Consider the following 45,216-nt stretch of genomic DNA (forward strand, 5'->3'; position numbering starts at 1 on the left):
TTTGCCGCTTGCTTCCTTCAGATTCCACGTCACCATGGACACCCTTGCATTAAGCTAACCATTACTACTGCCTTCATGGTTCGGGACTCGCACCCTATAGATTGCACCCATGCCGGGCGCACGAAAAAGCTGCCTTAAAGACAGCTCCAATCTTAAGCTAACACACCTGTTAGTTTAACCAATACCACCTATTTAACATCTCAATTTTGTTGAGTTTATTATTCAAACTTCTTATCAACAGTTTTTCGTTTATGTTTTTCATTAATTATTTTTTTGTTGAGTATCCTAACTTCCCCAACCATTAGCAACCTCATATCCTCTACGATATAATTCGCTAACTCTTCATCAGTAATGTCATCTCCATCAATATCAAGACGAAAATCCTGTCCCTGTAATCCACCGCCATTAGTGAACTCGATTTCAAAGTCGAATCGAACTCTTTTCTCCATTATAAATCCACCTTATATTAGTTTTGAGTTATATATATTCTAGTTGAATGAAACAATAACCTTCTCGAACAAATCCTGCCCCGTTAGTGCCATAAGAAAAGCGATTCTTATAAAAGAATCGCGCCCTATTACGGAAGATTAATATTGTTACCAACTTCAAGCAAGCAGTCTTGCCGGTCCTTAACCGGAGCAAAATCATTACATATTCGTCATCTTCACCTGCTACTTCAGCCCTACTAAAAATGGGTTCAACTTTTTCACCAGCTGATTTTAAAAATACACCAGATTTTTATACTCAACACTATAACCGTGTTCTTATCATGTTTCCTAGCATTAAGGAGTTTATGTTCCAGTTTGCTTAATACTTTGTATTTCATCCCACTTTCATCTGTTAGAAGTTTCATGTCGCCATTGGATTAGTAAAATTTTGCAACGAGACCTCTCTTTTCAGAATTGGAAAGGTACTCCTCTTTCATGTCAATTAATCTTCTTATGGTTTAAGGGGTTTAAGTTTGAATTTGAATTACTTGCTTCATTAAAAGGATTACTTGCCTCGCTTAAAGAGAGTGACTTTGTCTCCGGTGCCCAGGCAATCGAAATAATAGTACCAATTAACAGAATAGCCGTCATTCCAATCATCGAGGCATCCAACCCTATAGTGTTCATACTAAGGGGCAAGAGGAAAGTCCCTATAGCAGATCCAATTCGGCTGAACGCTGTCACAAAACCAACCCCTGATGCGCGAATTTCGGTTGGGAAAAGTTCGGCCGGATATGTTAGCGTAAGATTTGAATTTGCTGATATTATAAAAGTAAAAGCCAGAAAAATTGGAATTACTAAAATTTTAGGTTCATGAAAAATGCTAAGCATAAGCAAGCAAACGGTCAGGATTGCAAACGTACTAATCGTGAAACCTCTACGAGAAAATTTCTCCATAAGCCAAAGACCCGCAACCGAACCCAAGATTAGGAATATGTTTAACCACAGGTCTACAGTGAAGTTTTCTGCTAAACCCATACTATTTAAGATAGACGGCAGGAATGTGTAGATGGCAAAGTACGGAATGACAATACAGACATAAAATAGACTTCCAAAAGCTGTTCGCTTCCGGAATTTTTTGTTGAAAAGAGCACGAAAGCCATTTTTATATTGAGTCTCAATAACAGTTTCGTCGATTTCCGCATTAGGCCCGATATACTTCTTTACGATATGGCGTGCTTCATCAATACGTCCCATGCTGATGAGCCATTGTGGTGATTCAGGCGTGCCGATTCGCAGTATCAGGACAATGAATGCAGGGATTGCAGCACTAGCAAGCATCCAACGCCATGATTCCGGACCAGATTGTCCTAAATAATATCCGACAATGGTTGCACAGACGTAACCTACCGTCCAGAGCACATTTAGAGAAGCCAGTAAGAACCCCCTATACTTTCTAGGCGCGAACTCGGCAAGTAAAGTCGATCCGACTGCATAATCGCCTCCGAGAGCAAAACCTATCAGTAACCGCAAAATTAACAACTCTGCGGGACTATCCACAAATAGTTGCAGCAACGAAGCTATAGTGACCAATAAGAAGTTAAGCAGGTATATTTTCTGTCTGCCTATGCGGTCAGATAACCCTCCAAGTACTAGACTACCGAAAAAGAGCCCGATCAAAGCAGAACTTCCAATTAGTCCTACCCACATCGAATTGAGTTCCATTTGTGGGCTAAGGAGAGTAAGTGCCACACCAATAATCCCAAGAGCATACCCATCCGAGAAATTTGAGCCAAAAGTAAGCGCTGTAATTTTCATATGGAACTTGTTAAGTGGAGCGTCATCCATCTTAAATTTTTGTTCGATCATAAGCGTCTTCTTTCCCCTTTTTAATTTGATTTTTGGGACACTTCCTACTTCTCTAGTTTAGAGAAAGAAAGCGATTGAAAACAGACGTCTATTTTTTGAATTTTTCTAATTTTTTTCGAAATTAAAGTGTAATATAAAACGCTTACAACTAATAACTATAATTATTTTATATTTCTATACTTTTTTACGATTTCTAAATGAACGAGGGGTTGAACCGTTTTTTTCCTTAAAAATCTTGCTAAAGTAATTTGCATTTTTAAATCCTGTTTTATCTGCTACATGTTGAATCGAGAGTTTTGTATCTATCAATAGACGCTGCGCTTCGTTTATCCGTATCTTTGTTAATAGCTGTCGGAACGAGCTTCCTTGTTTTTTTGTTAAGAGCGAGCTAAAATATGCAGGGCTTCTGTTTACATGGGTAGCAACGTCCTCAAGCCTTAGCTCAGGGTTAGTAAAATGCTCCTCAATGTACCGGATGGCCTGCTCAATCACATTTATACGAGCGTTTTCTTGATTGTTATTTGCCCGATCAAGAACTTCATATAAGAACAGTAATAACTCCTGGACGATCCGATATAGAATCGGATTGTATAGGATGGATTCAAATACTTGATGATAACGTCTCTCAAGCATCCCTTCGTCAAGGTAAAATGACTTCATGAAGCGGCGGACTTGGGCTAATAAGCTTGTTAACCGGGTTCGCAATAAACCTGGCTCGGGATAGGGATCTTCCTTATTCAAAAATTCTTTATACATCCACTGCTTAATTTTGTCCCTGTCACCTTCGTTCAGCATGTCAATCCATTCGCGCTGTTCAGATGGGGTTAAAAACGGATCGATCATAACCCAGTTCACCTTATCCTCAATGACCGAAAGCTGTCGATATCCTTTGAAAAAACGAATTTCTAGCGCTTGCTTCGCATGAAGATATTTTTCATTTAACGAAAGCAACGGGTCATTAGTATCATATAAAACTAGTGACATGGGCTCCGAAAACTGCTCTTCCCATTCGGTTAGAATCCGATTGCCTATGTGCTTTAATTGTTTGAGTGGCTGTGGCTGCTGGTTATCGAATGAAAAAACAGAAACGATCATGTCGCTTAGCGGCAATACAACCGGCCGGTTCTTAAAGGGATATTCTTGTAAAAAAGATAGCAGTATAGGTTGTTTCTTCGAATTTTCCAACTGCATCAGCATTAATCGGAAATTGGCGCCCAACGTTTCTTGATGCACGAATAAAGAACTGTAAGATACGGAAGGCACCTCAATTTGAGCCGATGGCTCTTGTTTCCCCCCAGTTTGGGAAACGGCCTTGCAGCACTGGGTTAATACTCGTTTAATATGGTCAGGCGACTGAGGTTTTACCCATAGATCATAGGCATGAAGGTCGATGCCTTGAAGCGCACGTTCAAATGTGGCTTCAGCCGTCATGACGATGACTTTTTGTATGTACCGTTTTGTCAGCTCCTTAAAGCTGTCCCACGTATCCTTTGGAATCATATCGAGTTCAATGCAAACAACATCTGGTACTTCTGACTCTATTAGATGAAATACCTCAGATACTGAGCCTGCTAACAGAATGTGATCAAATGGAATCGCAAACGAAGAAACTAGCCAGCCAATCCCTGTTCGTTCATTTTGATCGCGATCAGCAATTAACAATTTGACCATACAGGAACTCCCTTATGATAGATTTTTTCTTATTAATTATCTCCAAACCAAGCTTATTTTCATCACATCACTACAGTGTCTATCAGATTAAGGATTCTGGTGCAAAAACTTTTCGTTTTAAAATTCTTGTCCTTAAAACCATTAATTAAGCCTATAACCACAGACAAAATAAGTAAATCAGTGATATTCATACGCCTTTACCCTCTTTTTTATTTTCAGCATAGACGAAAAAAAACCTATTTCATATATAAAAATATTCCCACCTATTTGAACTCCCTCAGTCTAATATGCAAAGTGGGTGAGGCCTGCGGACTTTCGTATGATTTCAATAGCATTGAATATATGCCCAACACCATCCTGTCTCATCGATTAATTATACCTGCACCAGCCGAACAAAAGTCATAGATCACATCATTTATACCGTCCCTTCAGCATTTTAATGTTTGTCGGAGGTAATAGAGAGTGACCGTTCAACTATTACTCTCCTCCAGAAAAATGCTCTCTTGCTGATAAACCAAAGGGATACAATTAACAATAACTTTTATTACTATTTGACACTATCACATCTCAAAATCTTCATTAAACTAGCGATTAATTTCTATCAAAATATTGGTCATACTCTGGTCACACACTATCGAAACCTATCGGAAACTACAGTTCATTTAAGTATTAATGCCCTCCTTAAAAGTGCGATATAAAGGCATTCGAGGACACCCTTGAAAACTATGGGCTATAGGCCATTTCATGCTCCGCATAGAATAATCCTGCAATAATATACTATATGCCATTTAATTTTAAGATGTATAATTCCATGAGATTACCTTGAAAGGAGTTTTCCTCATGAATATTACATCTTTTTTAATATACTGTTTTATTGTTACTTTTACACCAGGACCTACTAATATCGTCATACTATCCACAGTGCATAGTTTTGGTCCAAAAAAGGCATTGGAATATACGTATGGAGCAACGATTGCTTTTGGTGTATTACTGGTTATTTCCGCTATGTTGAATACTTTGCTTGTAACGATAATACCAAAAATCTTAATTGTAATGCAGATAGTCGGAAGCCTTTATATGTTCTATCTCGCTTATCAAATTTACAAAATGGATACATCAAAACCCAATGTAAACAAAACTGCTACCTTTAGGTCAGGCTTTCTTATGCAGTTTTTAAATCCAAAGGTGGTATTATTTACAATGACTGTAATTCCCAGTTTTATTATGCCGCACTATACCGCAATGTCTGCGGTCACTATAAGTGTTTTAGCTATAACTCTTATTGGACTTTTGGCATTTATTACATGGGTTCTTTTCGGTACAATTTTCAAAAAGTTTTTACAGAATCATAGTAAGATTGTTAATGTAATAATGGCATTATTTTTAGCTTATTCTGCAGTGATGATATGGATGTAGGTAAATTAATCATGAGGTGAATGTAATGGACAAATTTATCTATAAAAAATCGGCAGGTATTACTGCATTGTCAGCAAATATTACTGATTTTACGTATAAAAAGCACTCTCACATGGAGTATGCCATAGGTGTAACTTTGCGTGGTATTCAACATTATAACTTGGAAGGCAGTTTACAATTATCATATCCAAAGGGTGTAATGCTTTTTAATCAAGAACAAGCACATGACGGAATGGCACATGATAAGGCAGGGCTTGATTATGTGATGCTATATATTGAGCCACAATTGCTTTTAGAGGTTGCTGAGAAAAAGGATATAGTACGTTTTTCAACTCCTATTGTGTATGACTATAGACTTGAACAAAGAATATTAAGTCTTGCTAATGCAATTTTAAGCGAGAAAGATGAGGCTTTGTGCAGCGAATTACTCTTATCCCTCACAGATAGCCTTATTCAAACTAATCTTTCTCCAAACTATAAGAAAGATAACGTTCTAATTAGAAAAGCAAAGGATATGCTTCATACCAACTTAGAAAATGTACTTAAACTTGACGAGATATGTAAAGAGCTTGATTTATCGAAATTTCAGTTTATCAGATTATTCAAAGCCCATACTGGAATTCCACCATACCAATACTTTCTTAACTGCAAGATAGAACGTGCAAAGCAGTTAATAGAAAAGGATGGAGATATTTATTCAGTAGTAGCGGAATGTGGTTTTGTTGATTTATCCCATTTAAATAAACACTTTAGAAGCGTATATGGAACAACTGCATTTGAATATATGTCACAATTAAATTGAGGAGGAGTTTGTTCGATCATATTGGTCAGTCATTGAATGTAAGAAATGATTATTGTGCCAGTTTGCTCCTCCGGAACGAATCATTTCATCGAGCAGGATTTGAATAAATTTTTCTAGATGAAGCTGGGAGTAGATCGCCGTCACCCCATACCAAGCACCACAAAAGAAATGGATGAATAAGAACATAAAGCCGAAAGTTTGGAAACCTCATTATTTTCTCACATAGCTTAAAACGAACGTTTTTGGTCATTCTAAACAGCGTTTTTATCTTCCGTACCTCAGATGGATATCTTATATCCAAAAGCTTAATTGAAAACAAATTACCAAAACAATACTTCAACGACATTGTTAGTTATTAGGATATTAAATTCGCGTTTTGTCCGGGTATTAACCATACAGGATATAACCTTCAGGGGGAGATTTATATGTCATTAAAGGTAGGGGATATCATTACGTTTGAACGGACTTTTACAGTAAGGGATGTTGAGTTATTTACAGAGATTTCAGGTGATGAAGGGATTCATCATATAACCCCGGATGAACAGGGAAAACTTGTAGTTCAAGGGTTATTAACGGCAACTCTACCAACAAAAGTAGGTGGAGATCATAACGTACTGGCTCGTACTATGAATTTCGAGTTTTTAAGACCTGTGTTTACCGGGGATACAATCATTTGTGAAGTTAAAATTGAAAAATACGAAAGGCAAGAAAATAATAGAACTGCTATTATTGCATCCTTTTTATGTAAAAATCAGAATGAAAAAGAAGTATTACAAGGGGATTTTTCAGGTGTAATCCTTTAAATTCTTTATACTTTCTTTAACTAGGTGCTTTAGTAAAATAGCTGAGGTGCCTTTTTTTTACCTTTTTTACATTTTCCATATTCCTCAATCGGGCACAATTGCCGAACATTGAGCAGTCACTTTTTTTACTAAACAGATCATAACGTTCTATAAATGATTGGATGTAAATAATTTAGAAACCCAGCTAATCTTCTCATGTGAAGGTAGCTGGGTTTTAAAGTTTGATGTGCAACATAACACTTAAAATAAGCGCAAAATATCTCCAAAAATGACAGTAGTTTTTGTTTTTATAATAAGAAGATCCATTTAATTGTGCAATTGTAGTATTGAGTTAGAGGTGATAAAGATGAACATTAGTACCGAGGTTCACTTACATACTGCCAGTAGGGATAAAAGCTAAAAGTCTAAAAACACCTGAAAAATGGGTGCTTATTTTAAACGATAAATTTTACTTGGTCTTCCTCGAGAAGAATAAGATTCTTCACCAATGATTTCTGCTAAATTAACTTCACATAAACTTACTACAATACGCCGTGCATTACTTTCATCCCAATAGAGATGCGTTGTTAAATCTTTTATTGTAAAATCTTTTAATTTCAATCTGTTAACTAAAGCATTTAATTTATTATAATTTTTCACACTTATTTTGGCTTTTTTTAGTTTTTCCATAAAACCCTTGTCATCTATCCGGTAAGAAAAACGTAATTCTTCCTCTTCACCCACAGACTCGATCATTGTTCCGTCCTCTTGTACAATGACGATGCCCTTCTCTGACTTTTCTTTTGAAAGTTGGATGGCACGTTGAGCGTTTATTTCTGCTGAGTGAAGTGTTTGACCATATCCGATTCCTACGGTTACAGTAGCATTGGATTCATTTGACAACATAAAGACCGTATCTTTTAAATCTTTTATTTTAGATTCAATTGTACCCCGTGTACTAAAGATAAAGTAACGGCCGTTTCCCTTCTCAACTAATGACCCCTCCAATTGTTCGCAAAATTTAAGAAGAGTTTCTTTTAATTTTATCTCTAAAAATTGCAGATGGTACGAGCTTTTAGCTTTCTCAAATATCTTATCAAAATGTTCAATTTCAATAATTTGAACACCAATCTGGGTGTCTCTAAAGTAAAAAGTTCTCGATTTTTCTGCAAGTATTCTTAATGATTGGCGAATTTCCATATCAGTTGTAGATATTCGATAGGTTGGTACACCTGCTTCTTTTAAATTTAGATATACAGCCTCGAAACAAGTTAGTGCACCTTCCGTTTTTCCGGCTTTCCATAAATCAAGATGGAATGCGATTAATTCTTCCGTGTTTGAATCAATATTGAAGTTTTTTATATACATTTCTTTTGGAGTAATATCAATTTGTTTTAACGCCTGCTCTAAATGGGTTGTAGTTATTTCGTCGATACTTACTTTACTTAAAAATTCCTTTTGAAAATACCCCATATGCAAAAGACTTTTATAGATGCCTGATTCAGTATGATCAATATATAATAGATTTTCCCCTATTCCTACAGTATTTTTTGCAACCATATATGAAATTTGGCCAGAAAAAAACCAGACATCCACGTTTTTATTGAATTCCAAAACGATTTTTTCAGTTTCTCTGAAATCCTCATATGGGTAGGCTTTAAATTCCATGATTGACTCATATTCTTTACCTAAATTAATAATTCGCTCAACTGATGAAACAGGACCAATTACCCCAATTTTATACATGTTTTTCTCCTTAGTTCAAAAAACTTCATTTCTTTAATCTTATCTTTAAAATGGAGGAAATTAAAGTTTAATCCTTCTTCTATTGGGAAAATATTTTATCACAAGTCATTGTATCTCTTGATTCGTTAAAAGAAAATATTGACCGATTAAAAAGGGAATTTTAAAAGAGCTATTAGCATAGAACGTACTTATCTTCTATGCTATAGCTCTTCAATTAGAAAAAACTAGATTATTTTAACAAATTCACCTTAATGCCTTTATTTAATATATTTTGATAATCAATAAAGTCATATAAGTCCCCTTCAATTAATGGATTTAAGCTCTTCAATTCTTCTAGAGTCAACTCTTCTATTGATTTATTATGATCTTCACAATAAATGACAATAGAACCAACAATACTGTGGGCATCTCTAAAGGCAACCCCTTTGCTAACTAAATAATCAGCTACTTCTGTTGCATTGAGAAAGCCATATTTTACAGCTTTTTTCATATTTTCAGTATTCACCTTCATAGTAGAAATCATATTAGACATAATTTCTAAACAAGACAAAACTGTATCCAATGCATCAAAAAATGGTTCTTTATCTTCCTGCATATCTTTATTATAAGCCAATGGTAGCCCTTTCATCGTTGTTAAAAGTGAAGTAAGCGAACCATATACTCGTCCTGTTTTTCCTCTTATAAGCTCTGCTGCATCAGGATTTTTCTTTTGGGGCATAATACTACTACCTGTAGAATATGCATCATCAATACTAATAAATTTAAACTCTTGACTACTCCATAAAATCAGTTCTTCACTTAATCTGCTTAAATGCATCATGATGATTGAAAAACTAGACATTAATTCTAAAAGGTAATCTCTATCACTAACACCATCAAGGAAATTGTTTACAGGTTTTGAGAATCCTAACTCCTCTGCTGTCATTTCTCGGTCTATATTATGAGTCGTCCCTGCCAATGCTCCACACCCCAGTGGACTTTCGTTCATAATTTCAATTGCATTAAGAACTCTTTTTCTGTCCCTATCCAGCATATTAAAATAGGCCATTAAATGGTGCTTAAGAGTTACTACTTGAGCTCGCTGTAGATGGGTGTATCCTGGCATAATCACATTGTTTGCTTTTGCCTTTTCTTCCAGGTTATTTTGAAGCTCTTCAATATACTCGATCACTTCTAACGCCTTATTTTTAGCGTAAAGCCTGATATCTAAAGCAACTTGATCATTTCGACTTCTTGCTGTATGGAGTTTTTTTGCTGTTTCACCTATTCGTTCCGTTAATTTTGCTTCAACAAAACTATGAATATCTTCAAAATAGCCTTCGATCACTAATGATCCGCTCTCGATATCTTCCAATATAGAAAGAAGAGACGTTATAATACTTTCTCCTTCTTCCTTGGTAAGCAATTCACATTTCACAAGCATATTTACATGTGCAATACTCCCTTTAATATCTTCAGAATAAAGTCTCTTATCAACATGAAGAGAACTATTAAAGTCCTCCATTAATTTATTTTCTTCTTTTCTAAAACGTCCACCCCATAGTTTCATAACCATTTCTCCTTTTGTAAAATGAAATTGTTTTTAAATATCTGTATTATCCATATCTTGCAATTCTTGAACGTTCCCCTTTTTTCGCATATACCAAACACCGTTATAAACAGCAAAATAGTAAAAAACGAATCCTATTATTGCCACGATGTAAGACATAAATGGCTCTGGAATAATACCCTTACCACCAAAATTTCCGATTGATGCTATCCCAACGAGCATCAGAATATAAATAACAAGATAGATCCCACCTATGATTTCTATCGATTTATGTTTATTGATAAAATGAGTAATCAAATATCCAACAATTCCAATTGCTAATCCCCAAATGGCAAGTTGAATCCTACTCCAATTTGTCCAATAAATAAGTAGCGTGGCAAATACAAAGGCTAAAGGAGCAATAAAATTCATGCCTGGGATACCGTTGTCTTTTGTCAAACCAACCTTACGAAACACCATGACTGTGACACATGCTGAAGCGTATTTGAAAATACCAATTGATCCAACAATTGCTACAATCGCAGTCCAACTCTTTAAAGGGAACAAGAAAAGCAATCCGATTAGGAAATTGAGAGTAAGTGCACGTGTTGGAACTCCAAATCTTTTATTAATAGTTCCGAAATAAGAAGGGAGGAATCCACTTTTCGCCATTCCAAAAACATGTCTTGAAGTTCCAGCTGTATAAGCAAGCGCTGATCCAGTTGGGGAAATCATTGCGTCCGCTGTAATGGTCCAAGACAGCCAAACCATATTCGCCATAAGTGCTAAATTCGCAAATGGAGAGTCAAATTTAATTCCACTCCAACCATGAGCTAGCATTTCGGGCGGTACGGCCCCTATAAAAACGATTTGAAGTAAAACATATAAAATGGTTGAGACTGACAGCGATGTGATAAGAGCAAGTGGAATATTCCGTCTTGGGTTTACCACCTCGCCACTCATCATTACCACATTCCCGAATCCTGTATAGGCAAAAAATATCCCACTAGTTAAGATTGCGCTTAATCCTGCGCCATATCCATTAGGTGCAAACCCATGACTTGTATAATTCTCTTCATGAAAACCTGTCATAAAAAAAGCAATGATGGTTAGGACAGGTACTATAAATTTAATCGTGGTAATAATGGTATTCGTGACAGCAAATAATTTCACTCCAAAATAGTTCACCACAACAAAGAATACCATTAAAACAGTCGATGCTAGAATTCCTGTTGTCGTTAGTTGCTCCTTAGATATATCATATAGGCCTGGCCAGAACTCATTAGCGTATTGAATAACTCCCGATGATTCAACGGGTGCAGTGGCACAGTAGCCAAGCCAAATCGAATAACTAGTCACTGTAGCAAGCAACTTTCCATGGGAATAGAGGGGATAACGACCTAACCCCCCAGTTTCTGGTCTTACCCTTGCTAATTCAGCATAAACAAGAGCTATTAGAGTAATGACGAATGCAGCAATAATCCAAGACATAATAGCAGCTGGTCCAGCCATTTTTGCCGTATTCCATGGCCCAAAAAGCCAACTTGATCCAATAATTCCTCCAAGAGATAGTGCAGTAAGTGACCAAAAGCCCATTTTCTTTTTCAAATATCGTTCTTGATTCATGAGATTCCCTCTCTCTTAATGGGGTATATTATTATTTGCAAACATAGATAGCTTAGTACTGTGCCTAAGATTATTAACTCCTTTCAAATTTTTAAGTTAATACTTTGAGAAGCTAACAAGGATTAGCTCAATTGCAGGTTTATTTTAAGGTCAAAAAAACGTAATTACCTTAAATTGATTTTATTTGAATTGTTTACATTTTGCAATATAATTTTTTGAAAATTCACAACACGAAATACTAAAGGAGTTCGTTCACTGAGTAAGGCATGCTCAGTAGAGATTGCACAGTACTTGTCGCTAACATAGGTTGCTAATCGCGTGGATCTAGCGCCTTCCTTAATTTACTTTAGATGGCCCCCTTCACCTATAAAAAACGTTATCATTGTTGGACCTCCCCCTCACCACGAGACATGTATAGTTGCCCCTTGGATCCTCTCTATGTTTTCTCCCTTAGCCTTGTTCTCCTTGGCTTTCTTGTAGTCTATTGTGATGTTTGAGCGAGCATAGGTTGCTACTCGCGGTGGTTTAGCTGCCTTTTGTACTATCGTAGGTTGGCCCTCACCCTTTATTACTGATACTTTTCCTTAGCTTCCTATGCTATTCACAAATTGATACATCATAGTTTTGAATCATTGTATCTGAGAATAAGAGTTCAAGACTTTCTTTCTACTAACACTTCAAGAAAGTCTATGAATTCACCTCTTCCGTTTTCATCACTAAAGCCGTTCATTAAGTCATTAAGTTCCCAAAAATTCCATCGCAGCATACATATCATCACGAAGCTTGTTGTAAATCTCCCATTAATCTTCTTCCCACAATCTTGAATCACTTCGGCAAAATCGCTGCGAATCAGGATAGACACTCTATCTAGGTTAGTTTTATTATTTATAGTCTGTATGCCTTGGACAAATTCTTTCAAGAATTAAATTAAAAAAAGCTGGGTTTGCCCACTATTCATTGTGGGTTACCCAGCTGTCAAATAATAAATGTTATGCAATTGGTTCTTTAGTGAATAATGGCAGGTGTTCTTTATGTGCTTCTAACATTTCATCCAAGATTTGTTTTGCTACAATATCAGACGGTACAAGAGGGTTAATCGTCATTGCAAGTAAAGCCGTTTGGTAATTCCCTGTTGCACCAGCATCTGCAGCCAGTCTTTCAAAAGATTTAATCTGCTGCACAAGTCCTTGAGCCGCTACTGGCAGGTCACCCATTGCTATTGGCATTGGGCCGTCCTTTGTAATGACTGCACTTACTTCTACTGCTGATTCATTTGGGATAGAAGAGATTGCCCCATTATTAATTGTATTAACGGGCTGAATGTCACATTTATTAGTATACAACGATGCAATCAGACGGCACGCAGCGTCACTATAATATGCTCCTCCTCGTTTTTCCAATTGTGGCGGTTTAATATCCAAATTAGGGTCTTTATATAATTCGAATAAATCAGATTCAAGTTTCTTGACGACTTCTGCCCGCGTACCCTCTGCCTCTGCCTCTGCATCTGCATCTTTTAGTTCCTGTTCTAGCATTTCACGCGTTTTATAGTAATAGCGATGATATGGACAAGGAATTAAACGCAGCGCTTTAATAAATTCCGGACTCCATTCGATTGACTTAATATTGTTCATTGTCATACTTTCAGATGAAGTCGCAATTAAATCGATAACATGTTCTGTCACATCTTCACCATCTAACAATACCTTCGAGCCATAAACCATATGGTTTAATCCCATAAAATCGACATGAACACGAGAAACATCCGCATTAAGCATCTGCGCAATATCCATTTGCATATGAATCGGAACATTACAAAGTCCAACAACCTTCCTGAATGATGTATGTCGAAGAATGGCCTCCGTAAGAATCCCGGTTGGATTTGTAAAATTAACAAGCCAGGCATCTGGACATAACTCCTCAATGTCCTTAACCACATTAAGGATGACAGGAACAGTTCGAAGGGCTTTAAATAATCCCCCCGGCCCATTGGTTTCTTGTCCTATAACATGATATTTTAACGGTATCCTTTCATCGATTGCACGTGCATCGAGCAATCCAACACGGAATTGAGTTGTAACAAAATCCGCATCCTTTAAGGCACTCCTACGATCAAGTGTTAGGTGGATATCGATTGGAAGGTTCGCTTTTTCCACCATCCGTTTGGCTAAATCACCCACAATTTGCAGTTTTTCTTTTCCTTCTTCAATATCTACCAGCCAAATCTCACTTACCGGCAGTTCTTCATATCTCTTAATAAATCCTTCAATTAATTCTGGTGTATAACTTGATCCTCCACCAATTGTTACAATTTTCAATCCGTTTTTCATTGCCCGCACCTCCACCTGCAAAAATAAAGACTCTTGGATGTTATTTAGCTATTTTCTATTTTTTTATGTAAATAGATTATTTCTTCAGTTAATTCTTTCACAGTTATCGTGGTCATTAAATGGTCCTGCGCATGAACAAGTAGGATTGAAAACTCTACACTTGTCCCAAGTGCTTCATTTTGGATCAAAGACGTTTGAGAGCGATGAGCTTCATTCAATTCATATTTCGCTTCTGAAACTTTAGTCTCTGCCAGTTCAAATTCGTTATCCCGCGCAAAACGCATGGCTTCCATAAGCAAACTTCTTGCATTTCCGCTGTGCAAAATAAGCTGAAACGCCACTTTTTCCGTAGATAGTTTCTGACTCACTATTTATTCCCCCTATAAGAAAAGCGCAAGGCGCCAAATTATTGATTGTTCACTAATCCAAGCGCTGTTTCTAAAACGGCTTCCCCATTCATTAATCCATAATGAACCTGATTGATTACATCAACTACAACTGGTTTAGATTCGGCCATCTTTTTCACATCGTTTAACAAATAACGTACTTGAGGCCCTAATAGCAGGACATCAGCATTATCGATATTTTCCCCCGCTTGATCTGCTGAAACAGCCCAGATTTTTGCTTCAATTCCTTTTGCCTCTGCTGCCTTCTCCATTTTAGTAACTAAAAGACTAGTAGACATTCCTGCTGAACAAACTAATAAAATATTCATTTATATTCCCCCTATTTTTTATCCATAAGTTTTAGACTATACTTCAAATTTCACAACATATTTATGCACTTTGGTTTGATAGAATGCTTCTGAATATTCTACCAGGCGATCATCCTCATCATAAGCGTATCGCATTCGTTTTAATAAATTTTGATTATTACTAATCGATAGGGACTTACAAATAATTTCATCTGGTAATTCAATATCAAACTCGTCTGTAAATCGTGCAAAAGATATATTTTGTTCATTTAATAAATGATAGAGCGATCCTTTATATGCATCCTTTTCTAAAGGTAGCTTTAACCAACTAGGCAAGTAATGCGAGAAATAGATATAGGGCTCGTCATTTAGGAAATAAATCCGTGACACATGGAAACATGTATCTCCAAATTGCTGATAAAGGAAAGTATCAGGCTGATTATGAATAATACTGATATTCGCATATTTTTTCTTTATCCTGTATCCTTTCTCCACCAACAGTTCCGAGAAGTTCTTGCCCTTTGATAATTTAGAAATGATTTTGTTATTAATTACTTTTGTCCCTTTTCCACTTCGTTTTTCAAGATACCCTTCGCCTACAAGCTCTTCAATTGCATTGCGGATTGTTATCTTACTTACACTAAATTCTTTTTCTAATTGCTCATGAGTAGGAATATTCATCTCAAGTTGGTATTCACCACTTAAGACCCGATCTTTAATTATATTTTTCACTTGTAAATAGATAGGACCCTTTTTTCTTGAAAGATTCAAGATATATCTACCTTTCTAGTTCAATATCATTTGATTGCATCACGCTCTCAGTTCATCCACCTAATGAAGGAGAAACTACGTAGTTGAATGCCTTAACTTACTTGCCGCTGCAGCATCAAGACTTATCATCGAAGTTAGATTCCTTGAGAATCCCTGCTGGCGAATGCATACCCACCACCTAATCGATCTGTTGTTGAATAGGTAGTGTTTCCTAAATACATTATATATCCAGTTTATTCATGTTTCACAACAGAGTTTATGCTGCAGACCTTATTTAGGGAGTTCGAATTTGATATTGTTCTTACTTTCAGTAGTTTAAGATAAAGAGATTTACTTTCCATTTACTTTTATCAGGGACTGACGTTGATTCTGTGAAGCAAACAAAGCCAATCTAAGCTTATTTGAAATATAAGTTGAACTTGCGATTGTAACGATAATAACAATCGGGGTCATTATTTTGCCTGCCAGCATCACAAAAACCATTGACAATCCAATCACTCCAACCGCCAGAAGAACATCTTTCACTACGGAGCCTTTACTAAATGTTTTCAATCGGCTGCACACAATTTGAGCTACTATAAAGGTTAAACCTGCAATAATTAAAGAAACCACTTAGAATTCACTCCTTTTTACATCGCAGTTTTTTCTTCCACTTGCTGTTCACTATCACTTGCAGCTTGAAGCTGTTGTTTTTCGAACATTTTAAAGAAAGGATAGTAAATAATCAATGAAACAATAAAGTTAAAAATCATAAGAGCTCCGGCAGTTAAACTCCAATTCGAACTCATAACCGCCCCCACTGGAGCAAACATGGTAAATGGAAGCTTGGCCATCATCATTGGCACCAATCCAGAAATGGTTGCAAAATAACTGATTGTGGTAAGCACCATTGGCGTTAAAATAAATGGGATAATTAGAATCGGATTCATAACGATCGGTGTTCCAAATACAATGGGCTCATTGATATTGAACAGGCTTGGAACAATTGTAAGTTTACCTAACTCCTTTAAAAATTTCGCTCTTGAGACTAAGAATAGAACGGCAAGGGCCAAGGTAGAACCTGATCCACCAAGCTGAACAAACCATTGAAGAAATTGTTCGGTAAATAAATTTGGAAGGTGCTGTGCATTACCCGACTGGGTAAACGCTTCCATATTCTCAAGAATAGCCGAATCCCACATTGGACGGATGATAGGTCCAAGAATTGCCTCTCCATGGATTCCAAATGACCAAAATAGTTGAATGATAAAGACAGTTAGCAATCCTCCTATTAAACTATTCCCAACCAGTAAAGATTTTAATGGTGATACGATAAGAGTGATTACTGTGTTTACATCGAAGTTCAAGCCATAACGGATGCCCCACCAAAGCAGCATGATGACTAAAGTCGGCAGCAATGCTGAAAACGACTTGGCAACTGCAGGAGGAACACTGCTTGGAAGCTTGATTGTAAGGTTTTTCTGCAGCATATAGCGGTATATTTCCACAGAGATTAGTGAAGTGACTATCGCCCCAAAGAGTGCAGTAGAGCTTAAGCTGCCAATTGAAATCCAGCGGCCTGCATCAATCACTCCTTCTACTGGATCAACAATCTTCACAGGTACAGCCGAAGTAATCATAAATGCCAGTACAGATAACATCCCTGCACTTAATTGGTCCACCTTATAGGATTGCGCCAAATATGCTCCCACTGAAAAAGCTGCATATAATGCCATGATACCTACTGTATAACGGAAAGGAATATCGAGTGTCTGCCTATAAGGCTCAATAAAATCTTCATATCCTTCGAAAGGTAAATTCAAAAAAATAACAAATAACGATCCAACAATCGTTAATGGCAGTGTTGATATTAAACCATTCCTAATTGCCAACAAATGCCGCTGAGATCCCAATTTGTTAGCAAAAGGTAGAAAATACCTTTCTAAAAAACTCATAACCTTATCCATTCACACACTTCCTTTTCCAAAAATATATTTTGAATTTTCATAAAATAATTGTAACTACAAATGTAAGCGTTGTCAATATAACGTTATAATGTTATATTATTTATTTTTTTGCATGGAGAATATTTTCAAGGAAAACGTTCAGCCTCTAGGAATCCCTATAATCATAAAAGAAATAAAAAAGCCCTCCCACAGTAAATTGTGGGAGGCCTTCACCTTTAAAAAATTCACATGTTAGGTTTTGCCTAGTATATCACCCTTGGTGATATCAGTTTTTCCTTATGCTCTTTCTCACTCAATAGCCTTAAAATCCGAATTTTGTATTCTACCCAAGTATCATGATGTAAAGCCATTATATGTATCCCAACTTACATGATGTCAGAATTTTCAGTTTTCTTTCAATGCATCATTAACTTCATCCGTTAGAAGTTTATAATTTAATATTTTTCCGTCAGCATCTTTTAAATAATGTTGATTCCAGCAGCCGCTTAAAAGAAGGACACAGATGCAAGCAAGATAGCAGAAGAAATTTGAATTTTTCATACTCCTACAGCTCTCTGCAATTCTTTTTTTCCGTGTATGACAGAAACCAATAAAAAGATAGATAGTAAAACATACGTCTCTTTTTAAAGCTGGAACGTGGTGCAAAGCGAATCTATGTTTCTATTAATCGTTTTCCGCAACAGAGCTGGATGAGGTTTAAGGATGTGATACAATCAGCTTCATATTCCCCTTTAAGATAAATTCACCATATTTATACGGCAAAATAAAATGAGCTCCTTTTCTTATTGTGTAACCTTCACTGCCTTTCAACAATCTTCCTTCCCCATCGATGATGCTTACAAGCATAAACGCTTGATTTTGTTGAAATATCGCTTCTCCATTCACATCCCATTTATTAACAGAGAAAAAGTGGTTTTGTACAAACTTTGTAACTTCTACACCTTCTCGCTTTTCTATTTTAGGAGCGATATTGGTATCAATATGAGGTGCATTAATGACGCCCATTGCTTTTTCTAAATGCAGCTCACGTTTACTCCCTTGATTATCTACACGGTCATAATCATAAACTCGGTATGTTGTATCTGAGCTTTGTTGTGTTTCTAACACCAACGTCCCATTACATAAGGCATGAACCGTTCCACTTGGTACGTAGAAAAAATCACCAGGTCTAATAGTAACTTTACGTAAAAACCTCTCCCAATTTCCACTTTGAATCATTTCTCGTACTTCTTCTTTTGTTTTAGCATGATGTCCAAACACTAATTCAGCATCTTGATCACAATCAATGATGTACCAACATTCCGTTTTACCGTACTCGCCATTTTCATGCTCGTTGGCATAATCATCATTGGGATGTACTTGTACAGACAATTCTTCATTCGCATCCAAAATCTTTATAAGAAGCGGAAATTTCTCACTCTTATAGTTTCCAAACAACTCATGGTGATTTTCCCATACTTCTTTTAATGATTTACCTTGAAACTTACCATTTTCAATAAGACTCAGGCCATTTGGATGGGCGGAAATTGCCCAGCATTCTCCTGTAATTGCTGATGGGATTTCATAGCCAAAACGGTCACAAAGAGCTGTTCCACCCCAAATACGTTCTTGAAAAACGGGTTTTAAAAATAATGGTGTATCATTCATTTTTCTATTCCTTTCTTTATTAGTATATGTAAATGAGGATATCGTTTTTATAAAAAACTCCCTATTTTTGATTCAAGAAATGAAATAAGGCTCCAATTAAGTTTGCATCGTTATCAAATTTACAAGGTTCAACCGTAATATCCAATGTAGAGGTATCATCCTTCAATTGTGCCAATTCATTATTTATGCCTTCAATTACATCCGGGCGCTTGCTGATTCCCCCGCCTATTAGGATCTTGTTAGGATCTAGTACATACTTCAAATTATAGATTCCCATTGCCAGCTTCTTATATAGGTTGGCAATGCATTCATTCGCAATGGAGTCTCCTGCTTCCGCCAATCGAAATATTTCTTCTCCGTCCAACGTTCCCCTTGCTAGAGATTTTCTCATTTCGACTTCTCCTACAAGTGAATTTGTCGATGCAACTTTGCTCCAAGTTGATTGTAGAGGACTCTTACATGATTCTCCCATTATCATGTACCCAAACTCACCTCCGTGAAGGGTAGCTCCACGTAAAATTGATTGGTTAATCACAATTCCCCCGCCAATTCCTGTACCAATTACAATACAAATGTAGAAATCAGTTTCTTTCGCTGCACCTAACCAGCCTTCTGCCAAAGCCGCGCAGTTTGCATCATTTTCAACGGACACCACCAGACCTGTCCGTTCCTTTAGTAAGCTTGTCATGTTTACTCCATGTATAAAGGGAATTGCACTTGCCCCGCCAATAAACCCTGTTTCCACGTTTACGGCACCGGGCGAACTTAAAGCGATACCTTGAATTTCAAATGACTCCGAATAATGTTTAACTATTTCGGTAATGTGATCTAAGAACATATCTAGTCCTTCTTTAGGAGTTGGAATCTTCCCGCATTCCAGTTTCTTTGATTTGTCATCCATTACCGCATACTTTATATAAGTTCCGCCAAAATCAAACACCATGTAAGCTTTCATTGTCATCCCCCTCACTTACTGGAACTATGCTTGCTGTGTCAACAGAGCCGCACCGATAACACCAGCTTTTGTTCCTAACGAGGCACATTCAATTTGTACCCTATTACGTAACTGTGGATATAAGTAATCATTTACTTTTTCAAGAAGAATCGGCATTATATACTCTTTTGATTGCATGACCCCCCCGCCTAACACAATCATGTGCGGGTCAATTGTATGAACAATATTAGAGATTCCTTTTGCCAAATAAGTTAGCATGGTATCAACAATCGCTTCCGCTTCTTGCTGACCGTTCATTGCCATAGTAAACACTTCTCCTGCATGTCCTGTTATACCTAACTTTTCTTTTCCGAGACGATGCACAGCTGTACCGCTTGCCAAAGATTCCAAAGAGCCAATATTCAGAATATGGTGCGTTGGACCATCTCGATTAACCATCATGTTGCCAACTTCACCCGCACAGAAATTAGCACCTTGAATCAACTGTTTGCGATATACATATCCTCCGCCGATTCCTGTACTGATCGTCATATAAAAAACAGATTCTTTTCCTTTGCCTGCCCCAATCGTTGCTTCCGCTAAAGCAGCTGCGTTGGCATCATTATCGAGCACTACTTTTTTCTCTAAAGCTTTTTCTAACATTAGAGCTAAAGGAACCTCATCCCACCCAGGTAAATTGGGAGGGCCTAAAATAATACCTTGCTTTGAATCTAAAGGACCCGGAACTCCGATTCCTATTGCTTCAATAGTTCTTTTCAGTAACAGCTCCTCGCATATTTTAATCATGTTATCGATGACATGATGTGGTCCTTTGTCACTTTCCGTTTTTACATTGACCTCTTCTAAAAGTTTGCCTTCCAATGTTACAACGGCAATTCTCAAGTTTGTTCCACCCAAATCAATGCCAAGAAGATACTTGTCCATTCCTTTCACTTCCTTCGTGATATTCATAGAACAAATGCTTAGTAGCACTCTTCTAATAATCAAAAACCGTTGTTTTCAGATAATTCTTTGTACCATTTACCTGATTTCTTGATTGTACGCTTGAAGTTTCTATTTAAATCTACTTCTACTAGTCCGTATCGGTTCTTATATGAATTTAACCATGACCAGTTATCCATAAATGTCCATACATGATACCCTTTTACATTGGCACCTTCGTTTAGTGCTTTATGTATCCACTTTAAATGATCTTCGTAAAAGGTAATTCGATAATCATCCTGAATCATTCCACTCTCATCCTTAAAGCGTTCTTCTGCTTCAACTCCCATGCCGCTTTCCGATATGAAACATTCAATATTCCCATAGTTTTCTTGGATGCTTTTTAAAATATCGTAGACACCCTTTTCATAAATCTCCCAGCCTCTATATGGGTTCACCTTTTTCCCTGGCATGTCATAATTATCAAAGTACCGTTCTGGCATGAATGGAGCTTTTGGATTTGGGATGTTTTCCTTCGCCTTAACTCTTCGTGGTTGGTAGTAATTAATCCCTAAAAGGTCAACTGTATTTTCACGAATAATATCCAAATCTTCAGTTAAATACTTAGGTAAAAAGTTTTCTACCCGCAACATGTCAATTAGCTCCTCAGGAAAAGTGCCTTTCACTGATGGATCTAGAAAGGAACGGTTAAATAGTAAATCCGCTTTTTCAGCAGCATCTAAGTCAGCAGGGTGATTACTCCTTGGATACGAGGGAGTAACATTCAGTATAATTCCAATTTTTCCTCCTAGCTCTTTATCATGGTATGCCTTAATTGCTTTTGCGGAGGCTAATACAGAATGGAAACCAACTTGAACAGCCTTTCCAAAATCACAAAATGCTGGATAATGATGTCCATATAAATAACCGCATTCAACAGGTACGATTGGCTCATTATGTGTGAACCATTTCATCACACGGTCTCCAAAGTTCTCAAAACAAGTAGACGCATATTCCACATACGCATCAACTACAGAGCGGCTTTCCCAACCACCCTCTTCTTGCATAGCCATAGGCATGTCAAAATGATAGAGATTCACAAAAGGCTCAATCTCATTTTCTAGTAAGGTGTTAATGACGGTATTATAAAAGTCAATCGCCTTTGGATTTATTTCTCCACGCCCCTTTGGAAACATGCGGGACCACGAGATAGAAAAGCGAAAACTGTTATGTCCCGTTTCTTTCATGAGCTGAATATCGTCAATAAAATTCGTATAAAACAGTGAAGTGTTATCAGGTCCAATACCCTGGTAAAAACGATTCGGTTCTGTTTCATACCAGTAGTCCCAAATATTCTTCCCTTTACCATCTGCCCCTGAAAATCCTTCCATTTGTGTTGCGGATGATGCAGATCCCCACCAAAAGTCTTTCGGAAACATGTAAATATTCTTTTCTACTTCTGTACTCATTTTCAATCCTGCCTTCCCTTAAAAGAAAGCAGTCGGAAAATTAAGTTTCCGACTTTGCCTCCTGAATGAGATCTATTAGTTATTTTTCTTCCACTCATCATATTGTTTTTGAATTTCTGCAAGCACTTTATCTAATCCAGCTTCTTTAAACTTCTTATTAGCCTTTGGTAGATATTCCTCAGGGTCAACACTGCCAGTTAATAGCGGAGGTGCATATTCATTCGCAACGTTTGCAATTGCTGCGATCTCTGTACGAACAGGATTTGTATCAAAATAGAAACCTAGGGTTGGTGCTTGAACAGAAGCATCATTGAATTCTTTGAACGCATCCCATTTATCTTCGGGATCATTTTCATATAACTTAAGAATGAAATGATTTCCTAAAGAGTAACTTGGCATGTTGTAGCTTTCTACACGAGCTGGAAGGTCTTTAATTTTACCGTTATCGACCTCTTCATAATGCACACCTTCAATACCTCTATCAATTAAATTACGAAGGTATGGATCTGTATTTAATAGATTTAAGAAATCCATAGCCTTCTCTGGATGTTTGGAAGTTGCAGAGATTGCTTGAATAGACCCTGTTACAGAGTTGTTAAATGTAATCGGATCATGCATTGGTTGTACGGCTACATTATAACCTGCAGAACGAGACCATATTAATTCCGCATATGGCTGGTACATTTCTTTACGTACGAACCAGTTTTGTACCTCTAGCGGCCATGGATCTGTACTTGTTGCTGCATCCGCTTTTATATAACCAGCTTTATAGTATTCGTGCATTGTTTTTAACGTTTCCATCATAATATCTGATTCAAAGATATTAACTACCTTTCCTTTATCTCCTTCTAGAGGAAACGCAAACGGCAATTCATCTTCTAATACATAATCAAATGGTAAATACGGTTTGAAAGTGGAAATTGGTGTAAAGTCTGGCTCATTTTCTTTAACTGTTTTCAATAAAGGTTCCAAGTCTTTTAAAGAGTGAATGCTTGAAATATCCATATTGTATTTATCGACTAGATTCTTATTAAATACGTACACACTTTGCTGACCTACTTCTTTGTTAGAAGGAATACCGTAAAGCTTTCCATCAATTTTAGCCCCTTCTAAGTACGCTGGATCAATTGTTGCTTTTAATTCTTTTCCATGTGTGTCAAGAAGTTCATTTAGGTCTTTAAATGCCCCTTTTTGTGCATTTAATACATAGTTTCCACTTGCAGTATAGGCAATATCAAATGATTCACCTGAAGCAATCATAACTTGCATTTTTTGATCATAATCGCCCCAGTCAATTTGTCTCATTTTAACGGTGGCGTTAATTTTCTTTTTCGTGTATTTACTTACTTCCTTCATAACTTTATCGACATCTTTTTGAGGTGTCCCAATCGTGTACCACATAATTTCATAAGGTTTTTCTTCACCAGCTTTACTTCCGCTCGTTTTATCTGAATTCCCTCCACTACATGCAGCTAAAAACGTAGATAAACTTAATAAGAGTACTAGAATAATAGCTAACTTCTTATTCATTTTAACTCCCCCCTTATACTTATTTTTCTCAAAAATCAATCATTCCTTAACCCCACCGATTGTCAATCCATTAACAAAGTATTTTTGGAAAAACGGATAGGCAATCGCTATCGGCAAGGTTGAAATAACAACCATTGCCATTTTTGCAGCATCTTGAGGTACAGCACTTAATAAATCATTTTGTATACCGCCAGCTAACGAATTTTGCCTTAAAAATTCTATGTTGTTTTCAATCTTCATCAGCATTGACTGTAGTGGCACTAAGTGCGATTCATCAATGAATAACAGTGCATTAAACCAATCATTCCAGTAACCCAATGTACTAAAAAGGGCAATAGTTGCAAGACCTGGTAATGAAAGTGGAACAACAATTTTCACGAATATTCTTAATTCACTTGCTCCATCAATTCTAGCCGATTCCAAAATGGATTCTGGTACAGACCTTTGGAAAAAGGTTCTCATAATTAGAATGTAGAATGCATTCATTGCAAGTGGTAAGATCAATGCCCAAATAGAGTTACGTAGATGTAAAAACTGTGTTGCTACTATATAGAAAGGAACTAGTCCTCCACTAAAAAGCATTGTGAAGAATGCAATAAAAGTAAAGAAACCGCGATATTTGAATTGCTTTCTAGAAATAGCATAGGCATATAAAGAAATCATTATTACACTGACAAGTGTACCAAGCACCGTTACTACTATCGTTATAGTATAAGATTGTAGTAATTGATCCTTCATTTGCCACAAGTATCGATATGCTTCAAAACTCCATATTTCAGGTAACAGCTGATATCCATTTCGCGCTAAGGTTTTCTCATCAGTTAAAGAGATGACGATTACATATAGAAATGGAAAGATACACATTATAGAAAATGTTCCAAACAAAATATTCATTATAAGATTAGGAAACCCACTTAGACCATGTGGTGTGTACTTTTTCTTACGCTTACTTTTCTTGTTTGGTTGATTCACTTGGTTTTGAGCATTCCCTTTATTTAATGGTAATGGAGTAGGTTGAGAGCTATTTTGATTTGTTATCATTGTAATTTGCCACAAAACTGCGGCCACTCTCCTTTCTCTCTCGATTTTTTAAAATAGGGCATATTCTTTATCAACTTTCTGAACAAGATAATTTGTCAGCATTACTAATGCAAAGCCTACAATTGATTGGTAAAGACCAGCGGCAGTACTCATACTAATGTCCCCCATTGTCGTTATCCCTCGGTATACATAAGTATCTATAACGTTTGTTACTGAATATAACGGACCTGAATCACGAGGAACCTGAAAAAACAGACCAAAGTCTGCACTAAAAATTCTACCAACGTTTAAAATGGTTAAAATAACAATGAGCGGTGTTATCATCGGAATCGTAATATTACGAATTTGTTGCCACTTATTCGCACCATCTATCATAGCGGCTTCGTAATAGTTTTTATCAATCCCAACTATAGCTGCTAAATAAACAATACTTCCATAACCAACGCCCTTCCACATACTTGTTAGAACGATAATAAAAGGCCAATATTTTGCTTCGTTATACCACGATATAGGGTCTTCTACTCCAAACCATAGAAGTATATTATTAAGTAGACCTCTATCCACGCTTAGAAACGTGAATACGAAATAACTAACAACAACCCATGATAAGAAGTGTGGAAACAGCATCCCTGTTTGGTAAATTTTAGATAACCTCTTATTTGCGAGCTCATTTAGAACAATCGCTACAAACACTGCTAATACAAGCCCTACAACGATAAAGACTAAATTATATAGAACCGTATTTCTTGTAATGATCCAGGCGTCATTTGTATTAAATAAAAACTTGAAGTTTTCAAAGCCAACCCACTCACTATTTAGGATACTTGCAAAAAAACCATTCGGATCATATCGGAAATTTTTAAAGGCAATGACAGTTCCAAACATCGGAAGATATGAAAATAACAATAGCCAAATGGTCCCTGGTAAAACCATGAGGAGCCACACTCGATTCTTATAAACATCTTGGAAAAAACTCTTGATACGATTCACAAAGCCCCTCCTCCCTTATATTGAAAACCCTTACATATATATAATAAGAAAAAGTCAAAAATGTATAAAGTTAACAATATTTAGATTTACTGTACTTATTAAACATTCGATAGTTAATACAGCATTTTTTATCATTTTTTGATTCTTTTAGGATCAGAGACGCTCCTCAAAACGAAAAAAATCCCGAATAACGGGATATCAAGATTTGATATTCATTGTTCTCCATGCTGATGGTGTAATCCCCACCGCCTTCTTAAACTGTTTATAAAAATAAGCAGAATCCGAATAGCCAACTTGTTTTCCAATTATTCCAGCCTTTAAATGTGTCCCTCTCAACAATTGTTTTGCTTTTTCGAGTCTTAAATGATTAATATACTCAGAGAATACTAAGCCAGTTTCTTTCTGGAAAAGTTGTCCTAAGTAAATCGAATTTATATGAAATTTATAGCTTAATGTTTTCAAAGAAAGTTCCTCATAAAAATGTGCTTGAATATATTGCACCACGCTTTGAATAATAGGACTTCGATGCTCCGACTTTTGTTCCAATGTTCTAAAAATTCCTTCGATAAAATCAATAAGAATGTCAACTAAAATTCCAATTGAATAGGCCTCTAAAATTCGCTTTACAATACCTACTGTTTGATCATTTGCATGTGACGATACATCTTTTTGGATAGACGTAACTATTTCAATAGCGAACCCTCTAATAATAGTTGGAGCAACCTTTTTAGTAGATTTATTAATCTCATCGAAAGCATCTTTGATCCACAAAAAAGCCTTTTCTTGTTCTGAGCCAACAATGTATCTCTTTAGATCACCCAATTCATTCGAAGTAGAAAGGCTTGCTTGCGTATACTGCTTTGTTAATTCATCTGTTATGAGTCCACTTTCTTTGAGTACTAATCGATAGCCAGATAACTCTTTTGCACGTTGATAGCTCTTATACAATTCACTTGTGGAGCAAACAAATGATCCAACATTAATATGATACTTTCCAGAAACATATCCAGCAAATAGCATATTCAATTCATCTAGTTTTTTCTTAAGTCCATCTTCACAATTAAATGAAACTAAAAGGATAAGTTCGCCATCTGGATTAATAATGCAGACAGACTGAAATAACTCCTCTACTCTTTTTCTGAAAAAGGAAGAGTTTTCATGTTCACCATCTGATATTTGCATTAATACAACAGCTAGATTCTGACCATCGAACTCCAAACTATACAACTCTACTCTTTCACGCCATTCTTTTGCATCGATGTCTTGATTCAGACATCGCCAAATCGTATTATCTCTTAAAATAGTATAGGCTTCCTCATTATTTGTAGATTTCTCAAGTTTCTCTATACTATTTTCCAATGTTGAAATGAGTTCCTGCTCATTGACAGGCTTTAAAAGATAATTTTCGATTCCTAGCTTCATACCCTTTTTCACATATTCAAATTCTTCGTATCCAGATAAAACGATATATTTTGTATTAGGATGACGTTCTTTCAACGTACTAATTAGCTCTAATCCATCCATTATGGGCATCATTATATCAGTTAATAATATATCAACATGACACGTTTCTAACTTTTTAATAGCCTCACTACCATTAGAAGCTTCACCAACAACATTTAGTCCATAATCTTCCCAAGGTACCAACGCTCTCATGCCTTCAATAATAAATGGTTCATCATCTACTAAAAATACGTTATACATGTTATATCTGTTCCCTCCTAGCTGCTGGAATTCTAACTTCTAAAATAGTTTCTTCTCCTTCATTACTACTAATCTGAATTCCATAATTTTGTCCGTATTTTAATTGTATTCTTTGATGAACATTACTCAGCCCGATTGAGCCCTCAGAGGTGGTAGTTCCTTCTAATAATTTAGTTTGAATAGCCAATAGTTTATCTATTGGAATACCTCTCCCATTGTCTTTTATTATTATTTCTATTTCCCGATGAATTCTTTGAACTTTAATTAGTAATTCATTATTATTTGTTTCTTTTCGGAAGCCATGAATCAAATAATTTTCAATAAGGGGTTGAAGGGTAAATTTGAGAATTTTTTCGTCTAAACAATTTTCTGGAATCTCGTACGTTACGTGTAAGCGGTTAGAATATCTAATCTGATTTAGACCTATGTACTCCTTAACATGTTGGATTTCATCAGAAATTTGAACGATTTCTTTACTACTTAAAGAATAACGAAATAATTGTCCTAAACTATAAATCATATTACTAGTTGGCTTAGATCCGTCAGCTATAGCTTTCATGCGAATAGCTTCCAATGTATTATATAGAAAATGCGGCTGAATTTGTGACTGAAGCGCTTTCATTTCAGCCTCTCTTTGGCGGATATTTAAAACATATACATCTTTAATATACATGTTTAGATCATCTAACATATCATTGAAACTTTCTGATATGGCTGTTAACTCGTCTTTTTCTCTACTATCAGGTATTCTAATTTGCAAGTTTCCATCTCGAACTTGGTGAATGGCAGTTTCTATTTTATTAATTCTTCTAGAATAAGATCTCATCGCAAAATAGGTTACAGCAATTGCTATACAAGAAAGTAAAACTGTAGATAATAACATATACCTATGAACAATCGTTATTTTCTTAATATCATCCTCAGGCATGAAACCTACATATAAGTAGCCCCTGTGGTCATCAGCCAATGTATTAATATAGTAGTTTTTTCCCTTCCACTTTATTTTCTTGAAGTTCGTTTCAAATGGTATATCTTTCAATGGTACTGGAATGGTACCATCGTCTGACGAGTAAAGATAATCCCCATTACGTTGAAAAATATGGACTGTTCCTTTAAATTGTGATTTCCTCAAACGAATCACATCTTGTATTCCCGCTGTATCATAAAAAACCGTCAGATCCCCTAATTTCTTAAGGGTCGCAGGATCATTAATGGAACGAGATATTTGAATATTGTTGAAGATACTCCTTTCTTGCTCCCACTCAACTTGCTGAAGTTGTAAGTCTTGAGGATGAACAGTTATACCTTCCTGATTCCCTTTCTTTTGCTCTCTCTTATCCATATATTTATTCCATCTATAGTGGCTATTTATATATTCATACTCTGTACCAGGGCTTACACTTTTTAAACTCACTGCATTGATATCAGGGTCTTGACTAAAATACGCTTGGAAAAATGTATTAAGGTTGTTCGGAATAAATGAAGAGCTTTCACTGTACTTATCTAGTCGATACGCAAGATATGAATCATAATCATGCTGCAATGCAAATGCAATATCATTATAAATAAGATCTGTTTTTAAATATAATTCTTGCATAACATATTGTACATGCTCATCTTTTTGCTGGAGATAAGATTCAACCCGTTCTAGTGTTTCTGTACTTGCGTCCATTTCTTTCTGGATAATAACTTCTGTATAATAGCGTGATAATACAAGCAGTAACAGAAACATTGTAAGAAGGATCGTTACGGAATAAGTGATTAAAATTTTGCTAAACACCTTATTCGTTAGCCGCCTTATTATATTACTCAAGAACATCCTTTATATCCTCCCATGATGACTTACTAACTCAAAGAACATCCCTTATCTCCTTCCATGCAGATTTACGTACTCAACTACCATTTTACTGTATTTTCTGTCGGAAAGTGAAGTTGATTCACTGCCCGACAGAGGGATGAATAGTATTATCTTATTTCATCATGAAAATAGACTAATATTGTTTTAATTTCATACGGTTTTATTTCAAAGTCGATTTGTTCGGTTTGTTTCTTGCTATCAACTTGTTCCATCAAGTTTGTTTCATACCATTTTTTAACGTTTCTTGGGAATTCAATCAAGACATTTCCGCGTCGCCCTTCATACTCATGAAGGCGAATAATTACTGCGTCATCGCCCTCTTTTTTCTTTATCGCATCGATCTTAACATGATCGTTATTCACATTCATAAACGAGCTTTCCGCTGGTGAAAATCCACCTTTCACTACTTTCAATCGATTATTTATAAACCAAGCTTGCTTTACTGTTTGCCCAACTCTCCAATCTCCCTGATGAGGTAGCAGTGAATACGTAAACTCGTGTTCTCCTTGATCTGCGGTTGGATCAGGGTGGATTGCTGCTTTTAGCAAGGATAAGCGAATCGTTTGGTCTTTAATGTCATACCCGTATTTGCAATCATTTAACAAACTCACTCCGTACCCTGTTTCAGAAAGGTCTGCCCACTGATGTCCAACTGTTTCAAATCGTGCCATATCCCAGCTCGTATTCCAATGTGTCGGTCTCTTAACATTACCAAATTGAATATCATAAGTTGCTTCGGTAGAACGAATATCAACTGGGAATGCTACCTTCATTAACTTACGTTGCTCATGCCAATCCACTTTTGTTTTAAAATCAATACGTCTATTTTGAGCATAGAAAATCATATCTTGTTCAACCAAAGAACTTTGATACTTCCATTTCGTCCGGATGACAATACGAAGCGGACCATTTTCAACAACTTCACTTGATACTACTTCACGGATTTCCTCCATTTTTTCTTGGTAATACAAATCAATATCCCACGCATCGTGTGCTAATGGTTTATCTTCAAAAATTTGAATGATGTTTCCTTTTTCCTGTTGTGCTAGTACTTCACGCCTAGCTTCCTTATCAAATATTCGAGTCAGTTGAAGGGAGTCATTCCATGCAACTTGATAAAAAGGTGTTTCCAACAACATTCCCTTAATAAGAAATGGTGTTTTATTTTCTACCATAGGATCTTGTTTGAATTGAATTTCTACTGCACCAAATTGTTTGGTCTCCTCTAATTCAACTAACCAACCATTTTCAGTTCGTTGGCTATTTAGAATTTCCCCTGAACCTGATATCCATCCTCCAACCACATCATTCGTTTGATCGTATGGGATGAATGCACTTTGTTGATCTTGCCAACTAGTTGCATTGAAGACTGTATACGTTCCATGTTTAGGTTCAATAAACTCATTGAAATTATTCTGATCAATTTCGAGTTGTATATCTTCTGCTTGTTTATATTCCACTTTTGCATCTTCATATACTTCCTTAATGGATGAACCAGGAATAATATCATGGAATTGATTTCGCAAAATAATCTTCCAACCTTCATCAAGCTGTTGCTTAGGATATTTCGCCCATGATGACATTAGAGAGTTCCACACAGACAACCATTCCGACTCCCTATAACTCAACTCGAGTTTACGATTCATTCGTTTTGTATATGCTTGACTTGTATAGGTCCCCCTGTGGTATTCAAGGTACAATTCACCGTCCCAAGTGTGGACATACTCATTTGAATTCTCAATATTTTCGTGTAACTTTTGGAAGTACTCTCCAGCTTTTGCCGTTTTTACTTTTGGCAGTCCTGGCATATTCTCAAATCTGCGACGAAGCTCTATCATCTCTCGATTGACTCCTCCACCCCCATCACCATACCCATAGGAAAGAAGTAAATCTTGGTTAACATCTTTATTCCGGTATGAATTCCATGCACCGTTTACAGTCTTTGCGGTAATCAGCCCATTATATGTATAAAACCACGAATCTTCCGAATTCCAAGGTTCAGGAGTGGTTACAAAATGAGTTAGGATTTCTGTCCCATCAATTCCACGCCATTTAAAAGTATCATTTGGCATACGATTATACTGATTCCAACTTATTTTAGTGGTCATAAATGTATCGATTCCTGACTTTTTCAAAATTTGTGGAAGTGCCCAGCAATACCCAAATACATCTGGCAGCCATAGATACTTGCAATCTACCTCAAATTCCCTTTTAAAGAATTCCTTCCCGTACAAAATTTGTCTCACTAGTGATTCCCCGCTAGGAATATTACAATCTGCTTCTAACCACATTGCACCTTCAGTTTCCCAACGACCTTCTTTTACACGCTTTTTAATATTTTCATAGATTTCTGGGTAGTCTTCTTTAATATACTCATATAACTGTGGCTGTGTTTGGAGAAAATAATATTCCGGATATTGCTCCATTAATCTTAAAACAGTAGAAAAAGATCGAGCAGCCTTTTCACGTGTATGTTTTAAACGCCATAGCCATGCAACATCAATATGTGTATGACCAACACAATGAATGGTCACAGGGTGATGTTTTTCGATTTCGTTAAGACTTTTATTTAATTCCACACTAGCAATTTCACAACTACTAAAAAATGCTTCATTACCTGGTTTACTCCAATTTATTTTCATAAAAGCTTGATTCAACACTTTTATAATTGCATGTTTTTCTGGTCGGTCATCACCAAGTTCTTTAATTGTTTGCCACGCTGCTAGGGATGTATAATATAAATCATCTACAGCCTCGTCTAACCAAGCCAATTGGGCCATCTCAAGTGTATAAATTTGCTCCTTTGGCTCTCCACCACCTTCAAGTCCAGACCAAAGTCTGAAATCTAATTGAACAGTGTTTCCTATTTCGGTTGGTGGAAAAAATACTTCCTGATGGTTAGAATCAACACCTTGGTACGGATTTCCATTTAAGAATAATAATGATTCAAATCCAGAATTATTTCCTCCGCCTGTACGTCCAAAATCAAATAAACCAACTACTTTTCTATCAGCCCATTCCGTCGGGAGTTGAACATCTGCATGTAGCCAAAGATACCGGTCTCGTCCCTTCCATTGGTCTCTTAGTTGTAAAGTCGATTCACCCTTTTCTATAGGAGGATATGTGCCTACTACACCCTCATCCTCAATTGTACTAAACTGACCAATCTCAATTCCATCACGATAGCGGTACTGCGCCAATTCTTGTATTCTTGCTTCTAGCTTTCTTTCTACTAAAAACATATAAATCCCCCATTTTTATATTAATTTATACTTTCCTCGATCTTCATATGTTTATTTACTTGTGATTGCTGTTCTTCTAGAGTTTTAAACCTTTTTATACAGACATTCATAATCCAATATGCAGGAAGTACACCTGAAATAAATGGTATAAGTCCCGGCATATTCGTGATTAAATAGCCAATAAAAAACAAACCAATACAAATCATTGATGTAGAAAAAGGACTAATAAGTGAAATAATAAATGATTGTTTTATGTAATCCTTTAGTGAGTAATGATAATGTACATACAAAGGGAAAAAGTGAACAATAGCATTCAAATATAAAAGAATGATAAAGCTAATAAAGACATAAAGAATAACGGAAAACGTTCCTTCCATGCTTTCAGCAATTCTTAAATCGACATATAAAAAAAAGCCAATTACTGCATATATCAGCCCAATACAATTTGAACGGACAAACTCTTTTTTAAAGGTTTCTTTAAATGTTTTCAATAAGGAAACATCTAGGTCCTTCATCTTCCACTTTCGTGTAACAGCAAATAAAGCAACAGTCGCCGGCATAATCCCAAAAACACCTAATCCAGCCACAATAAATACAAACCAAAGAATATTCGTCCATACTAACCTAACGATCCATTCACTTACTTCTTGTAACATTCTCCCCATGTTTTTCATCCCCTACCAATATGATAATCGGAAAGGGGTTTTTCCCCCTTTCCGATTATCATATTACTTAATATCCATATGCTTCGACTTCAAATATTCTAATTGCTTGATCTCCACCTTGTGTTGGTTGTTGGACAGAAAAGCGAATATATCGAGCTTCTGTCGTTGTAATGGCATGTTCTGAGATAGCATCTGTATTATTTGTGACAGTTACTGCGTTCGTCCAATTTTCACCGTCAAGACTTACCTCGATCGTGAATGCCCTCGTATTAAAGGCTGCTGGCTCTCCACCCGCTTCAGCATGTTTGACAACAAACTTTGATAGATGAAACGCCTCACCGAAATCGACTTCTAACCAATGATTTGCACCAACTGCACACCATTTACTATTATTCGTCACGATTCCATCAATCGCGTACTTTGGTCCTTCAGAGGGGGCGCATTGTCCACTAGCAGTTGCAGTTTTGTTCAGTGCAACGTTAGTAATGTTTTTTGCATCCTTTGAAATTGTAATAAAGCCTTCTTTTGTAAGGACATCCTCTCCTTCGCTATTTTTAGCGATTAGGGTAACTGAGTACACTCCTTCTTCTTCATACCTTACAACTGGATTATTCTCATTACTTTCTAAAGGTGTACCACCTTCAATCTGCCATTCAACTTCTTCTGTCGCTTCAGATGAATTGTTAAAAAACTGGATTTCTTCACCTGGTGCTGCAACTGTTTGACTTACGCTAAAGTCTGCCTTTGGTTGTGGGTATGCAGGCCATTTAAACGTTACCTTCGCAGCTTTACCTCGAACAAAATCAGTAGTTACAGCTACTATTTCTAGGGTAGTTGCTGTTTCCTTACCACTTCTTCGTAAATTCGAAATGTAGTATGCAGCGTTTGGAACTGCTCCGATAAATTCTTTTTTACCTTTAGGAAGGTCGCGATAAATTTCATAATGCTGAATATCACCTTCCACTGACTCCCATGATAAATCTAAATCAGCATATAGTCCCTTCGAGAAAGTCGGATTTTTCACCTTAGCTTTCGTTGGTATAGCTGGGACCTCTTTATCGTTATGTTTATTTGTAACTTTAATTTCTCCGATGTTGATTTGATAATCTTTTATTGCTTCATCACTCTCGAAGAATAGAGAAATAGTTGCAATTTCTTTTCCCTTATATTTGTTTAATTTAAATGTTTCTTCCATCCATTGATCTCGACTCTTTTTCTTCACATCAAAAAACACAAAATCATCAGGTTGATCCACAAAACTTACACCAAGCTTCATGTTAGGCTTTTTCACATCTGTTTTGTAGGTTACAGAGATCTCAGTATCCTTTTCAACTGGTAGATTCGTTTTATAAAGCTTCACATGTGTCGCATTTTTTTTCGTTAGGTTACCAGAAACCTTCAAAGAGCTACCACCGTAAAATGCTGTATCCCAATCGAAATCAACATTTAGAGGCTCCCCTTTGCTATCCTTTAACCAGCGCCATGTTGGTAAAATATCTTGTAAACTACGGTTATTCCATTCTTCTATACTTTGTGTAGAACCATCTACTGCAAAGAATTTCCCACTACCTGTATTAAAATGCGTTACAAACGGAAGCTCTTGAATTACCGTTTTTGCAGTAAAATAGTGAGCCATCCCTTTCCAGTTTCCATTTTCACCAGTCTTGCGGGGATCCCCAGCTTTTCCAGTCCAGAATTCTTGTTCTTTCTGATAGAACGCTTCCATTGTTTCAGTTGTTTTAAAAGCCCAGTCTGGACGGTAAATCCCTAAGGAAGTCAAAGGTTTTTGTCCTTCAGGGAAAATGCCATTCCAAGGAATGTTTGTCTTTGTTCCATTTGCTTCTACATCAATGCCCGTATATAGGTCATATGGACTTCTACCAATTTCCAATGCCTTATCATGAGAAGATTGTTGATTCGTCCACCAGAAATTTAAAAACATACTGTCGGAAATTCTGTCATTATCATCTTGTAAGAACATTTTATTACGATCTGTTAAGTGATTTTGCCAGTTAATTGATCCGTTTTCTACCATTGAGTCATACCACATAATGTGCATGTCTTCTTGCTTATTGTCTTGTAGATATTTTAAAAACTTTTTCGTTTTTTGTGCAGTTTCATTATTTCCACCTGCTGTTTCTTGGTTGATAAACCAGCCGTCAAATCCGTAATATTTAGCAACCTCTAAAAGTTTGTCAGCAGCAGGAAATGAACCATCCTCTCGCTGTGTAATCATTTGGTCTACCCATTTTTCTTGTCCTCCGTACGTTATTGGAGGAAAGAAAATAGTACCTAAGATTGGAACGCCATTTTTATGAGAAGCATCAATCACATCAGCACTTGGAGGAGTAATGATTCCTTCTCCAGCAGAACCCGCCCAATACACCATTAAATCAACATACTGCCAGTAGCTAAATGTATTTGCAAAAAATTTATTTCCGCCTTGAGATGGAACCCCGCTTGTGTTGGGATTTAATGCCGATAAGGCAACCAATTTAGCTTCTGACTGAGATGTTTCATTCACATTGAAAACAACTTCTCTATCAGCTAATGGAACAGTACTTTTGTTATATACAGCATCAGAATCATTTTCTGGACTCCACTTTAATAATGTATCAGGATACCAATAAGATGATTCCGGCTGTTTTGCAAAGCCCGTAATCGGAAGTACACAAACTAAAAGCAAACCTAAGAACGTAGTGACAAGACCATATCTTATTTTCAACAAATTCCCACCCCTATTAGTAAGGTTATTTTATCTATCCTCTGTAACAACCAAGATGCGGTACTGTGTCTTAACTTAGATATTATTTTTCTTGTAGCTTTTTATAAAGCGGACTACCTTTAACTGCAAAACCACATAAACTTAATACAAATTCACTAAACATCGAATTCGCCCAAGAGAACCACTCTCTCGTAAATTCTTCTGGTTGGTCTGCATTAAAGCCCTCATGCATAAATCCAGTTCCTCCATCTGATTGCTTCATCTCTTCCAAAATTCTCTTTTTATCAGAAGCATCTGTAGATGTCATCCCCTCAATTGCTAATGCAATATGCCATATATAATGATCGGGTGTATGAGGACTCCCAATTCCATTGGCCACTTTTCCTTCATAAAAGTAAGGATTATCTCTACTTAATAAAAAGCGGCGAGTATTCTGATAGGTTTTATCATCAAATTGGCACCAGCCCAGATAAGGAGCTGCTAGTAAACTAGGGATGTTCGCATCATCCATAAGATGATATCTTCCCATTCCATCCGTTTCATAGACATATAAATCTCCATAAATCGGATGTTCTAACACTGCATGTTCTTCTATTCCTGCTTTTATCTCTGAAGCTAGTTGCTCACATTGCTTTGCAAGACTTTCATCCTTTAACACTTCTCTACAAATCTCTGATGCATAACCTAGTACTACTACCGCAAACATATTTGCAGGTACTAAATAACCATATAAACAAGCATCATCACTTGGTCTAAATCCACTCCAAGTCATTCCTGTTCTCACAGTTTTAGATCCTTTCCCATCCCTGTTCAGAGTATCTGATTGTCTTACATCCATTCTTTCAAAGCTATATGATGATTCATCCTCATGATTTTGTTCCACTTTCCAGACATGCAAAATCTTGTTCAATGCTTTTACAAATGTGTCATCAAAGTAGGCCGTTCTTCCAGTTGATTTCCACAAAAGATAAGAAAGCTGAATTGGATAGCAAAGTGAGTCAATTTCATATTTACGTTCCCATGTCATTGGGGACATATCAGTTTTATCATCTTGATGGCCTTTTCCATTAGCGGTTTCATTGAATGCATTTGCATATGGGTCATGAACGATATAGTTCATTTGACGACGAACAACACCTTCAATTAATTTCGCCATTTCTTCATCCTCTTCAGCAGCAAGTAAATATGGACGTACTTGGGCAGCTGAATCTCTTAACCACATAGCTGGAATATCACCAGTAATGACAAATGTTGATCCATCTTCTTGTGGCTTTAGTGTTGTTACATACGTATTAACAAAACATTGTTCAAACATTTCCTGAAGCTTTTTATCTTCAGGAAAATTCTTCTTCACCTTTTCGATTAAATAAGATAGTGATTGTGGGATTGTTTTCTCAGTGTTCATTACCTTCACTCCTTCACTTGCCAACCAAGGCTAATAATTTCAAACGGTTTTACTTTTTCTTGAATTTGCGTATTTTCAAACGGCTCTTTCACATTCTCAACGATAGTACTCTTATAGCTATTTGTACCTTGCATTGGTTGAGCAATTACCATTGTTTCTTTTTCAGATGTGTTAAACCATCGAGCAATTACATCATCTCTTTCCTCCGCTAACTTGATAGAAGAGATTGCTAACGATTTACCTTCCCAAGTAAAAAATGTCTTTTCGGTTGGAAGTAACCCTTCATGTACATCTGTTTGTACAGCAATCACAGGCACTTGGAAGTCATACGCCTCTTTGAATACTTCTGACTCAACCACTGTACCTTTGTGAGGGATAACCATCCATTCTGCTTGGTACGTTCCAATACATTGAGCGTCTGGTGTCGGAAATAGACCCCAATCCCCTAACTCAGAAGTTGAACGTAGAATCGTAACGGCTATTGTTTGTTGTTCCTCAAGGATTTCATACTCATGTAATCCTTTATTCGCAATTGTCATCCCATGCTTTCCATCTGTTACACTTACAAAAGCCTGTTGGTGATGATCGAAACTAGGATTGTCCCACTCTCTTTCAGGTATATTAGGACGTTTTGCCACTTCAAAAACACTGTCTGCATAGTGTTCATTCGTACTTAGATTAGTTGGAAAAAGAACGCGTAGACGATGATCCTTTGCTTGATTTTCAATTGTAACCTTAACAGATGGCCCCTTCGCTTTTTGATCTAACTGAATATGTGTAGTTAAACGAATTGTTACATTTTCAGAAGATCGACCTGATAGCCGGTCCTTATGCCAAACTAATCGTTCCTTTTCTCGTTGAAACTTTTCATCGGCCTCTTTTGGAATCTCCCACTCATGAACAAGTTCCATAACGGAACGTAATGAATGGTCTTCAACTACTCTTATCTCCGCTTTCAAATCTTTCGTAGTAAGTGGAACTTCACCAGTTGGCTTCCTAAACATATATTCGTTACCAATGTCCCCGCTATTTTCATAGATTCCTAGATTTTCGAATACTTTCCCAGTCTGTTTGTCAGTCAATGTATACGAACCATTTTCATGAACAAACAAATGAACAAATTCATTCTCCAATTCACGAGCACATTGATTAATCGATGGCTGTTCATTCAACTTCGTTTCCTTGGCCGGTGCCGGTTTGATATAAAATGTTTTATATCCATAGCCCGGAAGAGATTGAGCTAGGAATGTTAATTTGATAATTCTTGCATAATAAGGACGTCGGAAACCATCTCCTGGTAACTCATATCCAAAACGGGTACCAAGGTCCTTTGTTTTACAATCATGTTCCGTACCACTTTTATCAACCAAATTAATATCAGGTAAATCCTTCGAACCAAGGAAATCTGGAATCTCTGAAAAAGGCATATCTGAAAAATAGACTTTTTCTAGTTCAACTTCTTTTTCGATAACCACATCTCGCGTATTTCCTGATGTGTTAAAAACAACAACTGGAATCATATCCTCATCAACAACACTTTGTTTCGTTGAAATATGAGATACAACTTCATTGGCCTTTTCCTCGATAATAGTTGATGCCGTCTGCTGAACCTTCTCAAAACGAGTTACCATTTCTCGATGTACTTCATCGACACTACAACCGCAAATACTGTCATGAGGATGGTTTTCCATCAGAGTTTTCCAAGCATATCGTAAATAATCACGTGGATATTCATGACCAAGAAAATATGAAAACACAGAAAGTGGCTCAGCCACCTTTTCTAAAAGTGTTTGACACTCTTGATTCATCTGCTTTAGATAGATACGGGCAGAGGCTGTATTTACAAGAGTTGACCACCCATCTGTACGTTGATTCCGCAGTTCACCCGTAATCGTCTGAAGTTGTTCTGGTAATGATTCCTGAAGTACTTCCATATAATCATCAAAATTAGAGTGTACAAACGTGATATCCGGAAAAAGTTCTTCAGCCACCTTGATTGCTTCTCCTATATCCACTTGAATTGGCTGATGATCACAACCATTCATGAAAAGAAGATTTGATGTTGAAGAATATTTCTTAGCATCAGCTAGTTTTGTTTCCCAATACTTTTTCGCACTCTCTCTATCAACTGGTACTTCATTGCCGTTGGAATACCAATTTGCAAACAACACACCAAGCACTGCCGAGCCATCTGGCGACTCCCACTTAAGTTCTGAAAATGGCGATTCAAATGTTTTCGCATCGCTCACCATATTATTAAATCCAGTTGGTTTTACACCTCTCCCAAACGCAGCAGTTTTAATATTAGCTTGCTGAAGCAATTGAGGTGCTTGCCCGTAAATGCCAAATGTATCTGGGAAGTACCCTACCTTTGACACAGCACCGTATTCCTTTGCAGCTTGTAATCCATACAACATATTTCTGACATTCGCTTCCGAGCTTGTTAAAAATGCGTCCTGTAACACATACCACGGACCAATATGAAGCTTTTTTTCTTGTATTAGCTTCTTAATCAATTCTTTTTTATCTGGACGAATTTGGAAATAATCTTCCAAAATAATCATTTGTCCATCCAAGTGAAAGCTCTGAAAATCTTCCCCCTTTTCAAACAAATCGATAAGTGTATCCATCAACTTCACTAAGTAGTAACGATGCTTTTCAAAAGGCATATACCATTCCCGATCCCAGTGGGAGTGAGAAATAATATGCGCAGTAGTCTTAAATTCCATTTTGTTTTTCCCTCCTATATCTCAATCCTTCGACAGGATAGTAGCCGCAGCACTCTTTATTCCCGTCAATGTACCATGACGCTTTTTCTATCTTCAGTAATTAGCCATCTTGGTGTAAAAGGTAATTGGTCATTTTCTACTAGCCATTAATAAAATGCTGGCTGTTCGATGATGGCACCACCGCCTAATAGGAACAGCTTAGGATTTAATATTTGAACTGCATGGATCGGCATTAGGAAAGCGCTATCAATATTTTGTACTATAGGATAACCACGCCACGATTTAGATTGTGTGGATTTAGTACCTTCACTTGTTTCTAATCTGGCAGAGCCGGAGTACCTATGCCGATTCCTGTAATGGTTGGGAACTGTTGCATTGATTTCTTTTACACACGATACACCCAAGTTGTTAGCACAACCTGGTATTTTACTTAGGTCGGAAATTCATGTGCTGTTAGGACGTCACCATCCTCTTGTACAAATTCAATCGCTATATTCGTTCCTCTAATATCATGCCTATAGCAGTTTTCATGTACAATCGCCTTCTTCTATTTTTCTTCACATTAACGATATGTTTCAGCAAGTCAATAGTCAATCAACACAGAGAAAGTGATAAGCTTTTTCCATATAATCTAAAATTTATCCATATTTTATGAAAGTGACTGTGACATTTCTTTTCAACCAGGCAGATCGAATTTGTTTTGCATTTACCCCTAAACTCTCGTTAATGTAAGCAGGGGTTAAATACAATTCCCCATTGTGATATAGAGCACTAATAGTTTGTGTAGGTTCATATTCTACATATAATCTGTTACGATTTGAATCATTCACTTCAAGTAACTGTTCCAGCTCTAATAAAGGTCTATCAACTGCCTTGTTCTCATTTGATATATTGTAGAAAAGTGCCTCCAGAGCGTTTAGATCCACATCTAATCCTTCACGATTAAAAAGGTCATTTAGCACCTTTCCAGTAAACACTATAAAAGAATAATGAAGAGAAATTCTTCTCGCAGCATCACAACTATGAACATCTATGCTCATATGACTGACAGCATGGAAGAAAAGGCCTCCCATCAGTTCAGTAAACTGATGAAAGACCTTCATCTTTAAAAATATTCACATGTTAGGTGAGCAAATAGGTGAGCATTAATTTCTAAAAACTCGTTAAACCCCTTTATATCAAGGGATTTAAAACCCTATTACATCATGCCACCCATTCATTTTTTTATATAATAGAAAGAAATAGGTTATAAAAAAGTTCTTCATATGAGGCTTTTGCCAAGATTCGACTAAATGATATTACATGAGACAAATAAAAGAAGAGGACAAAACGGAGGACAAAATTACCTTCCTTTTGTCCCCTTTTTCTTAGTACTTCTTTTTAATACAAAAACTCGAAATTATCTATAGCAATGCTCATCTGCTTTTCAAACAAATTATTGTATCTGCTTCGATCTGTTTTAAAACCTTTTACTAATATGCTTTCTTTTTCTGCAATCTAAGACTCTATCCTATTCAGGGTGAAATTCAATTTATTTGCGCACAAATCCTTTAATTTTTTTCGTTCTGTTCGTAGATGTCCCGTTGATTTTTGATTTCCTACATAACCGTGGATTAACTGGCTCAACCATATTGCCACTTCTCATTCTCTGCTAAGGAATAAATACTACACTTTTATGTATATATGATAAAAAATATGGATTTCACTAATCTATTTTATAATCGCTAACTGTTTTTTACTCGAAAACTTAGTATAAAATACATTAAAAGTTCCCGAAGAACTCCATTGCCCTGCAACAACTATAAGGTACTCTTTGTTTGGAAAAATATCGTTCTTTATTTCCTTAAACAACACTTCATCGTCAAAATTTAAAATAAAAGTGTATTCCTCTCCATCAGTAGAAGCAATCAGCGAAATTTCCATTTTAGTAGAGTTATAGAAATGTGGCCTTTTACATTTGGCTTCAATGATTCTCCAACCGAAAACACCTTTAGGGTACATGTGAATGCTTCTGTTATCCAGTAGCATTTTACCAATTGATAAACCGTTATATGTATCAGAATAGTCACAATTCTTACACATTGAATATATCTGACGAATTGTTCGTATTGGCTTTGATGTTGTTGTACCATTTCCATGTTCTCCAGGAGTTTCTTTTTTAGTCTGCGGCTTGCTTGGCATCATTAATGCTAGTAATGCATTGTCAAATTCGAATTTATCTTCATTATAATTATTTGGATTAAATCCATTTGAAGTTCCATATGGACAGCCTTCTATATGCCTATGAGAAGAACTTGCACGAAAATATGATGCGGATACTCCATCAATATTCGATATATGCATATGGGCGTTACATTTGGGATTTGGACAGTAATAGCGAATTCCCTTGTCCTGCCTCTGCGCGTTTTTTGCTAATAATTTCTCTGTTCGACCGTCATCCTTATAAACATACATTGCCATCTCTGTTCCTCCTTGTGAAAATCGAAAGTAAGTTATCGTCCAGTATTGTAGTATGTGACGAAAATATGTTTATTGTTTATCAAATATTTTAATCGACTTGGTCCAATAAGAAAATCAACACTAATCTTTAACAGAGCCTTTTAATAAAAGAAAGAGGACTATCTACTAGTCCTCTCAGGCTTACTTTACTTATCACAACCAATTCCATCACCATCACGGTCTAGGTGCTTGCCGTAACCAGGATTCCCTTCATATACAGGCGCTGCACCGGCGGATCGTACGGCATCACAGTTCTCATAATAAACCCTGGTGACCGCCTCTTGTTCCTTTTTTTCTTCAGCTAATCGAGCAGCTTCTTCCTTTTTCTTTTGTTCCTCAGCTAATTGAGCAGCTTCTTCCTTTTTCTTTTGTTCCTCAGCTAATCGAGCAGCTTCTTCCTTTTTCTTTTGCTCTTCAGCTAATCGAGCAGCTTCTTCCTTTTTCTTTTGTTCCTCAGCTAATCGAGCAGCTTCCTCCTTTTCCTTTTGTTCTTCAGCTAATCGAACAGCTTCTTTCTTTTTCTTTTGTTCCTCAGCTAATCGAGCAGCTTCTTCCTTCTTCTTTTGTTCTTCCGCCAAACGTTCAGCTTCTTTTTGCTCTTGTTTAAGAGTAATTTCCTTCTTTTCTTTAGGTACGGTTTCTTTTACTGGTTCTACAAAAATCATAGATAGTATGCAACTAAGTAAGAATCCTGCTAAAACTATCCATCCAGGTTTTGAAAACGTCACTCTTCCTTTACTACGTTGAATCATTTGGTAAATACCAAACAAGAAAATTATTAGACCTATCCAAGCAAAAGGGGTAATGATAATAGTAGATAAAATTATAAATAGAGCAATAACAATCATAATCCATTTAATAAACTTCAAAATTTTCACCTCATGAGTTTAAAATCTTTTGTTTTTCTATTTCAAATTCTTCTTCAGTTAGCACGCCCTGATCACTTAATTTAGCAATTTGAGCAAGCTTCTCATACTTATCATCTGAATGTGCGGCTGCTTTATTTTTAGCTTTGCTTATTCCAGTAACCCGTTTTGACTCGTTCATTTTACTTCTAACAACTTTGAGAAACTGTTTGAGTTGATCGTCGTTTGCTATGTCGTCAAAGATTTTGCGGGTTCGTCCATAATCGATTAATAACTCTTTTTGAGCAAACCCATCCGGAGCTAATGAAATGCCATTCATTTTTCGATAATCGAAAGCTTCGGTGAACTCACCGTGACCTATTCCATTAGTAACAAATATAAGTCTGTGGCTGGTTGCAATAAGCATGCCCTTGATTTCTCTTTTTTTCGTTTTATCATACTCAGCAGGTATAGCTATTAAAACTTCCTCATCGGGGGATTTAATATATTTTTCAAAATGGATAATTGTACTTTTATAGAGAGAAAAACCTACCCTATTGAAAAAAACAGCACTCTTTCCGAAATATTTCTCAATTAATTGCATGTCAGCAGCTTGCTTTTTCTTTTTTTGCTGTTGGGCGATCTGATATTCCACTTCTCTTTGTTGACGTTTCTCCTCTTTGATTATAAGTGCCTTTTCTTTTTCTTCTGGTGAAACATACTCTTGTCCTAAAAGTTTTTTAAAAAAACTCAACACAATCACCTCCGTTTTTAATAAAGGATATTTTTTATGTAGCGGAAGTCGTTACTATCTAATAGCAATAAATATATAATACTACAAAAATTGAAAAAATTTCCTACACTTAATTAAATAAAAATTCTCAGGGAGATTGGCAGGGGGCGAATAATAACTCTATTTGAGCAATTTCCAAATTGGTAGATATTGCATTACAGATTAGTTACCTCATAATTGGTTCTGTTAAACAATAATGGACATTAAATACATATAAAATAGACAATCATTGCAATGGTCTTCTTCAACTAAACTGCCCCTTTAGTTGCATAAAATCGAGTAGGAGGAGGCGCCTAGCCTCCGACCTCTCACACCACCGTACATACCGTTCGGTATACGGCGGTTCAGTTTAAGTCTGACGCAGTTTTGTATATCGTTCATATAGATTTACTAACCCTTGGTGGTGCCAATAAACATTATTAAGGGTTTTGTCTAGAATAGGACTATGCGCTATGCGCCAATAACCCTTTCTGCTATTTCCCCATTCATATGCTTTTCCAAATGGGACGCCTAATCCTTTGAGTTTCCTCACTCTCGTTCTTGGCAATTTCCATTGTTTCCATAGGCACATCCTGAGTCTTCTTCGAAT

At 36.5% G+C, this 45,216-nt stretch carries 34 protein-coding genes and 1 pseudogene; 3 read left to right on the forward strand and 32 right to left on the reverse strand.

Features of this window, described 5'->3' with window-relative positions:
- Window positions 1-218: 218 nt before the first annotated feature.
- The 3 genes from LQ203_RS24400 to LQ203_RS24410 all read right to left on the reverse strand — a co-directional run bounded on the left by LQ203_RS24400 (window position 219) and on the right by LQ203_RS24410 (window position 3,968).
- On the reverse strand, window positions 219-449 hold the full coding sequence (locus tag LQ203_RS24400) for a cyclase (RefSeq protein ID WP_230162182.1): 231 nt from the start codon (window positions 447-449) through the stop codon (window positions 219-221).
- A 477-nt stretch (window positions 450-926) separates the two neighbouring features.
- Window positions 927-2,297: an MFS transporter gene (locus tag LQ203_RS24405; protein WP_230162184.1), complete on the reverse strand. Its 1,371-nt coding sequence runs from the start codon at window positions 2,295-2,297 to the stop codon at window positions 927-929.
- Window positions 2,298-2,471: 174 nt separating this feature from the next.
- On the reverse strand, window positions 2,472-3,968 hold the full coding sequence (locus LQ203_RS24410; RefSeq protein ID WP_230162186.1) for a helix-turn-helix domain-containing protein: 1,497 nt from the start codon (window positions 3,966-3,968) through the stop codon (window positions 2,472-2,474).
- Window positions 3,969-4,808: 840 nt separating this feature from the next.
- Between LQ203_RS24410 and LQ203_RS24415 the strand changes: the two genes are divergently transcribed.
- From LQ203_RS24415 to LQ203_RS24425, 3 genes are all read left to right on the forward strand, one after another.
- A complete protein-coding gene (locus LQ203_RS24415; protein WP_230162188.1) occupies window positions 4,809-5,384 on the forward strand; it encodes a LysE family transporter in 576 nt (191 codons plus the stop codon).
- Between the two features lie 25 nt (window positions 5,385-5,409).
- Window positions 5,410-6,186 carry an AraC family transcriptional regulator gene (locus tag LQ203_RS24420; RefSeq protein WP_230162190.1) on the forward strand — a complete coding sequence of 259 codons (777 nt, stop codon included), beginning with the start codon at window positions 5,410-5,412 and terminating at the stop codon, window positions 6,184-6,186.
- Window positions 6,187-6,611: 425 nt separating this feature from the next.
- Window positions 6,612-6,989 (forward strand): hotdog domain-containing protein, encoded by a 378-nt coding sequence (locus LQ203_RS24425; protein ID WP_230162192.1) that lies wholly within the window; start codon window positions 6,612-6,614, stop codon window positions 6,987-6,989.
- A gap of 429 nt (window positions 6,990-7,418) precedes the next feature.
- On the opposite strand, the gene LQ203_RS24430 is transcribed toward LQ203_RS24425, so the two are convergent.
- The 29 genes and pseudogenes from LQ203_RS24430 to LQ203_RS24570 all read right to left on the reverse strand — a co-directional run.
- Complete coding sequence (locus LQ203_RS24430) at window positions 7,419-8,714, reverse strand: hypothetical protein (RefSeq protein ID WP_230162194.1); 1,296 nt, start codon at window positions 8,712-8,714, stop codon at window positions 7,419-7,421.
- A gap of 229 nt (window positions 8,715-8,943) precedes the next feature.
- A complete protein-coding gene (gene argH, locus LQ203_RS24435; RefSeq protein ID WP_230162196.1) occupies window positions 8,944-10,263 on the reverse strand; it encodes an argininosuccinate lyase in 1,320 nt (439 codons plus the stop codon).
- A 33-nt stretch (window positions 10,264-10,296) separates the two neighbouring features.
- Window positions 10,297-11,868 carry an APC family permease gene (locus tag LQ203_RS24440; protein WP_230162198.1) on the reverse strand — a complete coding sequence of 524 codons (1,572 nt, stop codon included), beginning with the start codon at window positions 11,866-11,868 and terminating at the stop codon, window positions 10,297-10,299.
- Between the two features lie 989 nt (window positions 11,869-12,857).
- Window positions 12,858-14,198 carry a 6-phospho-beta-glucosidase gene (locus tag LQ203_RS24445; RefSeq protein WP_230162200.1) on the reverse strand — a complete coding sequence of 447 codons (1,341 nt, stop codon included), beginning with the start codon at window positions 14,196-14,198 and terminating at the stop codon, window positions 12,858-12,860.
- Between the two features lie 44 nt (window positions 14,199-14,242).
- Window positions 14,243-14,569: a PTS lactose/cellobiose transporter subunit IIA gene (locus LQ203_RS24450; RefSeq protein ID WP_230162243.1), complete on the reverse strand. Its 327-nt coding sequence runs from the start codon at window positions 14,567-14,569 to the stop codon at window positions 14,243-14,245.
- Between the two features lie 35 nt (window positions 14,570-14,604).
- On the reverse strand, window positions 14,605-14,913 hold the full coding sequence (locus tag LQ203_RS24455; RefSeq protein WP_230162202.1) for a PTS sugar transporter subunit IIB: 309 nt from the start codon (window positions 14,911-14,913) through the stop codon (window positions 14,605-14,607).
- A 36-nt stretch (window positions 14,914-14,949) separates the two neighbouring features.
- On the reverse strand, window positions 14,950-15,624 hold the full coding sequence (locus LQ203_RS24460) for a GntR family transcriptional regulator (RefSeq protein ID WP_230162204.1): 675 nt from the start codon (window positions 15,622-15,624) through the stop codon (window positions 14,950-14,952).
- Window positions 15,625-15,993: 369 nt separating this feature from the next.
- Complete coding sequence (locus tag LQ203_RS24465; protein ID WP_230162206.1) at window positions 15,994-16,275, reverse strand: hypothetical protein; 282 nt, start codon at window positions 16,273-16,275, stop codon at window positions 15,994-15,996.
- A gap of 17 nt (window positions 16,276-16,292) precedes the next feature.
- Window positions 16,293-17,609: a PTS sugar transporter subunit IIC gene (locus LQ203_RS24470; protein WP_230162208.1), complete on the reverse strand. Its 1,317-nt coding sequence runs from the start codon at window positions 17,607-17,609 to the stop codon at window positions 16,293-16,295.
- Window positions 17,610-18,305: 696 nt separating this feature from the next.
- Complete coding sequence (gene manA, locus LQ203_RS24475) at window positions 18,306-19,256, reverse strand: mannose-6-phosphate isomerase, class I (protein ID WP_230162210.1); 951 nt, start codon at window positions 19,254-19,256, stop codon at window positions 18,306-18,308.
- A gap of 61 nt (window positions 19,257-19,317) precedes the next feature.
- Window positions 19,318-20,211 (reverse strand): ROK family protein, encoded by an 894-nt coding sequence (locus tag LQ203_RS24480; protein ID WP_230162212.1) that lies wholly within the window; start codon window positions 20,209-20,211, stop codon window positions 19,318-19,320.
- 24 nt (window positions 20,212-20,235) lie between these two features.
- Window positions 20,236-21,135, reverse strand: a complete 900-nt coding sequence (locus LQ203_RS24485) for an ROK family protein (protein ID WP_230162214.1) — start codon at window positions 21,133-21,135, stop codon at window positions 20,236-20,238.
- A gap of 59 nt (window positions 21,136-21,194) precedes the next feature.
- Window positions 21,195-22,601 (reverse strand): glycoside hydrolase family 1 protein, encoded by a 1,407-nt coding sequence (locus LQ203_RS24490; RefSeq protein ID WP_230162216.1) that lies wholly within the window; start codon window positions 22,599-22,601, stop codon window positions 21,195-21,197.
- 75 nt (window positions 22,602-22,676) lie between these two features.
- Window positions 22,677-24,131, reverse strand: coding sequence for an ABC transporter substrate-binding protein (locus LQ203_RS24495; protein WP_230162218.1), 1,455 nt, complete (start codon window positions 24,129-24,131; stop codon window positions 22,677-22,679).
- Window positions 24,132-24,170: 39 nt separating this feature from the next.
- The gene (locus LQ203_RS24500) at window positions 24,171-25,025 is read right to left on the reverse strand and encodes a carbohydrate ABC transporter permease (protein ID WP_230162245.1); all 855 of its coding nucleotides are present in this window, start codon (window positions 25,023-25,025) and stop codon (window positions 24,171-24,173) included.
- A gap of 195 nt (window positions 25,026-25,220) precedes the next feature.
- Window positions 25,221-26,105 (reverse strand): sugar ABC transporter permease, encoded by an 885-nt coding sequence (locus LQ203_RS24505; RefSeq protein WP_230162247.1) that lies wholly within the window; start codon window positions 26,103-26,105, stop codon window positions 25,221-25,223.
- A 255-nt stretch (window positions 26,106-26,360) separates the two neighbouring features.
- Entirely contained in the window at window positions 26,361-27,866 is a 1,506-nt protein-coding gene (locus tag LQ203_RS24510; protein ID WP_230162220.1) for a response regulator transcription factor, read from the reverse strand.
- A gap of 1 nt (window position 27,867) precedes the next feature.
- On the reverse strand, window positions 27,868-29,685 hold the full coding sequence (locus tag LQ203_RS24515; protein ID WP_230162222.1) for a sensor histidine kinase: 1,818 nt from the start codon (window positions 29,683-29,685) through the stop codon (window positions 27,868-27,870).
- Between the two features lie 146 nt (window positions 29,686-29,831).
- Window positions 29,832-32,966 (reverse strand): alpha-mannosidase, encoded by a 3,135-nt coding sequence (locus tag LQ203_RS24520; RefSeq protein ID WP_230162224.1) that lies wholly within the window; start codon window positions 32,964-32,966, stop codon window positions 29,832-29,834.
- Window positions 32,967-32,986: 20 nt separating this feature from the next.
- On the reverse strand, window positions 32,987-33,631 hold the full coding sequence (locus tag LQ203_RS24525) for a YesL family protein (RefSeq protein WP_230162226.1): 645 nt from the start codon (window positions 33,629-33,631) through the stop codon (window positions 32,987-32,989).
- A gap of 67 nt (window positions 33,632-33,698) precedes the next feature.
- Window positions 33,699-36,356 (reverse strand): discoidin domain-containing protein, encoded by a 2,658-nt coding sequence (locus LQ203_RS24530; protein ID WP_230162228.1) that lies wholly within the window; start codon window positions 36,354-36,356, stop codon window positions 33,699-33,701.
- Window positions 36,357-36,438: 82 nt separating this feature from the next.
- Window positions 36,439-37,761, reverse strand: coding sequence for a glycoside hydrolase family 125 protein (locus LQ203_RS24535; RefSeq protein WP_230162230.1), 1,323 nt, complete (start codon window positions 37,759-37,761; stop codon window positions 36,439-36,441).
- Window positions 37,762-37,766: 5 nt separating this feature from the next.
- Complete coding sequence (locus tag LQ203_RS24540) at window positions 37,767-40,490, reverse strand: alpha-mannosidase (protein ID WP_230162232.1); 2,724 nt, start codon at window positions 40,488-40,490, stop codon at window positions 37,767-37,769.
- Window positions 40,491-40,636: 146 nt separating this feature from the next.
- On the reverse strand, window positions 40,637-40,894 hold the full coding sequence (locus LQ203_RS24545) for a hypothetical protein (protein ID WP_230162234.1): 258 nt from the start codon (window positions 40,892-40,894) through the stop codon (window positions 40,637-40,639).
- Between the two features lie 234 nt (window positions 40,895-41,128).
- A complete protein-coding gene (locus LQ203_RS24550; protein WP_230162235.1) occupies window positions 41,129-41,593 on the reverse strand; it encodes a hypothetical protein in 465 nt (154 codons plus the stop codon).
- A gap of 607 nt (window positions 41,594-42,200) precedes the next feature.
- The gene (locus LQ203_RS24555) at window positions 42,201-42,950 is read right to left on the reverse strand and encodes a hypothetical protein (protein WP_230162237.1); all 750 of its coding nucleotides are present in this window, start codon (window positions 42,948-42,950) and stop codon (window positions 42,201-42,203) included.
- Between the two features lie 185 nt (window positions 42,951-43,135).
- On the reverse strand, window positions 43,136-43,858 hold the full coding sequence (locus tag LQ203_RS24560; protein ID WP_230162239.1) for an excalibur calcium-binding domain-containing protein: 723 nt from the start codon (window positions 43,856-43,858) through the stop codon (window positions 43,136-43,138).
- Window positions 43,859-43,868: 10 nt separating this feature from the next.
- Window positions 43,869-44,588: a PH domain-containing protein gene (locus LQ203_RS24565; protein ID WP_230162241.1), complete on the reverse strand. Its 720-nt coding sequence runs from the start codon at window positions 44,586-44,588 to the stop codon at window positions 43,869-43,871.
- 388 nt (window positions 44,589-44,976) lie between these two features.
- Window positions 44,977-45,216 (reverse strand): annotated as a pseudogene (locus LQ203_RS24570) (group II intron reverse transcriptase/maturase); the annotation flags it as partial.

Origin of the sequence: Peribacillus sp. Bi96, assembly GCF_918698115.1 — a bacterium.
Classification (GTDB): domain Bacteria; phylum Bacillota; class Bacilli; order Bacillales; family DSM-1321; genus Peribacillus.

Bases quoted from the DNA above. Each gene is read 5' to 3' on its own strand.
- LQ203_RS24400 (WP_230162182.1), bottom strand. From the start codon at position 449: ATGGAGAAAAGAGTTCGATTCGACTTTGAAATCGAGTTCACTAATGGC.
- LQ203_RS24405 (WP_230162184.1), bottom strand. From the start codon at position 2,297: ATGATCGAACAAAAATTTAAGATGGATGACGCTCCACTTAACAAGTTC.
- LQ203_RS24410 (WP_230162186.1), bottom strand. From the start codon at position 3,968: ATGGTCAAATTGTTAATTGCTGATCGCGATCAAAATGAACGAACAGGG.
- LQ203_RS24415 (WP_230162188.1), top strand. From the start codon at position 4,809: ATGAATATTACATCTTTTTTAATATACTGTTTTATTGTTACTTTTACA.
- LQ203_RS24420 (WP_230162190.1), top strand. From the start codon at position 5,410: ATGGACAAATTTATCTATAAAAAATCGGCAGGTATTACTGCATTGTCA.
- LQ203_RS24425 (WP_230162192.1), top strand. From the start codon at position 6,612: ATGTCATTAAAGGTAGGGGATATCATTACGTTTGAACGGACTTTTACA.
- LQ203_RS24430 (WP_230162194.1), bottom strand. From the start codon at position 8,714: ATGTATAAAATTGGGGTAATTGGTCCTGTTTCATCAGTTGAGCGAATT.
- argH (WP_230162196.1), bottom strand. From the start codon at position 10,263: ATGAAACTATGGGGTGGACGTTTTAGAAAAGAAGAAAATAAATTAATG.
- LQ203_RS24440 (WP_230162198.1), bottom strand. From the start codon at position 11,868: ATGAATCAAGAACGATATTTGAAAAAGAAAATGGGCTTTTGGTCACTT.
- LQ203_RS24445 (WP_230162200.1), bottom strand. From the start codon at position 14,198: ATGAAAAACGGATTGAAAATTGTAACAATTGGTGGAGGATCAAGTTAT.
- LQ203_RS24455 (WP_230162202.1), bottom strand. From the start codon at position 14,913: ATGAATATTTTATTAGTTTGTTCAGCAGGAATGTCTACTAGTCTTTTA.
- LQ203_RS24470 (WP_230162208.1), bottom strand. From the start codon at position 17,609: ATGGATAAGGTTATGAGTTTTTTAGAAAGGTATTTTCTACCTTTTGCT.
- manA (WP_230162210.1), bottom strand. From the start codon at position 19,256: ATGAATGATACACCATTATTTTTAAAACCCGTTTTTCAAGAACGTATT.
- LQ203_RS24480 (WP_230162212.1), bottom strand. From the start codon at position 20,211: ATGAAAGCTTACATGGTGTTTGATTTTGGCGGAACTTATATAAAGTAT.
- LQ203_RS24485 (WP_230162214.1), bottom strand. From the start codon at position 21,135: ATGGACAAGTATCTTCTTGGCATTGATTTGGGTGGAACAAACTTGAGA.
- LQ203_RS24490 (WP_230162216.1), bottom strand. From the start codon at position 22,601: ATGAGTACAGAAGTAGAAAAGAATATTTACATGTTTCCGAAAGACTTT.
- LQ203_RS24495 (WP_230162218.1), bottom strand. From the start codon at position 24,131: ATGAATAAGAAGTTAGCTATTATTCTAGTACTCTTATTAAGTTTATCT.
- LQ203_RS24500 (WP_230162245.1), bottom strand. From the start codon at position 25,025: ATGAATATTTTGTTTGGAACATTTTCTATAATGTGTATCTTTCCATTT.
- LQ203_RS24505 (WP_230162247.1), bottom strand. From the start codon at position 26,105: ATGGTTTTACCAGGGACCATTTGGCTATTGTTATTTTCATATCTTCCG.
- LQ203_RS24510 (WP_230162220.1), bottom strand. From the start codon at position 27,866: ATGTATAACGTATTTTTAGTAGATGATGAACCATTTATTATTGAAGGC.
- LQ203_RS24515 (WP_230162222.1), bottom strand. From the start codon at position 29,685: ATGTTCTTGAGTAATATAATAAGGCGGCTAACGAATAAGGTGTTTAGC.
- LQ203_RS24520 (WP_230162224.1), bottom strand. From the start codon at position 32,966: ATGTTTTTAGTAGAAAGAAAGCTAGAAGCAAGAATACAAGAATTGGCG.
- LQ203_RS24525 (WP_230162226.1), bottom strand. From the start codon at position 33,631: ATGGGGAGAATGTTACAAGAAGTAAGTGAATGGATCGTTAGGTTAGTA.
- LQ203_RS24535 (WP_230162230.1), bottom strand. From the start codon at position 37,761: ATGAACACTGAGAAAACAATCCCACAATCACTATCTTATTTAATCGAA.
- LQ203_RS24540 (WP_230162232.1), bottom strand. From the start codon at position 40,490: ATGGAATTTAAGACTACTGCGCATATTATTTCTCACTCCCACTGGGAT.
- LQ203_RS24550 (WP_230162235.1), bottom strand. From the start codon at position 41,593: ATGAAGGTCTTTCATCAGTTTACTGAACTGATGGGAGGCCTTTTCTTC.
- LQ203_RS24555 (WP_230162237.1), bottom strand. From the start codon at position 42,950: ATGGCAATGTATGTTTATAAGGATGACGGTCGAACAGAGAAATTATTA.